Annotated in this window: 37 protein-coding genes and 5 pseudogenes; 40 read left to right on the top strand and 2 right to left on the bottom strand. The window is 32.8% G+C overall.

The window, feature by feature from the left end; translation table 11 throughout:
- Positions 1–276 precede the first annotated feature (276 nt).
- The 4 genes from ACYSNX_RS05975 to ACYSNX_RS05960 all read left to right on the top strand — a co-directional run bounded on the left by ACYSNX_RS05975 (position 277) and on the right by ACYSNX_RS05960 (position 16,876).
- Entirely contained in the window at positions 277–705 is a 429-nt protein-coding gene (locus ACYSNX_RS05975) for a GNAT family N-acetyltransferase (protein ID WP_461753768.1), read from the top strand.
- A gap of 121 nt (positions 706–826) precedes the next feature.
- Positions 827–1,420, top strand: coding sequence for a hypothetical protein (locus tag ACYSNX_RS05970; RefSeq protein WP_461753767.1), 594 nt, complete (start codon positions 827–829; stop codon positions 1,418–1,420).
- A gap of 1,013 nt (positions 1,421–2,433) precedes the next feature.
- Complete coding sequence (locus ACYSNX_RS05965; RefSeq protein ID WP_461753766.1) at positions 2,434–15,867, top strand: MBG domain-containing protein; 13,434 nt, start codon at positions 2,434–2,436, stop codon at positions 15,865–15,867.
- 4 nt (positions 15,868–15,871) lie between these two features.
- Positions 15,872–16,876 (top strand): outer membrane beta-barrel protein, encoded by a 1,005-nt coding sequence (locus ACYSNX_RS05960; RefSeq protein ID WP_461753765.1) that lies wholly within the window; start codon positions 15,872–15,874, stop codon positions 16,874–16,876.
- Positions 16,877–17,053: 177 nt separating this feature from the next.
- On the opposite strand, the gene ACYSNX_RS05955 is transcribed toward ACYSNX_RS05960, so the two are convergent.
- Complete coding sequence (locus ACYSNX_RS05955; RefSeq protein WP_461753764.1) at positions 17,054–17,794, bottom strand: hypothetical protein; 741 nt, start codon at positions 17,792–17,794, stop codon at positions 17,054–17,056.
- A 304-nt stretch (positions 17,795–18,098) separates the two neighbouring features.
- Here ACYSNX_RS05955 and ACYSNX_RS05950 point away from each other — a divergent pair, with 304 nt between their 5' ends.
- The 32 genes and pseudogenes from ACYSNX_RS05950 (at position 18,099) to ACYSNX_RS05795 (ending at position 49,079) form a co-directional block, all read left to right on the top strand.
- The gene (locus tag ACYSNX_RS05950; protein ID WP_461753763.1) at positions 18,099–18,938 is read left to right on the top strand and encodes a hypothetical protein; all 840 of its coding nucleotides are present in this window, start codon (positions 18,099–18,101) and stop codon (positions 18,936–18,938) included.
- A gap of 648 nt (positions 18,939–19,586) precedes the next feature.
- A complete protein-coding gene (locus ACYSNX_RS05945; RefSeq protein ID WP_461753762.1) occupies positions 19,587–19,853 on the top strand; it encodes a helix-turn-helix domain-containing protein in 267 nt (88 codons plus the stop codon).
- Between the two features lie 443 nt (positions 19,854–20,296).
- Positions 20,297–20,767 carry a hypothetical protein gene (locus ACYSNX_RS05940; RefSeq protein ID WP_461753761.1) on the top strand — a complete coding sequence of 157 codons (471 nt, stop codon included), beginning with the start codon at positions 20,297–20,299 and terminating at the stop codon, positions 20,765–20,767.
- A gap of 27 nt (positions 20,768–20,794) precedes the next feature.
- Entirely contained in the window at positions 20,795–21,337 is a 543-nt protein-coding gene (locus tag ACYSNX_RS05935) for a DNA topoisomerase (protein WP_461753760.1), read from the top strand.
- 102 nt (positions 21,338–21,439) lie between these two features.
- Positions 21,440–22,111 carry a hypothetical protein gene (locus tag ACYSNX_RS05930; protein ID WP_461753759.1) on the top strand — a complete coding sequence of 224 codons (672 nt, stop codon included), beginning with the start codon at positions 21,440–21,442 and terminating at the stop codon, positions 22,109–22,111.
- Positions 22,112–22,380: 269 nt separating this feature from the next.
- Positions 22,381–22,689: a DUF4134 domain-containing protein gene (locus tag ACYSNX_RS05925; RefSeq protein ID WP_461753758.1), complete on the top strand. Its 309-nt coding sequence runs from the start codon at positions 22,381–22,383 to the stop codon at positions 22,687–22,689.
- A 10-nt stretch (positions 22,690–22,699) separates the two neighbouring features.
- Positions 22,700–23,047: a DUF4133 domain-containing protein gene (locus ACYSNX_RS05920; RefSeq protein WP_461753757.1), complete on the top strand. Its 348-nt coding sequence runs from the start codon at positions 22,700–22,702 to the stop codon at positions 23,045–23,047.
- A pseudogene (locus tag ACYSNX_RS05915) lies at positions 23,031–25,526 on the top strand (TraG family conjugative transposon ATPase). Before ACYSNX_RS05920 ends, ACYSNX_RS05915 begins: the two are co-directional and overlap by 17 nt.
- A gap of 71 nt (positions 25,527–25,597) precedes the next feature.
- Positions 25,598–26,212, top strand: coding sequence for a DUF4141 domain-containing protein (locus ACYSNX_RS05910; protein ID WP_461753769.1), 615 nt, complete (start codon positions 25,598–25,600; stop codon positions 26,210–26,212).
- A gap of 2 nt (positions 26,213–26,214) precedes the next feature.
- Positions 26,215–27,189: pseudogene (gene traJ / locus ACYSNX_RS05905) on the top strand (conjugative transposon protein TraJ).
- A gap of 157 nt (positions 27,190–27,346) precedes the next feature.
- Positions 27,347–27,970: pseudogene (gene traK / locus ACYSNX_RS05900) on the top strand (conjugative transposon protein TraK).
- Between the two features lie 31 nt (positions 27,971–28,001).
- Positions 28,002–28,844, top strand: coding sequence for a hypothetical protein (locus tag ACYSNX_RS05895; RefSeq protein ID WP_461753756.1), 843 nt, complete (start codon positions 28,002–28,004; stop codon positions 28,842–28,844).
- 27 nt (positions 28,845–28,871) lie between these two features.
- Positions 28,872–29,288: pseudogene (gene traM, locus ACYSNX_RS05890) on the top strand (conjugative transposon protein TraM); the annotation flags it as partial.
- A 161-nt stretch (positions 29,289–29,449) separates the two neighbouring features.
- Positions 29,450–30,160: pseudogene (locus tag ACYSNX_RS05885) on the top strand (DUF4138 domain-containing protein); the annotation flags it as partial.
- A gap of 191 nt (positions 30,161–30,351) precedes the next feature.
- A complete protein-coding gene (locus tag ACYSNX_RS05880) occupies positions 30,352–31,386 on the top strand; it encodes an LLM class flavin-dependent oxidoreductase (RefSeq protein ID WP_461753755.1) in 1,035 nt (344 codons plus the stop codon).
- A gap of 270 nt (positions 31,387–31,656) precedes the next feature.
- Positions 31,657–31,998 (top strand): nuclear transport factor 2 family protein, encoded by a 342-nt coding sequence (locus ACYSNX_RS05875; protein ID WP_461753754.1) that lies wholly within the window; start codon positions 31,657–31,659, stop codon positions 31,996–31,998.
- Complete coding sequence (locus ACYSNX_RS05870) at positions 31,968–32,597, top strand: YiiX/YebB-like N1pC/P60 family cysteine hydrolase (RefSeq protein ID WP_461753753.1); 630 nt, start codon at positions 31,968–31,970, stop codon at positions 32,595–32,597. The genes ACYSNX_RS05875 and ACYSNX_RS05870 overlap by 31 nt, the downstream gene beginning before the upstream one ends.
- Positions 32,598–32,889: 292 nt before the next feature.
- Positions 32,890–33,864: an SDR family oxidoreductase gene (locus ACYSNX_RS05865; protein WP_461753752.1), complete on the top strand. Its 975-nt coding sequence runs from the start codon at positions 32,890–32,892 to the stop codon at positions 33,862–33,864.
- Positions 33,865–33,908: 44 nt separating this feature from the next.
- The gene (locus ACYSNX_RS05860) at positions 33,909–35,222 is read left to right on the top strand and encodes a nucleotide sugar dehydrogenase (protein ID WP_461753751.1); all 1,314 of its coding nucleotides are present in this window, start codon (positions 33,909–33,911) and stop codon (positions 35,220–35,222) included.
- Positions 35,223–35,227: 5 nt separating this feature from the next.
- The gene (locus ACYSNX_RS05855; protein WP_461753750.1) at positions 35,228–36,751 is read left to right on the top strand and encodes an MATE family efflux transporter; all 1,524 of its coding nucleotides are present in this window, start codon (positions 35,228–35,230) and stop codon (positions 36,749–36,751) included.
- A gap of 4 nt (positions 36,752–36,755) precedes the next feature.
- Positions 36,756–37,562, top strand: coding sequence for a glycosyltransferase family 2 protein (locus ACYSNX_RS05850; protein ID WP_461753749.1), 807 nt, complete (start codon positions 36,756–36,758; stop codon positions 37,560–37,562).
- A 32-nt stretch (positions 37,563–37,594) separates the two neighbouring features.
- Positions 37,595–38,638, top strand: a complete 1,044-nt coding sequence (locus ACYSNX_RS05845; RefSeq protein WP_461753748.1) for a sugar-transfer associated ATP-grasp domain-containing protein — start codon at positions 37,595–37,597, stop codon at positions 38,636–38,638.
- Positions 38,639–38,728: 90 nt separating this feature from the next.
- Entirely contained in the window at positions 38,729–39,682 is a 954-nt protein-coding gene (locus ACYSNX_RS05840) for a N(5)-(carboxyethyl)ornithine synthase (protein WP_461753747.1), read from the top strand.
- 10 nt (positions 39,683–39,692) lie between these two features.
- The gene (locus ACYSNX_RS05835; protein WP_461753746.1) at positions 39,693–40,814 is read left to right on the top strand and encodes an ATP-grasp domain-containing protein; all 1,122 of its coding nucleotides are present in this window, start codon (positions 39,693–39,695) and stop codon (positions 40,812–40,814) included.
- A gap of 10 nt (positions 40,815–40,824) precedes the next feature.
- Positions 40,825–42,045, top strand: coding sequence for an EpsG family protein (locus tag ACYSNX_RS05830; RefSeq protein WP_461753745.1), 1,221 nt, complete (start codon positions 40,825–40,827; stop codon positions 42,043–42,045).
- Positions 42,042–43,112 carry a glycosyltransferase gene (locus ACYSNX_RS05825; RefSeq protein ID WP_461753744.1) on the top strand — a complete coding sequence of 357 codons (1,071 nt, stop codon included), beginning with the start codon at positions 42,042–42,044 and terminating at the stop codon, positions 43,110–43,112. The genes ACYSNX_RS05830 and ACYSNX_RS05825 overlap by 4 nt, the downstream gene beginning before the upstream one ends.
- A 15-nt stretch (positions 43,113–43,127) precedes the next feature.
- The gene (locus ACYSNX_RS05820) at positions 43,128–44,204 is read left to right on the top strand and encodes a glycosyltransferase (RefSeq protein ID WP_461753743.1); all 1,077 of its coding nucleotides are present in this window, start codon (positions 43,128–43,130) and stop codon (positions 44,202–44,204) included.
- A gap of 21 nt (positions 44,205–44,225) precedes the next feature.
- The gene (locus ACYSNX_RS05815) at positions 44,226–45,362 is read left to right on the top strand and encodes a glycosyltransferase family 4 protein (RefSeq protein ID WP_461753742.1); all 1,137 of its coding nucleotides are present in this window, start codon (positions 44,226–44,228) and stop codon (positions 45,360–45,362) included.
- Positions 45,363–45,400: 38 nt separating this feature from the next.
- Entirely contained in the window at positions 45,401–46,309 is a 909-nt protein-coding gene (locus ACYSNX_RS05810; RefSeq protein ID WP_461753741.1) for an NAD-dependent epimerase/dehydratase family protein, read from the top strand.
- Between the two features lie 42 nt (positions 46,310–46,351).
- Positions 46,352–47,314 (top strand): MraY family glycosyltransferase, encoded by a 963-nt coding sequence (locus ACYSNX_RS05805; protein WP_461753740.1) that lies wholly within the window; start codon positions 46,352–46,354, stop codon positions 47,312–47,314.
- A 2-nt stretch (positions 47,315–47,316) separates the two neighbouring features.
- Entirely contained in the window at positions 47,317–47,799 is a 483-nt protein-coding gene (locus tag ACYSNX_RS05800) for a PglD-related sugar-binding protein (RefSeq protein ID WP_461753739.1), read from the top strand.
- 179 nt (positions 47,800–47,978) lie between these two features.
- Entirely contained in the window at positions 47,979–49,079 is a 1,101-nt protein-coding gene (locus ACYSNX_RS05795; RefSeq protein WP_461753738.1) for an acyltransferase family protein, read from the top strand.
- Between the two features lie 482 nt (positions 49,080–49,561).
- On the opposite strand, the gene ACYSNX_RS05790 is transcribed toward ACYSNX_RS05795, so the two are convergent.
- A complete protein-coding gene (locus tag ACYSNX_RS05790; RefSeq protein ID WP_461753737.1) occupies positions 49,562–49,996 on the bottom strand; it encodes an adenylyltransferase/cytidyltransferase family protein in 435 nt (144 codons plus the stop codon).
- Between the two features lie 424 nt (positions 49,997–50,420).
- Here ACYSNX_RS05790 and ACYSNX_RS05785 point away from each other — a divergent pair, with 424 nt between their 5' ends.
- The 4 genes from ACYSNX_RS05785 to ACYSNX_RS05770 all read left to right on the top strand — a co-directional run.
- On the top strand, positions 50,421–51,227 hold the full coding sequence (locus tag ACYSNX_RS05785) for a 6-phosphogluconolactonase (RefSeq protein ID WP_461753736.1): 807 nt from the start codon (positions 50,421–50,423) through the stop codon (positions 51,225–51,227).
- A gap of 911 nt (positions 51,228–52,138) precedes the next feature.
- On the top strand, positions 52,139–52,774 hold the full coding sequence (locus ACYSNX_RS05780) for a DUF4377 domain-containing protein (RefSeq protein ID WP_461753735.1): 636 nt from the start codon (positions 52,139–52,141) through the stop codon (positions 52,772–52,774).
- A 326-nt stretch (positions 52,775–53,100) separates the two neighbouring features.
- Positions 53,101–54,120, top strand: coding sequence for a UDP-glucose 4-epimerase GalE (gene galE / locus ACYSNX_RS05775; RefSeq protein WP_461753734.1), 1,020 nt, complete (start codon positions 53,101–53,103; stop codon positions 54,118–54,120).
- Positions 54,121–54,579: 459 nt separating this feature from the next.
- Positions 54,580–55,109, top strand: a 530-nt coding sequence (locus tag ACYSNX_RS05770) for an IS66 family transposase (protein WP_461753733.1), incomplete at its 3' end; no start/stop codon positions are given.

The following is a 55,109-nucleotide window of genomic DNA, read 5'->3' as shown; positions in this document are numbered from 1 at the left end:
AGTTTTGTCCTCCATACTACATTAAATAAGCAAGTACTAAGACGAGCAGGTTATCCATCTCTAAATGACATCTACTTAAAAGTATCGTAAAGTTAAGAACCGCCTTGGTACGGAACCGTATGCCGGGTGGTGTGAAAGGTCGGCTGAAGAAATAATCTTCAGCCTCCTATTCTATTTGAAACTAAACATGTAAGCGCCCTAATCAAAGAAAAAAACACTAAATTGTCTATAATAAAAAGCTGTATTGAAACTGATCGATATAATAACAATCACCAAATGAAGATTCAATTAACCACTAATCCAAAAGAAGAAGACGCCCAAGTTTTAAGAGATGGAATAACAACCTATAATAAAACTACAATACCAGAACTTGAACCTAATGAAGCTGAAGTTAAGTTTTCAGTATTTGCAAGAAATGAAGTAGGTGAAATTGTGGGAGGTATAAGAGCAATTTGTTATTGGAATACTTTACACATTGAACTACTATGGCTTTCTGAGCAGTGTAGAGGCAAAGGAGTAGGGAATAGCTTAATCAAAACAGCTGAACAATTTGCGATAGAAAATAATTGTGAAAAAGCATTTGTAGAAACTACAAGTTGGCAAGCTAAACCATTCTATGAAAAAAATGGTTACCAACTCGTAGCAACTTTAAAAGATAGACCAAAAGGGTATGCAACCCACTATCTAACTAAGAATTTGAAATAACCAATTAACTAGGACTATGTCTAAGTAGCATTTAGCTTCGTAGGTTATTACAGTTAATAGTTGCGCTATTATTGAAAAAAAAACGAGTATATCTTTTTAAAATTTTTAAATTGTTTCAACAATGTCAAAGATGTTTTTTTTAATTGGGGTATTCATGATTACTACCAACTGCAATAAATCTGAAAATATTAAGTTATCAAAAATTGAAGATAATTATATTGAGAGTTACGAAAAATGGAATTTAGAACCTCACTCTAAAGAAAAACAAGATTCTGTCGTTCTTTTTATAGATGAACTGATTAAAGTGAACAAGGATGATTTTTATAAAATTGAAAAAATAAAGCTTCTATATCAAATGGGAAGGGTAAAGGATGCATTATCTGTATTTACAACCTTAAATGAACCAAACTCATTTATGATTGAACTATTAAGAGCTCTGATAGAAGTCAAGGATAATTCAAATAATACTGATATTGTTTTACAAACTGTTTCTGATAAATACAAGTATACACAATTCACCGAAGAAGAGAATATTTATAAAATAGCTTTAGACTATTATTTAAAAGGAGGTGATTATGCTATTAATGAGATTAATCACTTAATGAATGAAATAACATTATCAGAAAATAATGTGCAGATTGTTGAAATACTTCAAGTTAAAATACAAAATAAAGAAGATGCTTTAGAGGTGTTATATTTTATTTATAACCTTTAGCTCTTTCTTTGTAGCTATTAGATAAGTGATTCAAGTAAACGTTAAAGGGCTTGTAGTTGGCAGTAACAAGAGGTTAAAATGAACTTTCTGATAGTGTAGTGAGATGAGTTTGTTAGCCTTTTGACTAATAATTCAGGTAAGGAATTATAAAGCTACTTGCATATAGGGTGTTTGGTAGAACAACACAACTATATTTCTTGTATAAAGATGGACGTTGTCTGTGAAATATATACAATTGTTATAAATAAAGCAAAAAGATATGCCCAATACTCTGATAGACCAGAATGGAGAATGTATATTGATAGTGTTATAGATATGTTCTGATATCAAAAGTATAAAATACTTTTATACTCTACTTATTCTATTTTTTAAAATTAGAAGATCCTGGGGTAGGTAGATTATATAAGTTATATCGGGTTAAAGGCGACTGGAATAGTAATAAAGAAAGCATGGTTAAAAAGCATCCTTTATGTGAGAAATTTGAAAAACAAAGGAATCCGTGTGTTGTTTATTTATTATTACTCTTTTGGGCTGGCTCATAAATGCTCTAACCAAAGAGTGTCCTTTAATTGGATATTCCACCCATTTTTTAACGAGCACTTTTTTTACAAAAATGTACTGTCCCAATGGGGTAATCTCTGCTGGATTAAAGGGCTGTTCAAAATTAGTAAGACCTTTAAATTCTAAGATCAAATGTTAGGCGATACATCTAAAAAAAATTGAAGCTTTCCTGTATATTACTCTTGGTTTATTGGATGATTTTATTTTTAAGATCCATCGTTTTATTTAGCTATTTGTCTGGAAAAAACATAGCTAGTTGCCTTGTTGTAAATTAAGAATCATAATAAAATGCAATATGCTGTTGACTGTTTTTGATGTGGTGTTTTTTATAGTTTATTTATAATAATTACTTCTTAAATATACTTTATTATTATTTTCTCTATAAATAATGTTATTTTAGTAGATTTAAACATAGTTGTTTTGTAATTTTATGATAATATTAATTGTATATTATGGTAAAATATCTACAAATGGCACTTTTAATGTTGTTTGCTAGCGTAGCTTTCGGACAAACAGACATTAAAATTTCTCCAGGATCTGGAAACATTATTTACGTAACTCCTAAGGGAACAGGGGATGGATCCTCATGGTCTAAAGGAGTTGACCTAGCCGATGCATTAAGATGGGCAGAGGGGAAAGATGGTTATAAACTTTGGCTTAAAGAGGGAACTTATTATCCAAAGTACGACATGCGTTACGATGAGAATAATCCTCCTAAACAACCTATTGAAGATCAAGCTAATTGGCAGTATGCAGGTTTTCTACTAACCTCTGGTATTGAAATATACGGGGGATTTAAAGGAAATGAGAAAAAGCAAAGCGAACGTAATTGGAGGGCTAATGAAACAATATTAAGTGGTGACTTAGGTAATACAACTAAATTAAATCCTTATAGTAGTAATCCTAGTTCAAGTATGATTTCAGGTAATACCAAAAATCCTTCACATATCTTGTATTTTGCTATGCCAGCAAATACTACTGTTATTATAGATGGGGTATCCGTTTTTGGAGCATATAGTGATTATAACCGTAAAACAATTAAGTTTTTTAAGGGAAGTACTCCTGTAAGTGGATACAATAGTGGTGCAATTACTATTATTACACAGAGTCCTGAGTCTAATGATGATATATCGCAAAAAAGTAATATTCATATTGTTTTTTCTCATGTCCATTTTTATGGAAATCATGTTGGAAATAACGGAACAATATTTTCGGATGAAAATAAACAAGGACTTGATAAAGGTGATAACAATGGGATTTACTTTATTAATTCCTTAATTGAGAGGAACGTAAGTAAAAACGTGGCAGCAGCTTTTAGAATAGAGAAGTCAACTAGATTGGTATCTATTAATAATACTATAGCATATAATTATGCTCCAACGACTGTAGGAGCATATGCAATAAGTATGGAAAAAAAGGAGACTACAATGACCTCTACTTTAAATACCATCATTTATGATAATGGTACTAGTGGTTCTGCAGCTTATCGTAATTACTTTTATAGTGCAAGTAACGCAAGTGTAAGAAAGGATACCATGAGTAATACTATTACAACAGGATTACAACAGGGATCGACAATGGGAAGATTAGAGTTTGGACACTCTACAGGTGGTAATAGCAGAAAAGCCCCTGGATTTATTAAAGATGCAAACTCTTCACAGCCCTATTTTTCCTTAAAACCAGATGGAAATACTGCAGCTTTTAATGGAAGTAGAAAGGCTTATGAGAATATAATACAAAAGTTTGACCTTGATCCAAGAGATTTTGAAGCAAATCCTAGAAGCTCTAATTTTCGTGTGACTGTTGGGGCATATGAAATAGATTGTGATTTTGTAGCTCCTCCAGTAACTCAAGAAGTAATACATTATGATATTGGTGATGAAGCTGTGCCTTTAAAGGCAGAGGGAGATAATATTTATTGGATGCCAAGTGATGAGTATGGAGGAATGGATACAGATAACGCTACAAAAACGCCATTTACGCCCTCTACGGCAAAGGTGGGAGAGACTTCGTATTTCGTTTATAGTCAAAATGAAAACTTATGTGTTAGTGAAGTTGTTGAGATAAAGGTAATCGTACATAAAAATAGCGTTAAAGTTAAAGCTGAGAATTTAAGTAAATACTATGGAGAAAAGGATCCTAGCTTTACATATTCTGTAGATCCAACCAGTGTCTTATCTGGCAATAGTATGGTAATAGGTAATCCTGTTCGCCAAAGTGGAGAAAATGTTGGAATATATAAAATCCAACAAGGTAGTATAGCTATTACACCAGATCCAGATAATTATGAACTTGCCTTTACAGAGGGTACTTTTACCATTTTACCATCAGAGGTGAATGTAATCCCGAATGCTAGTAGTAAATATTTTGGAGAAAAAGACCCTGTTTTTTCCTATGAGGTATCTGTTGCTATGGGTACATATAAAGAAGGAGGTGTAGAAGGTACATTGAAACGAGTTGAAGGAGATGATGCAGGAAAGTACAATTATATAACAAGTGATTTACATAGTGTAGAAGATGAAAATGGCAATGCAACTTATAAAATATTAATAGACTCTGATAAAAAGTTTGAGATTTTAAAAGCAGCTGTTACTATTACCCCAGATAGTGGACAAAGTAAGATTTATGGGGATGCCGAACCCCAGTCTTTTACCTATAATATAGATGCCACTAAGGGAGATATAACTAATTTAGATTATAAACCAGTATTGACCCGAGAGCAAGGTATTAACGTTGGGCATTACTCTATTTTATTGCCAGAAGAATATCAAAGTAATAAAAATGCAGATATAGATTTTGTAGATGACGTTAGTTTTTCGATTAACAAACGCGATGTAGTAGTAACACCTCACGGGGTTTCAAAACAATACGGCGAGCCTATAGGTGATATATCTTATAGTGTTTCCGAGAATGGCATAGCTAGTTTTGATACTTTCACAGGGGCATTGGCCCTAGAAGGAAACGCGCTAACTGCTGGGCAATATAATATTGTCCAAGGTAGTTTGCTTATCGAAAACAAGACAACCAATCAAAGTAGCATGGGTAATTATAATTTTACTCTAGAACCTGAGAGTGTAATAATTAATAAAGCCCCTTTAGAAATTATTGCTAAAAGTTATACTATAACCTTCGGAGATCCTATTCCTACCTTTGAATACCAAGTTAAGGGGAATTTATATTATGATGATAAAATATCAGGTACTCTTTCTATAACTCCAGAAATAAACGGAGCTGATACCTATAGTATTTTAACAAAAGACGTAACACTAACTAATGAATCTAGCTACGATGTAACTAGGACTGACGGTAGTTTAATTATACAAAAGGCTAATTTTATTGGATTAAGTCTTAGTGATACTAATTTTGAATATACGGGGGACACTTTTACTTTGCCTCTTCAAGGAGAATTACCTGAGAATAGTAATGTAACCTATGCTTATTTTAAAGGAGATACTCCACTTTCTGGTGCTCCAAGTGATGTAGGAGAGTATTTAGTAATAGCTACAGTAACTAATCCTAATTATAATTCACAAGAGTACAAGGCTACCTTGACTATCAATCCTGCAGACATAGAAGAAATTGAGTTAAAAGGGGCAACTATAGACTATACTGGAAATCAAATCTTTTTAAAGATTTCTGGTGAAAATAGTGCAGCTATACAAGACAATGAAGTAACCTATACCTACAAGGATGATCAAGGGAATACTATAGCGCCAGGTCCCGTAGAAGTTGGCACCTATGAGGTAACTGCCGTGATAGATAAAACGCCAAATTATAGTGTATGGACTCAAACTAGTTCTTTAGTTATTAACCCAATTGAAATTCCAGGCTTGACCTTCAAAGGAGTTGATGTTGGCTATGATGGTACACCCAAAGAAATAACTGTGAGTGGATTAGAAAGTGGTGATACACCTACTTACATATACAAAAATAGTGATGGTAATGTGGTTGATCAGGCTATAAACGTTGGAGTTTATACTGTAGAGGTAACAGTAGTTAGAAATGACAATTATTTGCCTTATACTGCCGAGGCTATTTTAACTATCTTACCTATAGATGCAGGAGAAATACATTTTGAAAATGCTGAATTTAATTATGATGGTAATCCCCACGTACTTGCAGTAGTAGGAAATCTACCTGCAGAAACAAAAACCACTATTACCTATACTTTGCAAGGAGAGAGTAATTCCACAACTGAGCCTCCTGTAAACGCGGGTGTATACAATGCAGTGGCTAGTTTTGAAAATGAGAATGTTCAGCCAATTGTGCCTTTAGAGGCTGTGCTTACAATCAAAGCAATACCAATTAGTGGGCTTTCACTTAATGGAAGTATAGAAGTATATGAAAATAAGCAATTGTGTTTGACCTTAACAGGACAAAACGAATCAACCGATAAAGTAGAATATACTTATACCAATACAAGTGATAACACCTCAAGTAGTGAGTGTCCTTCTGATGTAGGTACTTATAAAGTGGTAGCTACTGTAACTAGACAAGATGGCACGTCAAATTATCTACCTACAGAGGTAGAATCTACCTTAACAATAACTCCGGCTGTAATTGGAAATCTTTCTTTTGAAAGTAAATCAGCAACTTACTCTGGTGGGGACCAACGTATTTTTGTAACATCTACCGATACTAATCAAGAGGTAACACAAGGCGTTACTTATGAGAATGAAGGTAATTCATTTAAAAATGTAGGGGAGTATACAGTAACGGCTACTGTTGATTATGGGAAAAATTACCAACCTCAAACTTTAGTAGCAACTTTGACTATTACCCCTGCTGCAGTTGTTGTTAATGCCAAAAGCAATCAAGCTGTTTATGGACAGGCTATTGCTAATGCTGATTATGAAGTAATAGGTTTAAAAGCAGACGATAAAAAAGAAGATGTATTTGAAGGACAACTAAGCTATAACCAAAATAATGCTGTGGTTTCTCAACCTATCAATGTGGGGACTTACTTTATTGAAAATGGAAGCTTAGCTCTTAAAACAAATAACTATACTTACTCTTATAATGCAAATCAATTAGTAATTACAAAGGCTACTTTAACCATAGTACCTGATGAAGTTATTCAGGTTTATGGTGGTGAGATATTACCTATTACTTTTAAGGCTGAAAATTTACAATACGGAGATACCATCGGTATTTTAGAAGGAGAATTAACTAGAAGTACAGGTAGCAATGTAGGAAATTATCCAATTGTTCAAGGTAGTTTATCCGACCCTACAGGGAATTACAATATAGTTGTTACACCTGCTTTGTATAAGATTGTACAAGCTAATTTACAAGTAACGGCTAATGCCCAAAGTGTTTTGTATGGTCAGGCGATACCTGTTTTTACCTATGAGGTACAAGGTTTGGTAAATGGAGATTCAAAAGACAATACTATTAAAGGGGATTTATACCGAATTTCTACAAGTTATGCAGCTGGAAGTTATCCAATCTTGGGAGATCATTTATCGGTGAGTCCTAATTACAACTTAGTTTATCAAGAGGCTAACCTTGTTATATCTAGGAATATATTAACTGTTACAGCAAATCCTCAAACTAAAGTTTATGGAGAAATAGATCCTATCTTAGACTACAAAGTGGAAGGACTAGCACCTTGGGATCACAAGGAAGCTGTTTTAACAGGGAGCTTATCCCGCACACTAGGAGAGAATGTAGGAACGTGGGCTATTCTAGTGGGAGATCTACAGGCTAATAATAATTACGCCCTTAAATTCCAAGGAAGTGATTTAACTATTACACCAGCAAGCTTAAATGTTAAGGCCAATGCAGCTAGCAAAATTTACGGGCAGGATGACCCTAATTTCACTTACACTGTATCAGGACTTGTTAATGGGGATGATCAGTGGGTTTTAAAAGGATCTTTGGAGCGTTCTGATAAGGCTAACCACAATGTAGGTAGCTATAACATAGAGAAGGGAACCCTTGCGACTAATGAAAATTACAGCTTAAACTTCACAGGTGACATTTTTGAAATTCACGCAGCTCAACTTACTGTTCAAGCATTGACAGAAAGTAAAATTTACGGAGAGTCTGATCCAGAATTAAAGTACCAAGCAAGTGGATTCTTTTATGGTGACTCTGCGGAGAATCAATTAAAAGGGAATTTAAGTAGAACCACTGGTGAGAGTGTTAACGGTACTTATTGGATTAATCAAGGTACATTGCTTGGAGTAAATTCTAACTATACTATAAAGTTTGTACCTGCAAGGTTCACTATTACCCCTGCTGAATTAATCGTTAAAGCACTCGCAAGTCAAAAAGTATATGGTGATGAGGATCCTATTTTAAATTATGAGGTTTCTGGGCTACAATGGGAAGATATCCAAGATAATGTGGTATATGGTTTGCCAAAGCGTCAAAAAGGAGAGGACGTTGGAAAATACCTTATTTCCAAAGGAGATTTGTCTATTGTAAATAATTATACGCTAAATTTTGTAGGTAATAATTTTGTTATTACACCTTCTCTACTGGCTATTACTGCTGATACACAAAGTAAAGTATATGGACAAAAAGATCCTATATTAACTTATACCTATAAAGGACTTAGTCAAGGTGATCATATTGATAGTATTGTCCATGGTCAGTTAAATAGAGTTGAGGGAGAGAATGTTGGTACATATGGTGTAGAGGCTAAAAACCTAGTGATTAATGCAAATTATACCTTGGATTTTACTGGTGCAGATTTTACTATTTTACCTGCAGATTTAACTATTATTGCCAACAAGTCTACTAAAGTATATGGCCAAGTTGATCCAATTTTAGGTTATAGTGTAAAGGGCTTAGTCAATGAAGATATACAGGAAAATGTTGTTAGTGGAAATTTAAAGCGTAAAGAAGGACAAGATGTAGGTTCTTATCCTCTTAATACAAATGAATTAAAAGTAAGTAATAATTATATTTATGAATTTGTAAACACAGATTTTCAAATTACACCTGCTACTTTAGAAGTAAAGGCTAATCCTTCGGGAAAATATTACGGGGAAAAAGATCCAGATGCTTTTTCTTTTGTAGCAACTGGCTTTACCAACCACGATAAACAAGAAGATGTTTTAACAGGAAAATTAGAAAGGGCAATTGGAGAGGAAGTAGGCTCTTATACTATTAACCAAGGTAGTCTTGTGGCTGATAGTAATTATTCTATCGCATACACACCTAGTCAATTTACTATTGTAGGTAGCACAATTACGGTTGTTGCTAATGCCTTAACTAAGGTTTATGGACAAAGTGATCCAAAATTAACTTATGATGTATATGGATTAAAGCCAGGAGAAATTATTGAGGGAGAATTAGAGAGGGTAGCAGGTGATGATGTTGGAGAATATGAAATTACACAAGGAAATTTAAGAGTTACCAACTCCCAAGGTAATAGTAATTATACCATAGTTTTCACCCCTAGTAAATTGAGAATTACTCCAAAGGATCTTGTGGTAACCGCCCAGGAAGTAAGCAAAGAATACGGTCAGAGTGATCCGGTATTTAAGTATGATGTGAATGGTTTTGTTTATACAGAGGATAGAAGTATTTTAACCGGGAAATTATCTAGAGTACAAGGAGAAAATGTGGGAGATTACCTAATACAATTAGGTAATTTACAAGCTACGGATAACTATAAAATTAACTTCAGTACAGCCAATTTAACCATTACTCCTAAGGTGTTAACAGTACAAGCTAATTCATTGGTTAAGACTTATGGACAAGTAGATCCAAAGTTAACTTACAAGGCGATTGGCTTAGTAGGTACAGATTCCTTAACCGGTGTGCTTGAGCGTAACTTAGGTGAGAATGTAGGGGATTATAGTATAAATAAAGGTAGTCTTCAGGCTTCAAAAAACTATGAATTGGACTTTATAGAAGGAACTTTATCCGTTGTTAAAGCTAGTTTGATAGTTAAAGCAACCCCTTCTAGTAAGTTATATGGACAAGTAGATCCAAAGTTTGAATACCAATTAGAGGGGTTAGCTAAATGGGATGTTGCTTCTCAAGTTATTAAAGGGGACTTGACCCGTGCTCAAGGGGAGTCCATAGGAGATTATGATATACAAAAAGGAAACTTAATTGCAGGAGATAATTACGAGATTTCTTTTCAAAAAGCTGTATTTTCCATTAAAAAAGCTAATTTAGAAATTGTAATTGAAGGCAAAAGTAAAGTATATGGACAAGTAGATCCTATCTTAGAGGTAAGAATTCTTGGACAAGTAGAGGGAGATTTCCAAGAGGATATTATCCTAAGTGGATCACCATACAGAGTTCAAGGAGAGGGTGTAGGTAGTTATGAGATACTAACAGATCAAATGGTCCTATCTAATAATTATCAAGTAGGTTTTACAGTTGGTAACTTCTCAATTACCCCTGCTACTTTACAAGTAAATGCAGATTCTAAAGCAAAGAGCTATGGAGAAGTAGACCCTGCTTTAACTTATTCTTTATCGCCTTTATTTAACAATGACAAACCAGCTGATGTTTTAAGTGGTAGTTTATCTCGTGCTGAAGGAGAACAAATAGGTACATATAGTATCGATCAAGGTAGTTTATCTGTAAATGATAATTATGTTATTGAATTTCAGTCTGGTGAATTGCTAATAACACAAGGTCAAATTGTTGTTGTTGCACAAAACCAAACTAAAGTTTACGGAGATTTAGATCCAAGTTTAACCTATCAAGTATCAGGGTTACTGCCAGGGGAGTACTTAATGGGGAGCTTATCTAGAGAGAGTATAGCCATTGGTGCTGAGCAAGGTAATGGTCAAGATGTCGGTCAGTATAAAATTACCATAGGTAGTCTTAAGGCCTCTAATAATTACTCTATCTTGTTTGTGGATGCAACTTTGAGAATCACCCCTTCTGAGCTTGTTGTAAATGCCTTAAATAATCAAAAGGTTTATGGGCAAGAAGACCCTTCTTTACTCTACCAAGTAGATGGATTAAAGCTAGAGGATCAACAAGAGCAAGTTTTAAGTGGGGATATTCTTCGTCATAAGGGAGAAGATGTAGGACAGTATATTATAGAACAAGGAGATCTAAGTTCTAACTCTAACTACAAACTTCGCTTTACACAGGGCTTATTTACTATAACAAAAGCTGATGTGCTTATTAGCGCTAATCCAAGTAGTAAAATCTATGGTAGTTTAGATCCAGTTCTTAGCTATAATGTAACAGGATTAAAAAACCAAGATGTTTTAAGTGGTAGTTTGTCACGTGCTTTAGGAGAGAATGTTGGTAGTTATGCCATTGAAAGAGGAAGTTTACGTCCTAGTGGAAACTATAATTTTGTTTTCGAGCCAAGTACTTTAACAATTTCACCTGCTAGTTTAACTGTAAAGGCTAATGCTAAAAGCAAAATTTACGGGACATTAGAACCTAAATTAGACTATCAAGTAGAAGGTCTAGTTAATTTTGATGCAGCTTACCAGGTTTTAAGTGGTGATTTATCTCGAGTTTGGGGAGAAAATGTTGGAGTTTATGCTATAGAGCAAGGTAGTCTACAGGCTAATGATAATTACAGTATCGAATTTGTAGGTAATGACTTTAGTATTACAAAGAGTAACCTACGTCTTATTTTAGATAATAAACAAAAAGATTATTCACAGATAGATCCAGTTTTAACCTATGATATAATGGGTCTAAAAGGACAGGATTTAATTAGTGATGCCATTATTTCAGGCCAACCTATAAGAGAACAAGGTCAGCAAGTTGGTAGTTATAAAATTACACAGGGAGATATCCAGGTTTCTAGTAACTATTCACTTTCTGTGGAAAATGGTGTGTTTACTATTACTCCATCCACATTAAAGGTTACGGCTAATGCTGCTAGCAAAATCAAAGGAGCTAAAGATCCATTATTTACCTATATGGTACAAGGTTTAGTTCATGGAGATACCCAAGATGAAGTATTAAGTGGTACTTTAAATAGAACTACAGGTGAGGACATTGGTGTATATACTATCACTCAAGGAGATTTAGTGAGTAATTCAAATTATGAACTAAGTTTTAAAGAGAATCAGTTTTACATCACATCGGATAGTAACTTAACGGTTGTAGCTGTAAATAAAACTAAGGTTTATGGTCAACAGGATCCAAGTCTTACTTATTTTGTAACAGGTCTACAAAATGGAGAAACACTACAGGGGAGTTTAATACGCGCCGAAGGCAATGATGTTGGGACCTATAAAATTACACAGGGAACCTTGGTATCTTCTTTAGGTAGATATATTACTTTTATAGAAGGAACTTTAGAAATAGAGCCAGCTAGGTTAACTATTACACCGGATAAGAAATCTAAGGTGTATGCTCAGCAGGATCCTAGTTTGACCTATCAAGTAAGTGGATTAGTCTATAGTCAAGATGTCTCTGTTGTACTAGGAGGTAGCTTAAGTAGAGAACCAGGAGAAGATGCTGGAGAATATCTAATTCAATTGGGTAGCTTAAAGGCAAATAACAACTATAAGTTATCCTTAAATCCAGAGTACTTTACCATAGAAAAGGCCCCTGTTACCATTGAGGCTATCGCGCAAAATAAAGTATATGGGGAGGCAGATCCTCGTCTAACTTATACGGTAAGTGGTTTATTAGGTAAAGATGTTTTAACGGGTAGTTTGTATCGTCAACCTGGGGAGAATGTGGGAAGTTATCAAATCACCCAAGGTGATTTAATGCCTAGTAACAATTATGTGGTTACTTATCAAAGTGCTAATTTAACTATATCTCCTAGAGATTTAACTATTCTAGCACAAGATAAAACTAAGGTATATGGACAAGCTGATCCAATTTTAACCTATCAGGTAAATGGACTTGTGAATCAAGACACATCTAGTATTATCACAGGTGACTTATATCGTAAACCTGGGTTTAATGTAGGAGAGTATCCAATTACTCAAGGAAGTATTAAGGCTAGTGCTAATTATAGAGTAAACTTTGTACCTGGTGTATTAAGTATTACTCCAGCTGAACTAGTCCTTGAGGTAGATCCAAAAGTCAAGGAGTTTGGTCAAAGCGATCCATCTTTAACCTATGAATTAAAAGGTTTAACTAATCAGGATATCCAAGGCGCAGTTATAAGTGGAGAGCTGCAAAGAGAGCAGGGTGAACAAGTAGGTAGTTATGCTATTGAGCAAAACACCTTAAAGGCTTCGTCTAACTATAACCTTGTATTTAAAGGCAATTACTTACAAATTACTCCTGGTGTTCTTAAAGTCAGAGCCAATACGTTAAGTAAGGTAGAAAATGAGCCAGATCCTGCATTTACTTATGTAGTAAGTGGAATGGTTAATATGGAGAACCCAGAAGATTTGCTACAAGGTACCTTGAATAGAGAACAAGGAGAGAAACAAGGAGAGTATAAAATCAACCAAGGTACTTTACAAAGTACCTCGCCTAACTATACTGTGGAATATTCGCAAGGATCTTTGATTATTACAGGGAATATCTTAACGGTTATTGCTAAGGGACAAACCAAAGTGTATGGACAGGAAGATCCTCAACTTACTTATAGTTATTCAGGCTTAAAACAAGGGGTAAGTTTAAGTGGAAATCTTTTAAGAGATACAGGCGAAAATGTGGATATATATCAAATTAAACAAGGGACATTAGTAGCAAGTGACAATTCTACTATCAATTTTATAGAGTCTATTTTTGAAATTACTCCAAGTAGAATTAAAGTAATAGCCGCTGATAGGCAAAAGGTTTATGGACAGAAAGATCCAAGTTTAACCTATAGCGTAGAAGGTTTAGTAGGTCAAGATACTTCCAAGGAGGTATTTTCCGGAAATATTGCTCGTGAACAAGGAGAAGATGTTGGTGTGTACTGGATTGAAAAATCTACCCTAAAGCCAAACTTCAATTACATTATGAATTTTGAAGTGGGTAAATTCACTATCGAACAAGCTAGTGTTGGTATCACCGCAGATGATGCATCTAAGATTTATGGCCAAAAGGATCCTAACTTGACTTATCAAGTAAGTGGACTTCAGGCGAATGATGTGCTAAGTGGTGAGTTATACCGAGTAGTAGGAGAAAATGTTGGACAATACCCTATTGAACAAGGAAGTTTAAGTCCATCGGGTAACTATAAAGTAAGTTACACTCCAGGTACTTTAACTATTGTTGCTGCTATTTTAGATATACAAGCAGATGCTATAACTAAGATGTACTCCCAAGTAGATCCACCTTTGAGTTATAAAGTAAAAGGACTTGTTAACTCGGACTTAGTACAAGATGTACTAACAGGTAAGTTAACTCGTGAACCAGGGGAAAATGTTGGCTCATATGTTATTAATCAAGGAAGTTTAAGTTCAACAAAGAATTATAAAACGCAATACACATCAAATGAGTTAACTATTACTCCATTGCAAATAACTGTTGTGGCTGAGGATCAAACCAAAGTATATGGCCAAAAGGACCCTAGTTTAACTTATAGTGTAATAGGGCTGTTAGAATCTGAAAACCCACAAGAGGTGATGCAGGGAAGTTTAAAAAGGGAACAAGGGGAGGATACTGGTAAGTATGCTATTTTACTAGGAAGTTTAAATGCTGGGCGAAATTATCAGCTAAGCTATGAGCCAGCAGATTTATTAATCACAAAGGCAAGCTTGCAGGTACAGGCTTTAAATACATCTAAAGTTTATAAACAAGTAGACCCAGTTTTAAATTATAAAGTAAGTGGTCTAGTAAACCAGGATTTACAAGCAAATGTTTTAAGTGGAAAACTAGTTAGACAACCCGGAGAGAATGCAGGTCATTATGACATAGAGCAAGGAAGTTTACTGGCCAATGAAAATTACTATTTAAGTTTCATTCCTGGTGATTTTATCATCGAGAAGGCAGATCAAGTAATTATGAATTTTGATTCACAGATAATTGTAGATTACCCATCTACGAAAAGCTTACAGCTAAATGCAACTGCCTCTAGTGGTTTACCAGTTAGTTATACTTATGCCAATATACTTCCTGCGGATTTTGCTGTAGGTACACCAACTGGATTGGTAAGTATTAAGGCTGTTGGAAGCATGAGCGTAACGGCAAAACAAGAGGGAAGTGCCAATTACAATGCTGCTTATGCAACCCAGAGTTTGGTGGTAAAAAGTTCCGACATTAAGGATGTGGAAATAAAGGGAATTTCTATAAACGGAGTATATTATCCAGAAATTTCTCCCAATCAGACCATTGACTTGGGATGTATTGATGAAGGACAGGATCTTGTAATTAAAGTAGATGCCGATGAATCTGTGCAGATTAAGCCTTCTCGTGAAATACGAATTGCAACAGTTGATGGACAACTAGTTCAAGATTATGTGCTTTTTGCTGCATCAAATGAGCAAGGCGAGACGCAAGTCTATGAAATTAAGTTAAAATCCAATGTAAGTAGTTCGAAGATCCTACTTAGTAAGTACGATAATCTACTCTTTATTAATAATAATCCAAAGACAAATGGAGGCTATGTATTTAAAGATTTTGCAATCTATAAAAATGGAGAGTTATTAGAGCAAGGGCAGGTATATAGTCAAGGAAATAGTAGTTCAGATACCATTGATTGGGAGGCTTCTTACTCCGCAGTTTTAACCACTGTAGACGGACAAAGCATTACAACTTGTCCAATAGGGTTTGAATCTATTTATACAACAAAGGTAGAGGTGGCTCCCAATCCTGTAAGTGTTGGAGAGCAATTATCGGTGAAGTATGATTTTAGTGAGAAAGACTTTATGGGGGCTTCTTACCGTATATTCTCCTCTCAAGGTAAGTTAGTGGATTTTGGTAATTTAGATAAACCCGTATCTACTATAACCATTAAAGCCAACTTAGCATATGGGGTTTATTTCCTAGTGCTAAAACACAAAGACAAGCAAGAATCAATATCTATTATGATCAAAAAATAATGCTATGTATAGAGTAACCTCAAATTTACAAGGGCAGCAGCCCCAAGTAGCAAGTAGAGTGAAAGCAATTAGTAAGTCCATTTTTATGGGCTTACTACTACTTAGCTTTTCAACAAGCTTTGCTGCGAATGACTTAAGGAAGAATCCTTTAGAGAATAAGACATTTTCAGAAAAATATAAATTATTTGAAAAAGATAGAGACTTGGAATTTATTGCTGCTCCCTATGGAAGTAGTTTTTTTTCTGATGGCAAAGTAGAGCTATATCTTTTGGCAGGGATCAATTTTGCTGGAGCTAAAGCTGAAGGTTTTAGCACAAAGGCAGGAAGTAATTTTGGATTAGGTGCTAGTTATAACCTTCCTTTAAACTATAAATGGAGTTTGATTGCTGGACTGGAAATTTCCATGAGTCAAAATACATTCAAAAACGAAGGTTTAACCGGCCAAGGTAATTATGTTGATCCAGAGGGAGAATTCTTTATTTTTAAGTACCGCACCAGTAGTTTTGAAGAAACCTTTAAAACCACAAGATTATCTATCCCTATTTTAGTAGAGTATGAGCTTTTAGATCAAAGGAAGCTTTATGCTAGAACAGGTTTTAAATTTGGAATCAACTTAAATAGTAAAATAGATTTACAGGCGAATAATCTACAAACCAGTGGTTATTTTCCAGAATATGACGTGGAGTTCAAAGAGCCGAGTTTTGCTGGTTTTGGAGATTTTGGAGATTTCAAGCATAGTGTAAACACGGATGTAAAAGCAAGAGTGTCTTATTTATTAGAAGTAGGAACTAGTTTTGAGCTGCCTAGTTATGATTTAATTCAAGTATCAGTATTTTATGATCTTGGTATAACAAATGAAGGTTTTTCTCGTAGCAATGAGTCAGATCTAGTAGAATACCGCCCAGTATTTAATGATGCTATTACTTTAAATAGTGGCTACCAGGTAAGTGGTAAAAAATTAAAAACAAGTAGTGTTGGAATCAAAGTAAGTTATAGCTTTGACTTTTAGAGCTTGATCATCTTTTATTTCTTTAAAAATGTCCTATTAGAAGTTGTTCTTTTAGGGCATTTTTATTATCGGTAAATTGATCAAGAATCAATAACATATACAGGAAGTGATTCTGCTGAATTAGCAGTTCGCTTATCTAAAGTAGCATTGCTTTAGTGAATTAAAAGAACAACTAGATTACTCAAAAGTAGTCCTTTGGAGTTCTAATATAATTATATCTCCATTGAATAAAGTATACTCTAAATTTACAAAGCCATAGGTTTCATTAAAATATGCCACTAAAGAACTTTGTCCAATATCAGTGGTAGCTATACCATACACTTTTGTAGTTTTTAACTCTCCCAGTGGGGTAGTTAGAGTGTCTTGACCCTGGATTTCATAGGTGTAGTTTAAAAGTAATCTTCCTTCCCACACTCCCCATCTAGGATCACCCCAATAAGGGGCAATACTCATTTGATCTGTCCAAGTGAACCCTGTCCTTTCTTGCAGTTTAATATAAGGAAAAGGACAAGTTTCTAAAGCTTTTAAATAGCCAAAGCGCGGAGGATGTAGCCAAATATTCTCTTGGTTATCTACTAGTCCTGTAGAAGTTCTAAAAGTAGGATTGGGGTAATCACTATACTTTATCTCTGTTTGGTTTTTATTGGTTCTACCAAATAACTTTGATTTAACCACAGATAATTGAATTTCATCAATAGCTTCATTTTTATTGGTGGTAAGGGAGTCTTTTTGCGCCTTATCTAAATAATACTCTTTATTTTCGGATTGGATTTTTACCATATAGTAAAAATTGCTTCCTACACGATAGACTACATTGTTTTTATCTACTTTTGATTTCTCAATAAAGACTTTATCATATTGTTGGGCGTTACTACTACCATATATAATAAGCAGTAGAAATACAAAAAGTTTTCTCATAAGTGTATGTAATAGGGTAGGTTAGATTTGTTTACTAAAAACTAAAGATACATTTTTTATTAGTGTTTTTAAGATAAAAAATAGAGCGTTTTTAACATGATGGTGCTCTACATTTGTTTTGTTTTTACATCTTTATTACATTAGTATGAGTTAGCATTTATTCCACTTTATTGGTTAAATTCCCTCAAAGTAAAGTATTCTCTATTAGGCTTTAAAAATTGGTCTATTACTTGTATAAGATGCTAAATAATCTATTTACCTTGTAGAGAATTTATGTTTTAATGAACTGTAAAAGGGGAGATGTATGAAAAATGTAAGAACAGTAGTGAGTAGAATATTTCTATTATTAATCTGCCTTATAGGTATTGGGTGTACTAAGAGCTATAAAATGCAGCTATCTAATCCCATAGAGCATGGCGGGAATATATGGCAAGGTTATTTTTTAGCTGCGGATTCCGTGCAGATCCCTCTTCGTTTAGGCATGCGTCAAGATGATTCCTCCTCTGGGTTTATAGAGGGGTATCTAGTAAGCGGTACACAGGTGCTTAGAAAAGCAATCTTTAAAAAAGATAATGCCTTTGAAATGCAAGTTGGCCTACACAGTAAGTTAGTAGGAACTTTTGAAAATGACTCTGTTTTAAAAGGTAGCTTGATTTATTCTCTAGGTACAATACAACGTCAAACCCCCTTTGCACTTTATTTAGCCAAGGATAATTTCTATCCCTATAAGACTACAGAGAAAACAACTTTAATTGATCCTACCGGTTCTTGGGAATTAGAATTTCCACAACGAGATTCTATTTTTTCTTTAGTATACGATTTACGCAATATGAAGCAATTGGATATTTATCGCAGTGGTGATACTATTATCTCACAGGGGTATACCTCTGGAGAGGGTACTCACTCTATGAATGGAGTATTTAACGAAAATGGGTTTACAATGGCATCTTTTCACCATGGGGTACCTTTTTTAGTGGAGGCTAACTTTATAGATTTCGATTCCTTCAGTGGGGTAGTGTATAACGATGAGATTAATTACCCCATAATTGGAAAAAGGAAAAACCAGTTGCAAGAAGACAAGGAGTTTACCTCTTCTGTAACTTGGGGTTTTATACAGTTTATTAAAGCCTTTTTTAATAGGTAGTCTATAATTTAGACAACTTAACTATAATGAACTTTTTTAATATCAGCTTATATGTCCTAGATAATCATTAATGCTATTGACTACTTATAAAAATTCCTATGTAATAGGAATTTTTCATTTACTACCTGTTTGTATAAATCAAAACGCTTACATTTTTTAATTTTAACATTTTATTGGGAAATTTTACCCGAAAAAGCTAATCTCTGTAAAACCTTATTAAACCTAGGATTTTTAAAATAAGGACATTTTATATTTTGCTTAAAAACAATAAATTAGAATTTATTTTACTTTTTTCTACTTTTTTTCGCAAGTTAAATTATTGGGATTCTAATGGATGTTTTTCTGTGATTTTGCGCTTCCTAAAAAAAGCTGTATCTCCAATGTAATAAGGGGTAGGGAGGAGTCTGCACCTCTTTTATTTGGCATGGAAATTATAGGCTGTACACCAAAGAAGAGAAGCTATAAAAGTGAAGTTTTTAAAAATAAATTACGGTTATTTTTAAAACTTGGCAACAGATGTGTTTTTTAGTCTTTTAATTTGCAATGGATAACGATAAGATTAACCATCTAATACTTAGTGTTATGAGTATAATAAGCCCAGAGGAATTTAAGAGTTGACTTGACACAATCTCTAAAGAACAAAAGATATTGCAAGAAAAGCTAGAGGCTCTTTCAAAGAAGAACAAACTCTTTCAAGGAAGAAAAACTTTAGATACTCAAGAAGTTTTGCAACTCCTAAAGGTAAGTCCACGGACATTACAACGTTACCGCTCCCAAGGTAGACTGCGTTACTTTACAATTGGTGGCAAAATCTATTATAAGGTGCAATCTGTATATCGAATAATAAAACAAAATATACACAGGCGCACTGCAAGTAGATATAAAAAAGCAAGCCAAAGGAGCAATAAGAAATAAAACTGTTGCTAAGGCATAAAATATAAAAATACATTGTTTCTTCTATTTGTTCATTGGGAAGGTTAAGGCCTGGTACTTTGCTAGGTCTTAGCCTTAATAGAAACGGGGGAAAAGAATAAATCGAAAGTGGATCATTTTGATTTATAAACAATAGATACGTTTAATTAAAAATATATTGCACTATGAAAGTTGTAATTACTTCAAGTCGAGAGGTAGGCAGAGTAATCGCTATAGTGATTGGTGCTACCAAAAAACGCCAAGGATATTATTTTGGTAGTGGTTACTTAGTCACATGAACTACAAAGGACTTAATCGCTTTACCTGAAATAGAGGATTATTTAGAAAAAACCGTTGCTCAAAATGAGTTACCTTTCATTCCAGAGAAGCCTACTTATTTGCTTCGACAAGTACGAACAAAAAGAGGAAAGCTGCGAACATGTGGTATGGCTACTGCCCAAATGGAATTTTTAGATGAACTACTCAATGAGAATGGTACTCAGCTTATTATGGCTACTGAGCCCAGTAAAAATGGGGAGTTATTAGCCTGGTATGTGTATGATTACTTAAAGTGCACATTGCCTGTCACTAGGGTATGGATTCCCGTACTTACTCATGAGGCTATTCGCCATGCCTTTGCCAATCTTGGGGATCCTGCTTATTCCAAAGAATTGCATTTTCAGGCTAAAACCAGGCATTATTGTGACTGGCTTATAGCGGTGAATGCCACAGCGGCAATACGCAGGAAGTTACCAGATCACCAGTTTAACCTTAGTAGACTAACAAGCGGTCTATTAACTCTAATGATGGACACTTATACTAGAAAACTTCGTTTTAATTGGGCTGGACGCTCTCAATTGAAAGTCATTCTAGAAAAAAATGGAGTGGAGTTTTGTGTGGTATCCAATACTATTTGAAGAGGTGAACTTCCGGGTTTTAGTACTATGAAAAAGGTGAAAAATGCAAAGTTTGCTAGTGTTTTAGAAGTGAGAAGTAAAGAGCATACCCAAAAGCCTCCTATGCTGTTTAATATGCGAACACTTCAAATAGAGGCAGGTAAGCGCATTGGTTATAACGCTTGGCGAACTAACTTTTTAACCATGGCCTTATATCAAAAAAGATATCTTACCTACCCTAGAGTTGCAGGCAATCAAATTAGAGAATCTACCTATAAGCAACTGCCAATGCTACTAGATGTACACCGTAAACACAAAAAGTATAAAGACCATATTCGCTGGATTCAGTGCGCCCCAATTACTAAAAGACTAGTGGGTGATTTATCCCAAATGGAGCATGAGGGTATCTTTATAACTCCTCGCTACCAACATTTTTTAACCCTTGGACAAAGCAAATTAGTAGACCTTATTATGGAAAGAATTGTGCAGAGTCTTAGTGATGATTGCCAAAGAGAGCTTACAAGTATAAAAGTCGAGATTGCAGGTGAGGTATTCACTGGACATTTATCCAAGATAAAACAAGCAGGATGAAGAGCTGTAAATGGAGAATTAGAGTATTCTAATAAGGATACTGTTTTAGAGGAAATACCTGAGTTATCTGTAGGAGATAAGCTTGTTATTAAATCAGTGGAAATGCTTCATAAAAATTGCGAACACTACGGTGTTTTTCACGGATCTCAAGTTGTGAAGATGCTCGATTATATCTATAAAAACGGCAGTGACTTATGGGCAGATCATGACTTAGCAGTAGGTCATGAAATCTTAAATAAAAGTGTCATACATACCCTCTATACCCAGGATTTATTTAATTACTTAAACGGCTACTATTACTTTAAAGATGTAGTGTTTCGCTTAACTAGAGTTCTCAAACACACTGTTCTAGGGCAAAGAAGTACACTTAGAGAATTTGAAAGTACTTTAATGAAGTACTTTAATAAAGAGTTGTCTCAGGAGCAGTGGCTTGAGTATTTTCACGGACTCCTAAAGCAAATTGTAGAAGATATAGAATCTTTAGAACTCTCCAATATGATGTCGCCCTTTAACTGTCCAAAGTGTGGACATAGAAGCGTCTATGTAAAGGGAATAGAGATAAGCTGTATTAATCCCTTTTGTAAATGGCAACAAAGTGCTTTTATTATGGGAGTGAGCTTAAATCTAGAACAAATTGAGCAACTCTTAGACCCAGTGGGTACTAGAATTAGTATCACTGCTATAATAGGAGAGGGCTTGTTTGCAGAGAAAAATCTTTACGTTGACAAAGCGTGTAATATTGTTTGTGAAGATGTTAAATGGCTAAACACCTAATTGCATTATTTGCTGGACCTAATCACCTTATCTTAAAAACTGCTTTTATAAAGTTATCCTCTTTTAGTAAAGTTACCTTCTATCTTTTTTAGTCTCTCAGCTTAGTGGATACAGTAGATACGTGGCTACCTTCCCAAATATTATTCAGTATTCTTCTACTGGGGTTTACTCCGAAACATTGACTTGGCTCTAGGTGGGAGTTATAAAGGCTTTAAAGCCCAGTGGTGTACTATTGTTATTAAACCAATTAACTATTAAAAATATAAATTATGAAAATCTCAATCTATTTTAAGTTTGGCGTAATAGTTTGCGCTTTACTATTTTGCAATTCCATTTTAGCTCAAGGTAACGGTATAGCTGGTATTACCGAGGCTACCAATATGGTTACTTCTTATTTTGACCCTGCATCCAAGCTTATTTATGCCATTGGAGCTGTGGTGGGTCTAATCGGTGGAGTAAAAATTTACCATAAGTTTTCTAGTGGAGACCCAGATACAAGTAAAACAGCTGCTAGTTGGTTTGGAGCCTGTATATTTCTAATAGTATCTGCTACCATTCTTAGATCTTTCTTTTTATAAAAACTATACTATGGTAAAACGTTATCCTATTTTCAAAAGAGTGGGTAATCCCGTGGAAATTCGAGGTCTTAGTGCATCTTATTTAAAGTATGTGATGATACACTGCTTTGCAATTTTTCTACTGACCTGTTTTTTGTTTATGGCAGGTATGGACCCTTTATTTGTTTTAATAAGTTTGTTTGGTTCCATCTTTTTAGCCTTGTACATATTGTACTATGTAAGTAAGAAGTATGGAGAACATGGCCTTATGAAAAAACGTGCTAAAGCAAGAATGCCAAAGTATATTTTATCCAATAAAACGTTGTTTAGTTGTATGGAATCCATTTTTAAAAAATCTAATCATGATAAGAAAACCTAAAAGAAGTAATATAGAAAAGATGTTTCCCATTTTAAATGTGGAGTCTAATGTTATTCTATCCAAACAAGGTGATGTAACCTTGGGTTTTAAAGTAGAATTACCCGAAATATTCACTCTTAGTGCTAAGGATTATGAAAAGTTACATGCCCTTTGAAATAAGGCCTTACAACTATTGCCTGTAAATACCATTGTACATAAACAAGACTGGTATTTGGCCCAAGAGTACAAGGGCGATTTCTCAGAAAAGAAAGACGATTTTCTGGATCGAAGCTATGAAAAGCACTTTAATGAAAGATCTTATTTAAAGCATAATTGTTATTTGTTTTTAACCAAGACTAGCGCCAATAAATTGCGCTCAAATAGTGTTTTGTCTTCTTTGTGTAGGCCTAATTTAATCACTAGCCATACAGTGGACCCTGAAGAGTTAGAAGCATTTTTTCAAAGTGTTAGCTTGTTTAAAAATGTGCTAGAGCAAAGTCCTTTTATTAAAATACAGTCTTTAACCCAGGAGCAAATTATCGGCAGTGATAAAAGTGGAGGATTAATGCAGCTTTACCTCACTTTAGATGAAAGGGAAAAGATTGTATTAAAGGACATAAGTATACAGGAGGATAGACTGCTGTTAGGGGATCAAAGATTGATGTTTCACAGTATAAACGATTTAGAAAACATGCCCAATCAGGTAAGTCCATGTGGTGTGTTTAATAAACTATCTACCCCAAATAATGAGTGCTTTTTATCTTTTGCGGCTCCTTTGGGATTACTACTGGATTGCAACCATATTTACAATCAATATTTGTTTATTGAAAAAAGTAGCGAGGTACTAAAAAAACTGGAGAAAAGAACAAAGAATTTGTTTTCTCTTTCCAAGTTTGGCAAAGAGAACTTACAAAACTCCCAGGGTAATAGGGCGTATTTAGAGGAGGCTCAACAGCAGGCTAAGACCAGTATTAAAGCCCACTTTAATATTATGTCCTGGAGTTCTTGTGAAAAACAGGCTAAAACAATAAAAGAGCAGTGTTCTACTGCAATTACTTATCTAGATGCAGTGCCTAAATACTGCACGGTTGATGCTCCAGCTTTATATTGGGCTGGGATACCAGGGAACAGTGGAGATTTTCCTATGGAGGAGAGTTTTCTAACCTTTTTCGAACAGGCCATTTGTTTCTTCACCCAAGAGACTAATTATCAAAGCTCTACTTCTAGCTTTGGGGTAAAGTTAAGTGAGAGGTTAAGTGGAAAACCCATCTTGGTGGATTTTTCGGATTTACCCCTGGAAAAAGGCATTATAAATAATCGAAATAAGTTTATTATAGGGCCTTCTGGAAGTGGGAAGTCTTTTTTTACCAATCATATCCTTAGACAGTATTACCAACAAGGTGCCCATATACTCTTAGTGGATACAGGAGATTCTTATCAAGGCTTATGTAATGTAATTAGGGCAAAAACAGGCGGAAAGGATGGCCTTTATTATACCTATACACAGGATGATCCCCTTTGTTTTAATCCTTTCTATTATCAAGGTAAGCCCTATGATATAAGTAAAAAACAAAGTTTACACGCTCTACTTATTGCGCTTTGGAAAAGAAAACAAGACACCTTAACTAGAAGTGAACAAGTATGGCTTTCTAATGCTATTTCCCTTTATGATTTAGAGCTACAAAAAGCGGAGATTACCCCTGGGTTTGATAGTTTTTATGTGTTTTTACAACAGGATTTTGCCTTGGAGCTACAAAAGAACAAGGTAAAAGAAAGGGATTTTGATCTTTCTAATTTACTAACAGTATTACAGCCGTATTACAAAGGAGGAGAATACGATTTCTTACTCAATGCATCACAGGAGATTGATCCTTATGATAAAAGGTTTGTTGTATTTGAAATAGATGCCTTAAAGGATCATGAGATTCTCTTTGGCGTGGTGACCATTATTTTGATGGAGCTCTTTATTCGTAAACTGCGCAACTTACATGGAGTGAGAAAGGTTATTTTAATCGAAGAGGCATGGAAGGCTATTGCTAAACCAGAGATGGTAAACTATATACAGTATTTGTTTAAAACCGTGCGTAAATACTATGGTGAGGCAATAATTGTTACCCAGGAAATAGAGGATATCATCAGCTCCGAAGTGGTTAAACAGGCTATTATAAACAACTCTGATTGTAAGATGTTACTGGACCAAAGAAAGTACATCAATAAGTTTGAACATATACAAGCCTTATTAGGTCTTAGCGATAAGCAAAAACAGCAGATTCTCTCTATTAATTTAGGTAATGACCCCAATAGGAAGTACAAAGAAGTATGGATTGGGCTTTCTACCACACATAGCGCGGTTTATGCCACAGAGGTAAGCCCTAGTGAATACTGAGCTTATACCACAGAACACAAAGAAAAAGTAAAACTTCAAGGTGCTTTAGCTCTTTATAAAGGTGATATACAAAGAGCTATTACTCACTTAGCCCAGCAAAAGAAGGATTTTTAGCTGTGAGGCAATCTCTATCTATAACCTCCAAGATGTTTTTAAAAATAGTTGTTATGTCTTTGAAATATTTAATGCTCTTTTTTAGCTCTGCTCTTTTGTACACTGGGGTAGCTAAGGCGCAATTCACCGTGTATGATCCAGGTAATTTTGCCCAAAGTATTATAAACTCAACCAATCAAATAGCCCAAGGAAGTGCTACGGCTCACGGGGTAATGCAAAATTTTCAGGAGTTGCAGCGCATCTACAATCAAAGTAAAGTCTACTATGATAAGTTAATGCAGGTGAATCATCTTGTTAGAGACGCTAGAAAGGTGCAGCAAAGCGTCTTATTAATAAGTGAGATTACTCAAATGTATTTATCTAGCTTTTCTAAAATTATGCAAGATCCCCATTTTAATGAGAAAGAAATTTTAGCCATAGCCTCTGGATATATATTACTATTACAAGAGACTACTGCACTTTTAGTAGAGCTCAAACTTATTATCAATCCAAGTAGCTTATCGTTAAATGACAAAGAGAGGATGGATATTATCGATAGGGTATATTCCCTTATCAGGCATTACCATAGCCTTGTGAATTACTATACAAGGAAGAATATTTCTGTGAGTATTATAAGGGCCTCTAGCAAACAGCAAAAGCAAAGAGTTCTTGAACTCTATGGAAATACTAACCAAAAATTCTGGTAGTTATGCAAAGAAGTAATTTACATGAAGTTCTACAAGAACTATACAATCAAATGATGCCTCTGTGCCAGGATATGAGTCAAGTGGCTAAAGGAATTGCTGGACTTGGGGCGCTTTTTTATATCGCTTTAAGAGTATGAAAGTCTCTAGCTAACACCCAGCCCATAGAGGTATATCCTCTTTTAAGGCCTCTTGCCATAGGAGTGTGTATTATGTTTTTTCCCAGCTTAGTTTTAGGTACAATAAATGGGGTTTTGTCTCCTATAGTTCAAGGTACTCATCAAATTTTGCAGACTCAAGTAGTAGATCTCAATGCCTTACAAAGCTATAAAGATGATTTAAAAGCAAAAGTTTTACTAGATGATCCTCAAAGGGCCTATCTAGTTTCCAATGAGGAGTTTGATAAAAAGTTAGAAGAATTAGGTTGGTCGCTCTCCGATCTGGCTAGTATTAGCGGTATGTACCTCGAAAGAAGCATGTATGATTTACAAGAGAATATAAAGGAAGGGTTTCGCGAATTCTTAGAACTGCTCTTTATGGGAGCCTCTTTAGTGATTGACACTATGCGTACCTTTTTTTTAATCGTACTGTCCATCTTAGGTCCTCTTTCTTTTGGTATATCGGTTTGAAGTGGTTTTGAATCCACCTTACTATGGTGGGTGATGCGTTACATCAGCGTGTATTTATGGCTCCCTGTAGCCGATTTGTTTTCCTCTATGCTCTCGCGTATTCAAGTTTTACTATTAGAGCAGCAGATACAGGAACTTCAAAACCCAAATTATATCGACGATGGCTCATCCACCATTTATATTCTTTATATGATAATTGGGATAGTAGGCTATTTCACAATACCAAGTGTAACAGGTTGGGTTATACAGGCTAGTGGGGTAGAGCGTTTTACCCAAAATATTAACCGATCTGCTTTTATAGGTGGTTTTATCACCAAAACTCTGCTATCGGGTTCTAAAAAGGGCGGGTAATAATGGCGAAAAAGGCTAGTTGTTGGTTTACAAGGTAGATCAGCACGGGGGACGTATAGTCTTTTAGCTGTTTTGCCCGCCTTATTTTTTAAGGGTAATTTGCACAGTTGAGTGCGTTTTGAAATAATAACTTAATAAATACAAATAGCAATTAATAATGGAATTTCGTGTTTTAAACAATTTAGAGACCAGCTTTCAAAAAATACGTCTGTACTGTATTTGCTTTACTTTACTATGCGCTTTTACAGTGGGATTTAGTATTTGAATGAGTTATGCTTTTGCTGAAAAGCAAAGGCAAAAAGTGTATGTATTAGATAATGGTAAGTCTTTAATGCTCGCATTATCCCAAGATGTGCATATCAATAGGCCAGTAGAGGCCAGAGAACACGCTAGGAGGTTTCACGAATTGTTCTTTACGCTTTCACCTCAAAAAAGCGCCATTGAACAAAGTATGGAAAGGGCCTTTAATCTAAGTGATCAAAGTAGTTTTAATTACTATAAAGATCTTCTAGAAAAAGGTTATTACAACCGTATTATAACAGCTAACATACAGCAAAATATTCAGACCGATAGCATACTAATTAATATGGATGACTACCCATATAAAGGTGTGTATTATGGTAAGCAGTATATCATACGCACTAGCAATATTACCAAACGAAGCCTGGTAACTAGTTTTGAATTAGTAAATGGGGTGCGCTCGGATAATAACCCTCAAGGGTTTTTACTGCAGAAATTTACCATGGTAAATAATGCGGATTTAGAAACGCTCTCTCGTTAAGTATTGTCTTATTTTTAATAAAAGAATTACTATGAAAGATCCAATGGAAGTAATGGATGAATTGGCCAAAGAAGGTTTACCTTATTGGGACTATCAAATGCCAGAACAGAAAAATAAATATACTAAATACATGGTATACGCCCTTTTGGGTGTAGTATTTTTAATAGCGATGTTTTTTATTTTTAAACCAAGTTCAACTACTAGTGTATCCTCTGAACTGGTCTTACCAGAACCTAGGGAAGTTTCTATGCCTGAGCAAAAAGAAAAAGTCTACCAAATGGAAGCTTGGCTACAAAAGCAAAGAGATGCCCAGAGCATGGGTGAGAATACCTCTGGGAATTATAACTCAGAAAAGCAGTTCATAGAGGAAACAACTTCAAATGGGTTGGATTATATGCAATTGGCTTCCTTTTACTCAGAGGGAGTTTCTGCAGTTACTCAGGAGCTTAAAGAGATTTATAAAAAAGAACAGCCTTTAGAACCTATAACAAGTATTCTAGCCCCAAATAAGCAAGACCTTTTTGATAGGGTAGATTATCAAATGCAAAACTTAGCACCTTCTTCCGCAGTGGATGCTTTTGAGCTGATGGAGAAATCCGTAGCTATGGCTTCTGCGCTTCTGCCAAAAGATATTGGACAGATGACAGAAAATAGTGTGGAAAAATCTACCACTGTAATAAAGGTAGCTAAAATACAAAGAGTTGAAAATGATCCTATGGATATTGTTTCTACTTTGTCTGCAAAGGGGCAAGATAGAGATACTTCAGGTGTAGTGGAAGTAGAACTACCTCCATTTAGGGAGGAGTTTTTCACTCCAATTGGACTAGAAACCCAAATAAAAAGGGTAAAAAACACCATTAAAGCAGTAGTTTGAGAGGATTGTAGTTTTTTAGACCAGGCCTATATCAAAATTGAATTAAAAGAAGATATTCTAGTAGACGGATTTCTTTTAGAGAAGGGGAGTATATTACAGGCAAAGGCCTATGTTAATCAAGATCGCTTAGAGATAGATATAACCTCTGTATTAATTAAGGACTATATTATCCCAATATCTTTAGTAGGCTATGATACTTATGGAAATAGGGGTTTAGGTATTTATGAGTATAAGCAAATAAGAGACTCTAATGAGCTTTTAGCTAATTTAGGATCTACCGCTTCTAATAGCATTTCGTTTAACTCTTCTGCCAAGGATCAAATCATTACTAATCTTTCTGGTGATGTGATAAAAGGAGTAGGGGCTATATTTTCTAAAAACCTTCGCTCGGTGAAAGTGTTTTTAGAAAAGGATAAAGAAATACTCTTTGTCTTTGCGCCTTAAAAAGATTAACTAACCACATTTTATGTTTTACTATGAAAAATACACTTTATTTTATAATAGGGTTTCTTGGAGGACTTGGCTTTTTGTGTGCCCAAGAAAATAAGGATAATACTCCTAGTGCTCCTTGAGAGCTCGAGAGCTTTGCTCTTAGTTTAACCCACCAAAAAACAACACATCTACTTTTTAAAGCGGATATACAATATGTGGACCTAGGCAGCAGTGAAGTTCTAGCCTCCAAGGTACCTAATGCTCTTAATGTACTTCGCTTAAAGGCGGCCAAAGAGGATATACACCCTACTAATGTTACCGTTATTACAAGCAAAGGAGGATATTATAATTTTGAAGTTAGCTTTGAGTTAGACCCAAAAGTATTAAGCTTTGATTTTACCAAGGATGGTTTTTTTAAAAAAAAAGAAATAGGAGATATTTACCCCAGTGTGCTTTTGGGGAGTTCCGTAAGTGAGCTCGAGCATATAATGGATAGTATCTACCATTTACCTCTACATAAAGCTGTGAGTAGAACCTCTCAAAAGGGTGTAAATACTTATCTGTGAGATGTGTATGTCTATAAGGATAAGCTTGTGTTTCATTTAGGAGTGGAGAATCTTAGTCCTTTACCTTTTTGTATAGAAAAGGTAGAGTTTTACTTAAAGGATCGTTATTTGAAAAAAGGAAGTGTACTTCAGGATAAAGCTTTACCAATAGTAGCGGATAAACAATCTATAAAAGAAGCTACTTTTTTAAAACCTTGGCATGGAGTATATGTGCTTCCCGTGTTTGCTATGGATAATTCTAAGGCATTACATATCACCATTAAAGATACCTCTTTAAATAGGCAAGGGGACTTACTTATCAAACACCATGGTGTTTGAACAGCTAAAAAAATTGAATCCGCTCAATAGAGCCTAATTCTAGGCTGTTTTTTGCTTTATGGAGTAAAATAGTGTAATTTACGGGTGTTACTTAAAGGAATTTAAAAATGTAAAGAGGATACATTACTTAACCTATGTTAATTTAGATTGCTTCTAGAATAGGTATCTTTGTAGTATAAAATCAGCAAATTATGGAAATAGGAATTAGTATGTTTGGAGATCTTCGTTTTGATCCAACAACAAATAAGTACCAACCTGCTGGAGAGAAATTACAGCAAATTATAGAAGAAGTAAAATTAATGGACCAGGTAGGTCTTGATGTATTTGGAATAGGGGAACACCATAGACCGGATTACGCAGTATCTACTCCAGAGATTGTTCTATCAGCAGCATCTAGTGTAACTAAAAATATTAAATTAACTAGCTCGGTAAGCGTTTTAAGTAGTAGTGACCCAGTTAGATTATACCAAAGCTTTGCTACTTTGGATCTTTTATCTAAGAATAGAGCAGAGATTACAGTAGGAAGAGGAAGCTTTATTGAGTCTTTTCCTTTATTTGGGCAAGATTTAGACAAGTATAGCGAGATATTCACCGAAAAGTTAGATCTACTTTTGAAGATTAATAATGCAGATGGGCCGCTTTCTTGGAAAGGAGAGCATAGACCTTCTTTAGAAAATCAAGAAATTTTCCCTAGAGCAGAAAAGCCTTTAGATATTTGGATTGCAGCAGGAGGAACACCAGAGTCTGTTCAAAGAGCAGCAAGATTAGGTTTACCTTTAGTCTTTGCAATTATTGGTGGTATGCCTTCTCAGTACAAAGGATTCTTCGATTACTATAAACAAGAATACTTAAATGCTGGGCATGACATAAATAAAATGCAAATTGCTACTCACTCTCATGGTTTAATTGGGGAGGACGGGCAAGCTTTAGCTAAAGAATACTTTCCTTTGTATAAAGCTCAGATGGATAGAATTGGTTCATCCCGTGGATGGCAACCTTATACTTACTCTCAATATGAGTATGGTAGAGAAAAAGAAGGAGCTCTATTTATTGGAGATCCAAACCAGGTGGCAGATAAAATTTTATATCACCAAGAAATGTTTGGTTTAACCAGATGGTTAATGCACATAGATATTGGAGCACCTGATCACAAAACAGTGATGAAGAGTATTGAGCTCTTAGGAGACAAAGTGGCTCCACAGGTCAGAAAAGCATTAGCTAAATAATTTACAATGAATTATCCTTATTCCTTAGAAGTAGGATAGCGAGTGTAGAAATCACAAAACAACTGTTTCAAGTTGTTTATATGAAAAGCACTGCAAAGTGTTAAATAAAGTTTTATTGTTGGAATCCCTTACCTTGAGTAACTAAGGGATTTTTTTATTTAAAGATAGTTTGTGTTCAAACTTAAGTGTTACAGAAAATATTATTCCTTATAGATTGTTAAAATCATGGGATAGTATTACCTTTAATTTTTTAAAAAAATAAAGCGAATTATGTTAAAGAAAATTTTATTACTTAGTTTTATGTCTCTAGCTTTTATTGCATGCTCACAGGGACCAAAACACGCTGCTAAAGAATTCAGTGAAAATTTAGCTAAAGGAAAAGTAGACGAAGCAAAAAAATATGCAACGGAATCTACAGGGAAATTATTAGACTTTGCAAGTTCTTTTGGAGGACTGCCAGTTGATCCGAATTATAAATTCGAATTTTTAAAAGATTCAATCGTAGAAAATACGGCTTATGTTACTTTTAGCGATCAAAATGGTAAAAGCGATGAATTAACATTATACAAAATTGATGGTAAGTGGTTAGTGAATATCAAGCCAGAAAAGTAAAAGCTTTTTTACTTTGTTGTATATCCTTATTATTTCTTTGTTGTAACAATAAAGAAATAAAATCTTTATCAAAACAAAATAAGTTAGCCTGTTCTACTTTTGAACAGGCTAACTTAAATAATGGAGATATTGTATTTCGATTAGGTACAGGTTATTTTTCTAACTTTTTTAGAAAGTATGCCTCTAAAGAAAAAGAGTTCTCTCATGTAGGTCTTGTGCAAAGGGTAAAAGATAGCTTATTTGTGATACATATAGAGGCTAGTGAGTTCACAGGTGTAGGATATGTAAAAAAAGAAACATTAGCTTCTTTTTTATCCCAAAGTAAATCCCATAAGTTTTACCACAATACTTTAGATTCTGCGACAAAAGAAAAAATAGTTACTCAAGCTTTAACTTATTATAAGGCCCATGTTCCCTTTGATTTAGAGTTTAATAGTCAAGACGACTCAGCGCTATACTGTAGCGAACTTATAGCCCGTAGTATAAACAAAGGATTAGATAGCATAATTATACATCCAACACTACAATTGGGTGATAAATTACTTTATGGGTTAGATGATATTTATAAAGGGGAGTCTTTCACTAGAGATGGTAGATGAAAAAAAAGTAAGTTTTAAGCCCTTTTTTAGGTGCTATGGGTAGCTGACAAAGAATTATTATGCTTTTTTTGCGGTATTTTAAAAAATTTAATAAAGGAATAATATTTCACTGTTTTTATGATGCTTTTAGTTAAACTTAGAAAAAGGATTACTTCGCATAAAAACAACGATTTTTAATGGTCTCCATATTTTAAAAGTGTACATTTGTAGCTTGGTGTTAAAATAATAATAAAAAATATTTTTTAACACTAAGTAAAAAAACAAGGAGAAAAAAAATCATTATAATATTAAGATGGCTAAAATACTAATTACTGGTGGAGCTGGGTTCATCGGTTCTAATTTGACTGAATACTTTTTAAACAAAGGTTATTTTGTACGTTGTTTAGATAATTTTGCAACAGGACACAAACATAATATTGAACCTTTTCTTTCTAATTCTAATTATGAATTAATAGAAGGTGATATTAGAGATTTAGAAACTTGTCATAAAGCAGCAAATGGAATGGATTATGTTTTACATCAAGCTGCATTAGGATCAGTTCCTAGGTCAATCAATGACCCAATTACAAGTAATGAGGTAAATGTTTCTGGTTTTCTAAATATGTTAGTTGCTGCACGTGATGCGCAAATCAAAAGATTTGTATATGCAGCTAGTTCTTCAACTTATGGAGATTCTGAGAGCCTGCCAAAAGTGGAGGATATTATTGGAAATCCATTATCTCCATATGCAGTGACAAAATATGTAAATGAGCTATATGCAGATGTTTTTAGCCGTACATACGGTATTGAAACTATAGGTTTAAGATACTTTAATGTTTTTGGAAAAAGACAAGATCCTCAAGGTGCTTATGCAGCAGTTATTCCTTTATTTGTTAAGCAATTGATTGCACATGAAAGCCCAACTATTAATGGAACGGGAGAGTATTCTAGGGATTTTACTTTTATTGACAACGTAGTGCAGATGAATGAGTTGGCTATGTTAACGCAAGATAGAAATGCTGTTAATACAGTATATAATACTGCCGTTGGTGATAGAACTACTCTTGTTGAATTAGTAAGTCATTTAAAAAAATCTTTAAGTAAGTACGACAGCGCAATTGAAGACATTCCTTTAATATTTGGACCAAATCGTATTGGTGATATTCCACACTCATTAGCATCAGTTGAAAAGGCTAATAGACTATTAGGCTATAAAGCTAGCCATACTATTTCTCAGGGAATTGATGAAGCAGTGAATTGGTATTGGGAAAACAAGGAAATGTTATAGTTGTTAGGGAAGATTAAATTATATAAGTGAGAGTTTAAACACATATGAATACAAAATATAAAATTGCGGTAATCGGATTAGGATACGTAGGATTACCTTTAGCACGATTATTTGGAACTAAATTTTCTACTATTGGCTTTGATATCAATAAAAGTAGAATAGAAGAATTAAGGTCTGGAACTGATAGTACTCTAGAGGTTTCTGATGAAGTTTTGCAAAGTGTTACTGTGAAGCAAAATCCAGTTAAATCGAACTCTATAGGACTTTATTGTTCTTATGACCTATCTGATATTGAAGATTGCAATGTTTTTATTGTAACAGTTCCTACACCTGTAGATAAGCATAATCGTCCTGATCTAACACCATTATATAAGGCTTCTGAAACTGTAGCGAAAGTGCTTAAAAAGGGAGATATAGTGATTTATGAATCAACTGTTTATCCCGGTGTAACAGAAGAGGAGTGTGTGCCGGTATTAGAAAAAAATTCTGGTCTTAAATTTAATGAGGATTTCTTCGCGGGATATTCTCCTGAAAGGATTAACCCAGGAGATAAAGAGCATACAGTTGAGAGAATTTTGAAAGTTACTGCTGGTAGTACACCAGAAATTGGAGAAATTGTAAACGATATTTATAAAGCTGTTATTACAGCTGGGACCCATTTAGCACCAACAATAAAAGTAGCAGAAGCAGCTAAAGTTATTGAGAACTCTCAAAGAGATATAAATATTGCATTTGTAAATGAATTAGCTAAAATTTTTAATCTACTTGAAATTGATACACATGCAGTATTAGAAGCTGCTGGTACAAAGTGGAATTTCTTGCCATTTAAACCTGGATTAGTGGGTGGACATTGTATTGGTGTAGATCCATATTATTTAGCTCAAAAAGCTATGGAAAAAGGATATCACCCCGAAATTATATTAGCAGGTCGTAGGTTAAATGACTCCATGGGTGAATATGTAGCTTCACAAGTTATTAAAACAATGATTAAGAAAGGTATAAATGTTAGTAAAGCAGAAGTTTTAATGTTAGGTATTACATTTAAAGAAAACTGCCCTGATGTTAGAAATACTAAAATAGTTGATGTGATAAATGCATTGGAGGATTATGGTGTGAAAGTTACAACATTTGATCCATGGGCTAATCCTGAAAATGTTTTTGATGAATATAAGGTGGAAAGTCATAATTCTATAGAGGGAGTTGTTGAAAAATGTGGAATGAATAATTTTGATGCTATTGTTTTAGGTGTCGCTCATAAAGAATTATTATCCCTTGATCTATCTAAATTCAGAAAAAATATATCAATAGTTTATGATGTCAAAGGAGTTTTAACGCAAGGAGTGGATTCTAGATTATAATAAATATGAGTTCTGAGAGTAGACAGGTTCGAAGGAATCTTATTTTTAATATTTTAAGTTTAGGCGCTAATCTTGCGGTAGGAGTTTTTTATACACCGTATTTAGTGAAAACTCTTGGAATTATTGCCTATGGGATAATTCCTCTAGCATTAATAATAAATCAATACATAAGCGTTTTAACAGGATCTTTAACTAGCGCTCTAACTAGATTCTATTCTATAGCTCTACAAAAGAATGATAAGAAAGAGGCTTCAAAGTATTTAAGTACATCTATTATTGTTGTTTTAGCTATTATAATATTATTAATTGGTCCTTTATGGTGGTTAGTTAGTAATATTGAAGATGTTTTTACAGTTCCGACAGAGTTTTTACGAGACACTCAGTATTTATTTGTTTTTACTATAATTAGTTTTTTTATTTCACTATTATCTAGTGTTTTCAATATAACACTATATGCATACAATAGGTTAGATTTACTCAATGTAGTTAAGATTATTCGTGTTTCGGGAAAGTTTATCTTTGTATTTATACTTTTTAATATCTCTGCTACAGATGTTACAAACGTCGGTTTAGCTAATTTAGTAACAGAAATAATAGTTCTGATTTTTAGTATAGTGGTTTTTTATAAATTTTCCGCTGGAAAAGTTGAATTCAATTTTAGATACTACTCAAAAACCGCTTTACAAGCAGTTGGACTCTTGGCATTCTGGGTGATAATACAACAAATTGGTGATACAGGACTATATAGGGTAGATAATATCCTGGTTAATGTTTTTTGGAGTACTAAAGAGTCTGGTGTTCTGGGCGCCTTTACTGAGTTGGGTAATTATGCTATAATATTAGCTAGTGTAGTAGGGAGTTTATTTGGCCCCTTAATTTTAATATCTTATTCTAAAGATGATCATGCTAAGGTTCAAGAATTATCAATAGATAGTTCCTTGATTTTAGGAGTTTTAGTTGCTGTGATGATTGGAGTTTTAGTTGGGTTTGCACCAATTATTCTTAAGATTTGGATTGGTGAGGAAGTTGTCCCATATTCGAATTGGTTAATTTTAAAATTATGTTTAGTTCCTTTTTATGCATCGGCAGGAATCTATGCTTTTGCTGCTAGGGCAAAGAATATGGTACGTTTTCCAGCCTTATTTACGGTTTTTTTAGGAATCTTAAATTTCGGTATTTTATATTTATTAGCTAAGTTTAGTGGAGGTGATTTAGAAGTTGTTAATTTGATGCTTGTAGTTGCATTAGTTCTAGGAATTGGACAGAGTTATCTGTTAAACGGCTTATATTTTGCTAAGATTTACCCAGGAAATACTAAAGTAGTACTTGTTAGCTTTGCTAAAATTTTATCCGTTCTTATTGGTGTTAGTATCATATGTAACATAGTTTCAGTATACATGCTTGAAATGTCAACGTTAGCAAGTCTCTTAATTGTTTTATGTTTAGGATTAATATTATTAATCGGTAGTGTTGTCTTAGTGTTAAATTCAAGACAGAAAAGTTCTCTAATATCATTAGTAAAAAAATAATTATATGTTTTCAGTTGTTATTCCTTTATACAATAAAGAGTTAAGTATTTTTAATACTATAGAATCTGTTAGAAATCAAACATTTCAAGATTTTGAGATTATAATTGTAAATGATGGTTCTACAGATGGTAGTCTAAAAGTTGTAGAGGCTATTAAGGATTCTAGAATAAGAATTATAAATAAAGAAAATGGAGGAGTTTCAAGTGCTAGAAATGTTGGAATTCACAACGCTAAATGTGAATGGATTGCTTTTTTAGACGGAGACGATTTATGGGAGAGTAACCATTTAGAAGAGATAGTTAAAATGATGGCTGATTTTCCTAACGAAAATATTTATGCTACTTCATTTTCTTTCTCAGATGGTAGAAAAATTAAAGAATTACCGCAAATTGAAGATTGTTTTGTAATTGATAATTATCTCGATTATAAAGGGTTTTATTTAGTTTGGAGTAGTGTTGTAGTAATTCATAAAGAATGTTTTTCTAAAGTTGGCTACTTCAATGAAATGGTCTCATTAGGGGAGGATGTGGACATGTGGTTAAGAATTTGCTCAGTATTTCCATTAGTGAAATCTAAGTTGGTCACAGCATGTTATAGAGTGGATGCAGAGAACCGTAGTAATGCGAAAAAAATAGATATTACTAAATCAATTTTATATCATTATGATATTCCGTTATTAAGTAGATGTAGAATCCATAGAATCTATAAAAGTGATCTTAGATTGTTTTTATATATATTTTTAAGAAGAGGAGATTTTATTAGTTTTTGGAAACTATTAAGAAGATATAATATTAAAATTTTTTCTATATGAAAGACTATTTAAAAAGCATAATGAAGTTATGCATGAAAAAATATCAGGTTTATATTACGAAGAAAGCCTATAAAAATAACTATAATCAGATTGCTGTCAATGTTAAAGGTACTACTGCAAGCTTAACTAAAACTGAGAAATCCCAATATATTGAGAAATGGAAGATTATCGATACTAACGTCGATATAGATACAGTATCCATTTGTAAAGCATTATCAGGTAAGTTTGATGTAAATATTGTTCCAGACTATCTATACAATACTTTTTTTGAACCTAAATTAAATAATAGACGTGAGGTATATTTCTTAGAAGTGAAGAATAACTATAATAGATGGTTTAAAGGAGATTATTTTCCAAAGTTATATTTAAATAAAATAGGAGGTAGTTTTTATACTATGGAGGGTATGGAGGTTATAGATAGTAATGATTATCTATTAAAGCATGATTTAGTCTTTCCATTAGTTTGTAAGCCTAGTTTAGATACTTATGGAGGGGCAGGTGTGCAATTTGTTAATAATTATGAGGAACTTGATAGCGCAATTAGCGTTAGTGATAATCTTGTGATACAGGAAAAAATAGTGCAACATGAGGCTATCAATCAAATTTCATCCAGTATTAATACTGTTAGAGTTTGTTTGTTGAAATTGCCAAGAAATTCGGAAGAGGTAGTGGTTCTAAATAGTTCGCTAAGAATGGGAGTTGATGGTGGTTTAGATAATGAAAGTGGAAATGGTATAGTTTGTCGTTTAGATTCCAAAGGTAATTTTAATAATTTTGCTTTAAATAAAAAGGGAATAAAGTTTGAAACTCACCCAAATACCAGTTTTTTATTTGAAGGAGCATCATTACCATATTACAAAGAGATGGCGGATGTGGCTATTGCGATTACAAAGCAAATTCCATTTGCTAATGTGGTAAGTTTAGATATGTGTTTAGATAATAATTCGAATTGGCGTTGTATTGAAGTAAATCTTTTTGGGCAGTCAATAAGATTCTCTCAATATGCTGGATATGGTTTTTTTGGAGAATATACAGATGAAGTTATAGCGAATTGTTTGAACGACAGTACTTGTTAAGAACTATGGTTGACCTATCAAAAATAGTTTAGAAAAGCCTAAAATTAAACTTAGTAATTTTAATTGAAATATTACATAAAATATAAAGATATGAAAACAGTTGGATTTCCAATAAGTCAAAAGAATAATGAAAAACGAAGATGTTTAATTCCTAGTGACATAAAAAATATTAGAAATAAATCTCAAATTTTCGTTGAGAAAGGATATGGTACTGTACTAGGTTATAGTGATGAAGATTATCTTGCCGCAGGTGTTAATATTGCTAGCCAAGAAGAAGTCTTAGCTAAAGATGTTATTTGTGATGGAAAAATTGGTGATGCTGCTTATTTAGATAAATTAAAAGATCAAACTATATATGGTTGGGTCCATGCTGTCCAAAATAGAGAGATTACAGACATCTTGTTAGATAATAAATTAACAGCCTACGCATGGGAGGATATGTTTGAAGAAGGTCGTCATACTTTTTGGCGTAACAATGAAATTGCTGGAGAAGCTGCAATAATGCACGCATATACATTACACGGGTTATTTCCTTATGATACAAAAGTTGCTATTATTGGAAGAGGTAACATTGGAAAAGGAGCTATGAAGATTTTGACTTTTATGGGCGCTGACGTAACAGTTTATGATAGAAAAACAGAGAAGCTTTTTCAGAAAGAATTAGGAGAATATGATGTTATTGTAAATTGTATTCTTTGGGATACTTCAAGAACAGATCATATTATCTATAAGGATGATTTAAAAAGAATGAAGAAAGGTTCCTTAATAATTGATGTGAGTTGTGATCGTAATGGGGGAATTGAAACGTGTATTCCTACCTCTATGGATGAGCCAACGTATATCGTAGATGGTGTTGTACATTACGCTGTAGACCATACCCCATCTATTTTTTATAAGACAATTTCTAAGAGTTTAAGTGAAGAAGTTTCTAAGACTATTGATAAGCTAATAGAAGATAAAGCAGATAAAGTTTTAACAGAAGCTCTTATTGTTAAAGATGGAGTGATTGTTGATCAAAGGATTAGTGATTTTCAAAATAGATAGATTAAATTTAATGAAAGAATTATTAAGAAAAGTCGTTTTTTCAGTTCCAGTTTTACGTAATTATTATTTAGAAAAACGTATTGCGGGAGGGGAGTTAATTCCTAACGATAAGATTTCTTCCTTTTTAGATGAAGCAGATAAAGTGTTACTTGAAGGTGAGAACATAAAAGAGGAGTGTGTTGTTGGAATTGTAAAGGACGGCTACGAGCCTGAAGGATTTACTTTTAGTAGATATTACTATCAGAAGTATGTGCGATTTTTAAAGAACAATAATATTAAGTATAAATTTTACAATATCTTTTCTAGTAATTGGATAGAAGATGCTAAGGAATTAGATGTTGTGGTATGGCATACAAACTCAGATCCTATTACCCAAGATATTGCATTGAACAAGATCTATATTTTAGAAAAGATTATGGGGAAGAGATGTCTGCCTTCTTTTGATGAAATTTGGTCCTATGAGAACAAAGTAAATGCTCATTATATGTATGAATCGTTAAATTTACCGACGATACCTACATTTGTCAGTCATGATTATTTTGAAACTATGAAGTACATTAGCACATGTAAGTATCCTCTTATATCAAAATCTAGGACTGCTTCTGCTTCTGCTGGTGTGGAGAAAATTAGTAACTACTCCCAAGCTAAAAAACTTGTACAAAAAGCTTTTTCTAGCCGAGGTCTAGAAACTAATTATTTTCATGATAGACAGAAAGATTATGTTTATTTTCAGGAGTTTATCTCTGATGCAACCTATGATCTTCGAATTATTGTTATTGGAAATAAAGCTTTAGGTTATTATCGTTTCCCTAATAAGGGAGATTTCCGTGCATCTGGAGCAGGTAATTATGAGAAAAAGGAAATTCCTACTGAGGCATTAGATTTAGCATTTAAAGTAAAAGAGGCTTTTGGATCTACCTGTCTAGCTACAGATGTTTTGTATAGCCAGAAAGAAGAAAAATATTTCATAATTGAAAGTTCCATTTTTATTGGTGTAGATACCCCTAAACAGTTAGAAATAAATGGAGTTGCAGGGTACTATGAAAAAGGTAATCAAGGTGATTATTCTTTTAAACAAGGTAAAATATGGGTGCAGGAACTTGCCCTTAAAGAGCTTTTAGTTTCACAATAATATAATTAGTATGTATATAAAAGAAAAATCGAAGAAGCCATTCGATATCTTTTCATTGTTTGTATTTCTAGTAGCTCCTTTTTTAGCTGTTCCTAGTATATTAATAGGAATCTATAACCATAAACGTGGATCGAAATTTATTTTCTCTATGTTTATGGGGATACTCTCTTTTTTATTATTGCCCCAACTGTCTTTAGATATTTCAAGATATTACGAGCATTATGAAGAAATCTCATTAATGAGGTTTAGAGATTTTTTAGATTTTTTGAGTATTTCATCGGATTATATTTTTTATAGTATTTTCTATGTTTGTGCCTTCTTCGGCTTGAAGTTTCAATGGGTTTTGTTTTTGTTGACTACTTTAAACTTCTATGTGATTTTTTCTGTTTTTGATACCTTTTTAGACAAAAATCATATTTCTTTGCCTAAACTAAATTACTTCTATTGTTTTATATTTGTTTTTTTAAGTCTTGGTCTTCTATCGTATTTATCTGCTACAAGATTTACTTTAGCTACTAGCTTTTTTATACTTTTCGTGGATTATTTCTATTACCTAGATAAAAAAAAGAAAGGATTATTTTTTCTAGTATTGAGTATTTTGACACATATAGGTATGATTATATTTGTACCTATAATATTCGTACTTTTCTTTTTTCGAAATATCAGTAAAAAAAGCATTATTAAGTTTGTAACTGTTTTTGTTATCGCCCTATTAGTTATTCCTATTTCTGTTTTGTTACTTCCTTTGAAACCAGTTGTACCAGGTTTAGTTGATAAGATTATTGCTTATGTAGAGTTTGAAGGGAAAGATGGTAATTGGGTTTCTGTTATCTCTCATATGTTGACAATTGGTATAAGTTTAATAGTACTCGTTCGTTATTCTAAATTTTTGAGTAAAGGGATTTTTAACAGCTTGGTGATTGCTATTATTGCTGTATCTATTACTTTACCTTTTGGGCATGTTGTGTATGATCGATATATGCTAGTTTTAAAGCCAGTTTTATGCTTAGTATTTATTTACTTATATAATGTAAGATTCAAATTTAATAAAAGAGATAAGATTAATTTCAATATTTTAATTAGGTGTTGCATTGTTGCTTTTATCCTATATACTGTTTTTTCACTTTATTTTTATAGGGAAAATATTAAGCCATATTACAACACGCTAAATTGGTTTATGATTACTATTGTTGACACAACTTATACTTACTTAGATTTTTTACGAGGATGAAAAAAATTTTATTCGTTTTACCAAGTTTTCGTACTGGTGGAGTAGAGAGGGTTACACTAAACATTATTAACTCCTTAAATTTTTATGAGTTAGATGTTCATTTACTTATAATTGAAAAAGGTAGTAACTATTTATTACCTGATTTGAACTCTAAAGTAACTGTAACAGAACTTGGCTTTAATAGTTTACGCGAATCTACATTTTCTATTAAGCGTTATATTGATAGTGTAAGGCCTGATTACGTATTTACCTCTTTTAATCATTTAAGCGTGTTTTTCGGTATGCTTAAATTTATTTTTAATTATAAATTTAAAAGTATAATTAGGTTGAATTCTTTGCCTTCAAATAAATTAAAATCTAATTGGAGGGATTCTATTTATAATTTGTTTTTTAGAAAAATTGTTGAGAAAGCATATATAGTTATCTCTCAAAGTAGTGAAATGACAAGGGAAATTTGTGAGTATTACAACATTGAGAGTAAAGATGTATTAACTATTCGAAATCCTGTTGATGAAGAATCTATCTTAAAGAAGTCTAAAGAACATATTGAGGACATTTTTGATAAGGATTATTATAATCTATTATCAATCGGAAGTTTGTCATCAGTAAAAGGATTTGATTTACTTATTGAGGCAGTTAAGAATTTAGAGAAGAAAGGAATTAATAATTATAGACTCTATATAATTGGAAGTAATCGAGAGACAAATGAGGATTACTATACATTGTTAGTGAATTTGATTAATAGTTATAAAATAATGGATAGAGTTTTTCTACTAGGTTATAAAAAAAATCCTTATCCATACTTAGCTAAATGTGATGCCTTTGTTTTGTCTTCACGCAAAGAAGGTTTTCCTAATGTAGTATTAGAAGCTCTAGTCTTAAAAAAACCTTGCTTGGTTACCAATTGTGTAGATTTAAAGGATGTTGTTGATCATAATAAAGGAATCATTGTAAATAAAGACTCTGTTCTAGCTTTAGAAGAAGGAATATTAAATATTCCTTCCGTAAGTGGTGGCCATAGTAGTTTTCAGAATTTTGATTTCAATTCTTTATTTAATCAGGCATAAAATTTTAAAATTTTTATGAGAGTTTTACAAGTTATAAATAGTTTACATTTCGGAGGAGCTGAGAAATTGGTTACAGATATTGTTCCTATCATGTCTAGTAAAAATGTAAAAGTGGATGTGGCTGTTTTAAATAACGAGAGTACTTCTTTTTACCAAGATTTACTTAATTCTAATAGTTGCAATGTTTTTGGATTGGGCGAAAAATATTATTCTATATCTTATTTTTTTAAGCTTTATAAACTTGCTAAGAACTATGACGTTATACATGTTCATTTATTTCCTAGCCAATATTATTTAGCATTTTTGAAACTTTTTTCAATGATAAATGTTAAACTAGTTTTCACAGAACATAGTACATCAAATCGTCGTTTACAGAATAAATATTTCCGCTATTTTGAAAAAATTATATATAAGCAATATAGTAGTGTGATTTGCATCACAGAGCAAGTTAAGGATGCTCTAAGAATTAGTAAGGTTATTGATATGGAGAATCTTGCAATTGTAGATAATGGTGTGAATGTTATGAAGATAAGCGAGAAAATTGCTTATTCTAGAAGTGAATATGGGTATGGGAAAGATGATGTGCTTCTTGTGATGGTGGCTGGGTTTAGGCGAGAGAAAGATCAAGATACAGTAGTAAGAGCACTGTCCCTTTTAGATGATAAATACAAATTAATATTTATAGGCGAAGGTGAAAGACTTTCAATTGTAGAAAACTTAGTATGTAGTTTGTCAATGGAAAAGAGGGTTTCTTTTCTGGGAGGTAGAAGTGATATTTATAATATTCTTAAAATGTGTAATATTGCTGTATTAAGCTCCCATTGGGAAGGGTTTGGTTTAGCTGCAGTCGAGGCTATGGCTTGTGGTATTCCACTAATCGCTTCTAATGTTGAAGGTTTAAGTCAAGTAGTTGGTAACAATGGTTTGTTGTTTGAAAAAGGAAACGAAGTTGACCTAGTTGCACAAATTAAGTCATTGCAAAATTTAGAATTATATAATCAGAAGGTTTATCACGGTTTACAAAGAGCTAAAGATTTCGATATTTCCATTATGGTCGATAAAACAATTGGAATCTACGAAAGCAGTTTATAAACTTAGTAATATATTAAATGTATGAAAATCCTACACGTAGTTAGTGTTTCTTTTGCTTTACCTTATTTTATAGGAGATCAAATTAATTATTTGAAAGAAAACGGTGTCAATCCAACAATTGCTTGCTCTCCTTCTGAAGATTTATTGAACTTTGGATCTAAGTATTCTATTCCGATTTTCGAGGTAAATATTTCAAGAAGAATAGATCCAATTACGGATTTAAAAAGCGTCTATAAACTAGTTCAGTTTATTCGTGAAGAGAAGTTTGACTTTGTAATTGGACATACTCCTAAAGGTGCTTTATTAGCTATGTTAGCTAGTAAGCTAGTAGGTACTAAAAATAGAATTTATTTCAGACATGGTTTAGTATTTGAAACCTCGAGAGGATTTAAATTGTATTTACTACGCTTTCTTGAAAAACTAACCAGCATGTGTGCTAGTCAAATTGTTTGTGTTAGTCAATCTGTTTATGATTATAGCGTTGAAAATGGCTTTGGGTCCGCCTTAAAAAATATAGTCCTAAATAAAGGTACATGCAATGGTGTAGATACCATTAAATATAGCAAATCTAACTCCGAAGATAAAGTAAAATTATTAAGGAAAGTAGGTATTCCTGAAAATAATATAGTTATAGGCTATGTTGGCAGGTTGTCAAAAGATAAAGGAATACGTGAATTGGTTGAAGCATGGAAAGAGTTATTAAAAAAATATTCTAATATAAGCTTACTATTAGTAGGCCCTCTCGATGAGCGAGATGGTTTAGATAATTCTGTATTAGAATTTATGGAGGGTGAGAGTTCAATAATTCTTACTGGTAATCAGAAAGATACTAAGTTATATTATAACTTGATGGATATATTTGTATTACCCTCATATAGAGAAGGATTTCCTACAGTTGTTCTTGAAGCTTCGTCTATGGAATTACCAATTATCACAACAAGGTCTACTGGATGTAAAGATTCAATTATAGAAGGAGTAACTGGTGTTTTTTCAAATATATCAGAAAAAGATTTATCTGATAAGATTAGTTATTATATAGATAATCCTGGCAAACGTAAAGAACATGGTAAAAATGGAAGAGAGTGGATCTTAGAAAATTTTAAGCAAGAATTAGTCTGGGAAGTTATTTTAAAGGATATTCTTCTAAAGAAGAATTAATTCCATTTACTTTCACAATTAAATAATATATATTTAAAATGAACAATAATATTTTAATTTATGGAAATACTGGTTTCATAGGTTCTAATTTGAAAAATCATCTTGATGAAAATTTTACAGTTCAAGGTTCTTCACTTCGTAGTTTAGATAATCTAAGCTATATTCATGAAAATGACATTATTATTAATTTGGTTGGAAAAGCTCATGATCACGGTGGTGTAGCTTCTGAAAGTGAGTTTAATTTTGTTAACCTTGAGATAGTACAGCTTATATATAAAGATTTTATAGAGTCTAATGCTAAAGTACTTATTCATATTAGTTCTATTGCTGCTGTGGAGGAAAACAACAGCATTGAGGTCTTAACAGAAGAGAGTTTATGTAGACCCGAATCTTTGTATGGTAGTTCAAAAAGAGCTGCTGAAGAGTTCTTATTATCCCAAGATTTACCCAAAGATAAAAAGGTTATTATTTTAAGACCCACTATGGTGCATGGCCAAGGCGATAAAGGAAATCTAACATTGTTATATAAAATAATAAGCAAAGGAGTTCCTTATCCACTTGCTGCTTTTGATAATAAGCGTTCTTTCTTATCTATTGATAACTTCAGTTTTTTTATTGAAGAGATTATAAAAAATATTGACATTATCGATTCTGGAATATATCATATTTGTGATGATGAACCGGTATCTACATCCGAAATAGTTTCTATAATTAGTAAAGTAAGTGGAAGAAAGGTTAGAAGTTTACCTTTACCCAAGTCGTTAATTATATTTTTCGCAAAAATAGGAGATTACCTACCAATTCCATTAAATAGTAAGCGGTTAGGTAAGATGACAAATGATTTGTTAGTTAGCAATTGTAAAATCAAGAAGGTTCTAGATATTAGGAAACTACCTATAGATGCTGTCGGTGGACTAGAATCGACTATAAGAAGTTTTAAAAAATAAATTTTCTTTTGTGAGAAATTCACAAAATAATTCAAATTAAAAATGGAATATATCTTAATTTTTGCTGTTTTAATGGTTATTGAATTGCTTTATTTTAAAGTAGCAGATACATATAATATTATTGACAAGCCAAACGAGCGTAGTTCACATACACAAATAACATTAAGAGGTGGTGGGGTGATATTTTATTTTGCCGTTTTACTCTATTTTATATATTCAGGATTTTCTTATCCTTTTTTTATGCTCGGACTAACTGCTATTACTTTGATTAGCTTTTTAGATGATATTTACTCGTTGTCTAATAAAACTAGATTATGCGTACATTTAGTATCAGTTTTACTTATGTTTTATCAATGGGACTTATTTTCAATGAACTGGATATGGATTCTTCCTGTTTTGATAGGTGTTATAGGTATCATTAATGTGTATAATTTCATGGATGGAATCAATGGTATTACAGGCTGGTATAGTTTAGTTGTCTTAGGCTTATTAGCTTTTGTTAACACGGATATAGGATTTGTTGATTCTAATTTAATATATTATACGATGGTAGGAGCGTTAGTTTTTAGCTACTTTAATTTTAGAAATAAAGCCAAAGCATTTGCTGGAGATGTTGGAAGTGTTTGTATGGCTTTTATCGTTATATTTCTCTTAGGGCAGCTTATAATATCTACTGGTAATTTTATCTATATTCTATTTTTAGCAGTTTATGGTATAGATGCAGTTTGGACTATTTTTCAACGAGCTGTAAAGAAAGAAAATATATTCAAAGCCCATAGATCTCATCTTTATCAGTATTTGAGTAACGAAGCCAAAGTAAACAAGCTTTACGTAGCTTTTACTTATGGTCTATTGCAGCTTATAATAGGTTGTGGAGTAATCTTTATCTCAACAAAAACTATTATGATACAAATATTTTTTTCTTTGACCTTAATAATTGGCTTGAGCGTTATCTATTTACTAATCAAGAATCGTATTATTAGAAGATTTTTAAAAAATATTTAAGTATGAAGAAAGTACTTGTATACGGTAATGGTGGGCATGGTAAAGTAGTTGCTGATGCTATAAGGCAAAATAAGCAAGAGTGTTTAATCGAATTTATTGATGATGCTACTAATCCTTACGATTCACAATATGAGCCAAATGCATCGCTAGTGATTGCAGTTGGAAACAATGAAGTAAGAAAGCAAATCGCAACTAAGATTAAACATAAATTTGATATTGTAATCCATCCCAAAGCTTATGTTTCTGAACTTGCTGAAATAGGTGAAGGGACAGTTATCTTAGCAAACGCGGTTGTACAAGCTGGAGCCAAAATAGGTAAACATTGTATTATAAATGCCAATGTGACTATAGATCATGATGCTATTGTTGGAGATTACGTTTGTACTTATCCGGGTTCTTATGTAGCTGGTTTTGCTATTGTGAAGCAATGCAGTATTTTAAATCCCGGAAAAGTAGTTTGGAAAGGAGAGGTTTTTGGAAATTAGACTTCTTTAGTCATCCATAGTATTTGGTATATTAAAGTGCTACTTAATATAGCAGAGACAACATTTACGATTAATTAATAAAAGTGTGTTTTTTGTCAGTAGCAAGATTAAATCCTTGAAGCTGACTTATATTTAGGAATATATTAAATAGATATTCTTATTTTTAATTTTAAAATATTATGATTTATTTAAAAGGATTAAATGGTATACGTGCAATTGCTGCGTTAGCTGTACTATTTTCTCATTGTAATTTAGCTCTAAACAATTTTAATATAAAGAAATATTCTTTATTTGGCTTTGATGATAATGGTAATCACTTAGCTTATAAGTTAGGTGAATATGGAGTAACAATGTTTTTCGTTTTATCAGGATTTTTAATAACATTTTTGATAAAGAAAGAAATTGCAAAAACTCAAACTATTGATGTTAAATCTTTCTATATAAGACGAATCTTGCGAATTTGGCCTTTGTATTATTTATATATAATACTAGTATTTGTTACATTTTATTTTTTTAATGAGAATTTCCCTCCTTTTTCTACTTTAGCTTTTTATTTACTTTTTTTTGCTAATATACCCTACATTGGAGGATTTCCAATCCCTTTATTAGGTCACTTTTGGTCAATTGGTGTTGAAGAACAATTCTATTTGTTTTGGCCTTGGTTAGCCAAGATAAAAAAAATGTTTAAGATTGTTGTTTACTTAGTAATTGGTCAGTTTATATTAAGAGTTCTTTTATGGTATTTTGTACCATTTAGTTTCCCAGCTTATTTAAGTTCTATAAATAAATTTGATAGTATGATGATAGGCGGTTTAGTAGCAATATTATTATTTAATAAGAATAGGATAATAGATTTTCTATCAAATAAATACGTGCAAATAGGAGCATGGCTTATACTATTATCTGCGGTTTTAAATGTTTTCAGCTTCTATAATCATGTTTTTGAGGGAATGATTATTACGTTAGTTACTTCAGTTATTATTATAGGTCAGGTAAATGGAAATTATAAGTTTTTTGATTTAGAAAAGCCGTGGTTAGATTTTTTAGGAATTCTAAGTTTTGGTATTTATGTTTATCATCCATTAATTATTTTTTTATTACAGAAAAGTAAGGTTTTATTAATTATAGAGTCAGAGTTAATGAGGTTTGTTTCTGTATTTGTTGTTGTCACTCTTTTGTCTATTTTGGTATCCCATTTAAGCTATAAGTATATAGAGAGTAGTTTTTTAAAGCTTAAAGATAAGTTTCAGATAGTTAGATCTACAAATAAACCATCATAAAGATTGAATATTTAATAATATTGTAGAATTTTAATGTGATAATAAAATCAACAAAGTTCAATTTCTGAAAAATGAATAGAGTTTTGTTGATTTTACTAAAACATATTAAATTTAATTAGTTTAGAATGTACTGTTAGTACACTAAGTATGGTATAACGAAAAAACAGTAGAAAGGAGGATTTTTATACTGCAAGAACTTATTTCTCCAAAGCCTACTATAGAATAACAAACTTAAGTCTAAGTATCTGAATTGTTTCGTGCAAAGAAAAAAGTAGGTAGTACAAAAGGGGAACAGATTTAACTAAAATAATGGTATATATTCCGCCAAAAGAACTGCGTATTTTTGGACTGTACCTCAAAACTTAGAGAAACTTTTAAATACTTTTTGCCCGATTTTTTGTGGAAATCAGTCCTTGTAATTTTATGTGATTTCTTTTATTGTCGTAAGGCTTTATAAAGCTATGTATCAAAAATTTTACTATCTATTTTAAATTTACTACTTTACTATTCTCTTTTTCAGCTACTTCTTTTCTTAGGGAACTACTAGAGAATCTATGATCTCTTGTGTTGTAATAAAGGAATATTCCCTTTTCCTCACAGTAATTTCTACCAGTGAAATTCTTATGTGCATATTCGTCTCCCAGTATTCTTACATCTATCTTGAATGACCTAAGTATGTCCTCTAAATCTTGTTCTGTAGCATAAGGTACGATTTCATCAACGAATCTACATCCTTTTAGTTGTATGTAGCGTTCGACCACACTTTGAGTAGGTTTGTTTTTTTCAGGTCTATCTAAAGTAGGGTCTGTTTGTAATCCAACGATTAAATAATCACATTGGCGTTTTGCTTCTTCAAGCATTTTTATATGGCCAGCATGTAATAAATCAAATGCACTAAATGTTATTCCTATTTTCATATTTTTTTATTCGTTTTATACTAGCAAGTTTTGGTATAAACAACTGTAAAAATAGCAATTTTTCTACATAAGCAATAATAAAACTTTTGAATGGGCTTATTTTAGAGTCATATAATATACGGTGCTACCCTAGACATTAACAAATAGTATCTTTAAACTTTAGTATATTCTTATTATGGCATATTTTTTGCCTTTTAAAAAGTGCACTTTTACAAGATTTATGGTGTTATGTGCGAATATTTATGTACTTTTGAAGTTCACATATTTGCTATGATATTGTTGAATAAAAGTTACTTCTTACTAACACCTTGTAAACGAATAAATAATATTCGGTGGCAGTAGCTTTTAAGTTTAATCAGCTATGTGCCGCAGTATAGAGATTTACTGTGTATAAGAATTAATTGTTTCACACTATTTAATGTAGATGAAAAATATTTATAATCCATCCAGAGCTTTAAATGAAGAGGCTATTAAAGTCTATTCAGATGATTTAACAGCTTCTATTTATGTAGCGGGTAGAATTGCTACTATTATTGAAAACAAACAGCAACTAGGAGAAGCTGCTGTTTTAGGTTTAGCCACAGGAGCTACCCCAAAAGGAGTTTACCAAGAATTAATACGCTTACATAAAAATGAAGGACTAAGTTTTAAAAACGTAGTTACTTTTAATTTAGATGAATATTATCCTATGCAACCTGTAGAGGAGTTAAGCTATGTCAACTTTATGAAGAATAATTTATTCAATCATATTGATATAGATAAAAATAATATTCATATCCCTGATGGTACTTTAAGCTATGAGGCTATTAAGGACTATTGCTTAATTTACGATAAGAAAATAGCTGACTTTGGTGGATTAGACATGCAGTTATTAGGAATTGGTAGAACTGGACATATTGGTTTTAACGAACCAGGTTCTTTAGTAGATTCCCCAACGCGTTTAGTTACTCTAAATGATTTAACACGTAGTGACGCGATCAATGACTTTAATGGTTTAGATAACGTACCTACCCACGCTATTACTATGGGGATTAAAACTATCACAGAGGCAAAAGAAATTATTCTATTAGCTCTTAGTGCTAGAAAAGCAGAAATTATGCAAAAGACTTTAGAAGGTAATATTTCCTCTGAGGTTCCAGCCACTTACCTTAAGGGATTTGGTCATGTAGAGTTTGTACTAGATCAAGGTGCTGCAGAATTGCTTCAAAACGTACCTGTAAATTGTATATAAGGATATAGTATATCCATAAAAATAAATTTTAAAAAGCTGTTTTACTTTAAAGTTGAAATAGCTTTTTTTGTTTAATTATCTGAATAATTAAGTTCTAGGTATTTTATATTAATTTATAATTTCATGTAGCTTCCTTATTTTAGGATTATCTAGTGAACTTAGAGTACATAGGTTGTCTGATTTATTGTATATTACTTTATTATCATTGTTAATTTTCCTTTTTTTAGAACTAGTTCTAAGTTAGATAACTAACTAGATTCCCTTTTTCTTTAGTTACTGTACTAATAATTTTATCTTTAGTAGAATGATTATTACTTTTTAAGAGTACGAATGTATGACACAATAGCAATACTTCTTTCATGGTCTACCATTGGCAGTACAAACCTAATAGTGGGGACTGTAAAATTGCATCTGTCATAAAGGTTATTTTATTTATGAAGACCTGCTTTTAGAAAATATTTATTACTTTCAATGTATGTTAATGATTGCGAAAACCTAATAGTGGGGACTGTCAAATATCGCAAGTCATATAATTTATTTCAATACTTTACAAAATCAACATATTGGAAATGATTTCACATACTATGATTAATAAGGTTATTCATATGAAATTATTTACCCTATTTTGGATGTAACTACAGTTTTGAAATTTGCTTCTAAAATACTGCTGAAGTTTTAGGTTTTAGTAAAGAAAGTTGTGACAGCATGCTTTTTCTTTGTAAAATGCAACACGTAGTTTAAATTCTATATTTTGTTATAAGCGTATCAGTGAAAAAAGGTTGAATATTTTTATAACTGTTTATTAATTTTTTATTAAGTGGAAATTGGTAATACTTTCAAATTGCTGTAGATTGCGCCCGTCTTACGTAGTAAGGCATTTTAACTATTAATTACCTTAACCTAAACACCAAATGAAAAGAATTGCCCTAGTATTATGTTTAATGATGATCAGTCTTGTAAGTGTAAGCTGCTCTTTAGATGATAATAACGAGAGTGGTAGAAGGAAAGAACCTGTTGAGATTAATATTCTACCAGAAACAGCTTACGCTAAATCCTCACTAATTGATAACCTTTATGTAGAAGGAATATTATTTACAGAAGGTAAAGAGGATGACATTTCATTACTAATAGCTGATAATGACTTTTATCATGACATAGAATATGAAAAAGGATATCAGTACAAAGTAGGTACTTATAAAACGACTTTCAATCACCAAGGCGAACTCTCTACTCAATTTGAGTTTGTAGCTTTGCTTTCAAAAAAAGAAGCAGTTGTAACCCCAAGTGAGGAAGAACTACTATTAACTGTTTCGCCTTACTTAGTTAAAGTACAAAATATCCTAAGTTCTGACTTACAATTAGCTATGTTAGTACAAGAACAAGGGGAAGAAGAAGAGGAATCAGATTCTTTTCCAATAATGAAAATTGAAGGATTTGACTATGAGGAAGACTTTACTTATGAGTTAAAAGTTAAAAAAAGTATCAAAGGGAATTCTTATGCGGTAACTTATTCGTTATTAGATGTTATTTCTAAAGAAGAGAAGTAATTAGCACCCTATTGATTTGAATTTTTAGTACTTTTATTGAGAAGTACGTATATATTAACTTCTAGATTAATTTCTACTGAAGTAAAAGCTTCAGACTGGTGAAGAATAATATTGTTTTAAAGACCTACAATTGTAGGTCTTTTTTATTTTTGTTTAAAAGTATTTAGTATAATAGATAGTTTTTCTTTTCAGATTTAATGGTTATATAATCGTAATTTTATTTATTAGAGTAAAATAGGGTATTGCTAGTTTTTACAATTATCTTTGCCTTTGAATAATAGACAGAAGAATATACTATCGCTATTTAGGCGCTTTTTTATAACACTATGAAAAGAGTTTTAGTAACAGGAGGGTTAGGGTTTATTGGCTCGCACTCGGTTGTAGAATTGCAACAACAAGGATATGAGGTAATCATTGCAGATGATTTATCTAATGCTTCTTTAGAAGTATTAGATGGTATAACTAGGATTACTAGTAAAACACCTTTATTTGAAAAGGTAGACTTAAGGGACAAAGGACAAGTAGCTACTTTATTTGAGAAACACCCTAATATTGATGGGGTAATTCACTTTGCGGCCTCTAAGGCAGTTGGAGAAAGTATGCAGAAGCCTTTAATGTATTATGAGAACAATTTATTTACTCTAATTAATGTATTGGAGCAAATGGGGGAGCGAAATATTGATAAATTAATTTTCAGTTCTTCTTGTACTGTATACGGTTATGCGGAGCAAATTCCAATTAATGAAAACGAGAGTATTAAGTCAGCTTTATCTCCTTATGGCAATACTAAACAAATAGGAGAAGAGATCATTCAAGATGTAGCTAGAGTATCTAACTTACAATCGATCTTACTTCGTTACTTTAATCCAATTGGCGCTCATGATTCTATTGAGATCGGAGAGTCTCCATTAGGTGTACCTTATAACCTAATTCCTTATATTACTCAAACAGCTTCTGGTAAAAGAGAGTTTTTATCCATTTATGGAGATGACTACAATACCCCAGATGGTACTTGTGTGAGAGACTATATTCACGTAGTGGATTTAGCAAAAGCCCATGTACTAGCTCTATCTAGATTATTTGAAAATCGCAACCAGCAAAATGTAGAGAGTATAAACGTTGGTAATGGAAGAGGATACTCTGTTTTAGAATTAGTAAAATCTTTTGAAAAGGCAAACGGTATTACTCTACCTTATAAATTTATGCCAAGAAGACCTGGTGATGTAGATGAAGCTTGGGCAGATAATACTAAAGCTAGAGAATTACTTGGGTGGCAACCTACCTATGAATTAGACCAAATGCTAAAAAGCGCTTGGGAGTGGGAAGTAAAATCTACTAAGAAGTAATAAGTTTTTTAGTAGTTTCCTTTTGTTTGAAAGTAGATTACTATTTAGTCCAAATGATTTATATCTATAATACTCCTCTAGAAGTAAAATTTTAAAACTTTTAGGGGAGTTTTTTTTTATACGTTACTAGTCCTCTTTTTAAGTAAATTTTCAGTCATATAATTTCAATAAGCCTTGAAATCTGTTGCTAATGTTTTGATATAGTGAATGTACTTTTCTTATACAAGTCTCACTTTTTGATGTCATCTTTATAAGGAAATTGCTCTGATTTATATTGCCATTTCGGGAATAATCGTGGGTAAATTAGATATTTCAGTCTAAGGTTTGATTTTCACTAGTTAAAATTATTCTCTTACAAAGAATTGTATTATTATCAATAATATGTATCCATCCGATCTAGTACATCTTGTAGAATAATTATTTTATCTCTCTAGTAGTACTAGATCGGATGGATACCTTTTGGCGCTTATAAAAGAGCAGTCAAAGACTATTTCCATACAACAAAAATCTATCTCTAAACAAGAGAAAGTATTCTTGAAGCAAGAAAAGCTTATTGCTAAACAAGAGAAGTCTAGTGTTAAAATCGAAGGAGAGCTTGAAAAGCAAAAGGAGAAAATCGCAGAGTTAGAATACTTAGTAGAACTTCTTAAACGTATGAAGTTTGGTCAAAGTAGAGAACGTTTTGAAGATCCCAATCAAACCAAGTTACCTTTAGAGGTTCAAGCTGAAGTTCTTCAAGAACAAGAAGAAATCATCAAGCAAGAGATTACTTACTCTAGAGCTAAGAAAAAACACCCAGGAAGAGCTAGTCTTCCTAGTCACTTACCTGTAGAAGAAATAGAAATATACCCAGAGGGAGATCTATCCGATAAGCTATGTATAGGTACAGAAACTACAGATGTATTAGACTACGTACCTGGCTATTTTAAGATTAAGCGATATATTCGATATAAATACGCCACTAAAGACAAAGATAACACACAAATCAG

The sequence above is a fragment of the Myroides sp. LJL115 genome (assembly GCF_054871665.1).
Note: the sequence above shows the minus strand (reverse complement) of the source record. Positions and strands in the feature narration are given on the sequence as shown.

Excerpts from the sequence above, each read along its gene's own strand:
- ACYSNX_RS05975 (WP_461753768.1), top strand. The coding sequence starts at position 277 with ATGAAGATTCAATTAACCACTAATCCAAAAGAAGAAGACGCCCAAGTT.
- ACYSNX_RS05970 (WP_461753767.1), top strand. The coding sequence starts at position 827 with ATGTCAAAGATGTTTTTTTTAATTGGGGTATTCATGATTACTACCAAC.
- ACYSNX_RS05965 (WP_461753766.1), top strand. The coding sequence starts at position 2,434 with ATGGTAAAATATCTACAAATGGCACTTTTAATGTTGTTTGCTAGCGTA.
- ACYSNX_RS05960 (WP_461753765.1), top strand. The coding sequence starts at position 15,872 with ATGTATAGAGTAACCTCAAATTTACAAGGGCAGCAGCCCCAAGTAGCA.
- ACYSNX_RS05955 (WP_461753764.1), bottom strand. The coding sequence starts at position 17,794 with ATGAGAAAACTTTTTGTATTTCTACTGCTTATTATATATGGTAGTAGT.
- ACYSNX_RS05950 (WP_461753763.1), top strand. The coding sequence starts at position 18,099 with ATGAAAAATGTAAGAACAGTAGTGAGTAGAATATTTCTATTATTAATC.
- ACYSNX_RS05940 (WP_461753761.1), top strand. The coding sequence starts at position 20,297 with ATGGCTACTGCCCAAATGGAATTTTTAGATGAACTACTCAATGAGAAT.
- ACYSNX_RS05935 (WP_461753760.1), top strand. The coding sequence starts at position 20,795 with ATGAAAAAGGTGAAAAATGCAAAGTTTGCTAGTGTTTTAGAAGTGAGA.
- ACYSNX_RS05930 (WP_461753759.1), top strand. The coding sequence starts at position 21,440 with ATGCTTCATAAAAATTGCGAACACTACGGTGTTTTTCACGGATCTCAA.
- ACYSNX_RS05925 (WP_461753758.1), top strand. The coding sequence starts at position 22,381 with ATGAAAATCTCAATCTATTTTAAGTTTGGCGTAATAGTTTGCGCTTTA.
- ACYSNX_RS05920 (WP_461753757.1), top strand. The coding sequence starts at position 22,700 with ATGGTAAAACGTTATCCTATTTTCAAAAGAGTGGGTAATCCCGTGGAA.
- ACYSNX_RS05910 (WP_461753769.1), top strand. The coding sequence starts at position 25,598 with ATGCTCTTTTTTAGCTCTGCTCTTTTGTACACTGGGGTAGCTAAGGCG.
- ACYSNX_RS05895 (WP_461753756.1), top strand. The coding sequence starts at position 28,002 with ATGAAAGATCCAATGGAAGTAATGGATGAATTGGCCAAAGAAGGTTTA.
- ACYSNX_RS05880 (WP_461753755.1), top strand. The coding sequence starts at position 30,352 with ATGGAAATAGGAATTAGTATGTTTGGAGATCTTCGTTTTGATCCAACA.
- ACYSNX_RS05875 (WP_461753754.1), top strand. The coding sequence starts at position 31,657 with ATGTTAAAGAAAATTTTATTACTTAGTTTTATGTCTCTAGCTTTTATT.
- ACYSNX_RS05865 (WP_461753752.1), top strand. The coding sequence starts at position 32,890 with ATGGCTAAAATACTAATTACTGGTGGAGCTGGGTTCATCGGTTCTAAT.
- ACYSNX_RS05860 (WP_461753751.1), top strand. The coding sequence starts at position 33,909 with ATGAATACAAAATATAAAATTGCGGTAATCGGATTAGGATACGTAGGA.
- ACYSNX_RS05855 (WP_461753750.1), top strand. The coding sequence starts at position 35,228 with ATGAGTTCTGAGAGTAGACAGGTTCGAAGGAATCTTATTTTTAATATT.
- ACYSNX_RS05850 (WP_461753749.1), top strand. The coding sequence starts at position 36,756 with ATGTTTTCAGTTGTTATTCCTTTATACAATAAAGAGTTAAGTATTTTT.
- ACYSNX_RS05845 (WP_461753748.1), top strand. The coding sequence starts at position 37,595 with ATGAAAAAATATCAGGTTTATATTACGAAGAAAGCCTATAAAAATAAC.
- ACYSNX_RS05840 (WP_461753747.1), top strand. The coding sequence starts at position 38,729 with ATGAAAACAGTTGGATTTCCAATAAGTCAAAAGAATAATGAAAAACGA.
- ACYSNX_RS05835 (WP_461753746.1), top strand. The coding sequence starts at position 39,693 with ATGAAAGAATTATTAAGAAAAGTCGTTTTTTCAGTTCCAGTTTTACGT.
- ACYSNX_RS05830 (WP_461753745.1), top strand. The coding sequence starts at position 40,825 with ATGTATATAAAAGAAAAATCGAAGAAGCCATTCGATATCTTTTCATTG.
- ACYSNX_RS05825 (WP_461753744.1), top strand. The coding sequence starts at position 42,042 with ATGAAAAAAATTTTATTCGTTTTACCAAGTTTTCGTACTGGTGGAGTA.
- ACYSNX_RS05820 (WP_461753743.1), top strand. The coding sequence starts at position 43,128 with ATGAGAGTTTTACAAGTTATAAATAGTTTACATTTCGGAGGAGCTGAG.
- ACYSNX_RS05815 (WP_461753742.1), top strand. The coding sequence starts at position 44,226 with ATGAAAATCCTACACGTAGTTAGTGTTTCTTTTGCTTTACCTTATTTT.
- ACYSNX_RS05810 (WP_461753741.1), top strand. The coding sequence starts at position 45,401 with ATGAACAATAATATTTTAATTTATGGAAATACTGGTTTCATAGGTTCT.
- ACYSNX_RS05805 (WP_461753740.1), top strand. The coding sequence starts at position 46,352 with ATGGAATATATCTTAATTTTTGCTGTTTTAATGGTTATTGAATTGCTT.
- ACYSNX_RS05800 (WP_461753739.1), top strand. The coding sequence starts at position 47,317 with ATGAAGAAAGTACTTGTATACGGTAATGGTGGGCATGGTAAAGTAGTT.
- ACYSNX_RS05795 (WP_461753738.1), top strand. The coding sequence starts at position 47,979 with ATGATTTATTTAAAAGGATTAAATGGTATACGTGCAATTGCTGCGTTA.
- ACYSNX_RS05790 (WP_461753737.1), bottom strand. The coding sequence starts at position 49,996 with ATGAAAATAGGAATAACATTTAGTGCATTTGATTTATTACATGCTGGC.
- ACYSNX_RS05785 (WP_461753736.1), top strand. The coding sequence starts at position 50,421 with ATGAAAAATATTTATAATCCATCCAGAGCTTTAAATGAAGAGGCTATT.
- ACYSNX_RS05780 (WP_461753735.1), top strand. The coding sequence starts at position 52,139 with ATGAAAAGAATTGCCCTAGTATTATGTTTAATGATGATCAGTCTTGTA.
- galE (WP_461753734.1), top strand. The coding sequence starts at position 53,101 with ATGAAAAGAGTTTTAGTAACAGGAGGGTTAGGGTTTATTGGCTCGCAC.